The sequence below is a fragment of the Sphingobium sp. BS19 genome (assembly GCF_027925545.1).
Taxonomy (GTDB): domain Bacteria; phylum Pseudomonadota; class Alphaproteobacteria; order Sphingomonadales; family Sphingomonadaceae; genus Sphingobium.
Genome location: NZ_BSEF01000021.1, coordinates 1 through 57,671, shown reverse-complemented (window position 1 = coordinate 57,671; position 57,671 = coordinate 1). Strand labels below are relative to the sequence as shown.

At 58.4% G+C, this 57,671-nt stretch carries 45 protein-coding genes (1 of these 45 running past the window's edge); 33 read left to right on the top strand and 12 right to left on the bottom strand.

Features of this window, described 5'->3' with window-relative positions; genetic code table 11:
• A protein-coding gene (locus QMG56_RS19345) for a glycosyltransferase family 4 protein (RefSeq protein WP_281824211.1) crosses the window boundary here: on the top strand, positions 1 to 251 show its 3' portion. Its footprint begins 886 nt before the window's first position; the window shows 251 of its 1,137 coding nt (coding positions 887–1,137); its start codon lies off the left edge, out of view; it ends in the stop codon at positions 249 to 251.
• Positions 252 to 320: 69 nt separating this feature from the next.
• Here QMG56_RS19345 and QMG56_RS19340 read toward each other — a convergent pair whose 3' ends face one another.
• The 5 genes from QMG56_RS19340 to QMG56_RS19320 are packed head-to-tail and all read right to left on the bottom strand — an operon-like array spanning position 321 to position 6,301.
• Positions 321 to 1,544: an outer membrane beta-barrel protein gene (locus QMG56_RS19340; protein ID WP_281824209.1), complete on the bottom strand. Its 1,224-nt coding sequence runs from the start codon at positions 1,542 to 1,544 to the stop codon at positions 321 to 323.
• Positions 1,545 to 1,583: 39 nt separating this feature from the next.
• Positions 1,584 to 2,135 carry a polysaccharide biosynthesis/export family protein gene (locus tag QMG56_RS19335; RefSeq protein WP_230187736.1) on the bottom strand — a complete coding sequence of 184 codons (552 nt, stop codon included), beginning with the start codon at positions 2,133 to 2,135 and terminating at the stop codon, positions 1,584 to 1,586.
• On the bottom strand, positions 2,132 to 3,025 hold the full coding sequence (locus QMG56_RS19330; RefSeq protein ID WP_281824206.1) for a sulfotransferase: 894 nt from the start codon (positions 3,023 to 3,025) through the stop codon (positions 2,132 to 2,134). Before QMG56_RS19330 ends, QMG56_RS19335 begins: the two co-directional genes overlap by 4 nt.
• Entirely contained in the window at positions 3,018 to 4,244 is a 1,227-nt protein-coding gene (locus QMG56_RS19325; protein ID WP_281824204.1) for a DegT/DnrJ/EryC1/StrS aminotransferase family protein, read from the bottom strand. Before QMG56_RS19325 ends, QMG56_RS19330 begins: the two co-directional genes overlap by 8 nt.
• 2 nt (positions 4,245 to 4,246) lie before the next feature.
• A complete protein-coding gene (locus QMG56_RS19320; protein ID WP_281824202.1) occupies positions 4,247 to 6,301 on the bottom strand; it encodes a nucleoside-diphosphate sugar epimerase/dehydratase in 2,055 nt (684 codons plus the stop codon).
• Positions 6,302 to 6,597: 296 nt separating this feature from the next.
• Here QMG56_RS19320 and QMG56_RS19315 point away from each other — a divergent pair, with 296 nt between their 5' ends.
• The 9 genes from QMG56_RS19315 to QMG56_RS19275 all read left to right on the top strand — a co-directional run bounded on the left by QMG56_RS19315 (position 6,598) and on the right by QMG56_RS19275 (position 16,327).
• Entirely contained in the window at positions 6,598 to 7,827 is a 1,230-nt protein-coding gene (locus tag QMG56_RS19315; RefSeq protein WP_309298589.1) for a glycosyltransferase, read from the top strand.
• Entirely contained in the window at positions 7,824 to 9,014 is a 1,191-nt protein-coding gene (locus tag QMG56_RS19310) for a glycosyltransferase family 4 protein (RefSeq protein WP_281824200.1), read from the top strand. The genes QMG56_RS19315 and QMG56_RS19310 overlap by 4 nt, the downstream gene beginning before the upstream one ends.
• Positions 9,014 to 9,616, top strand: a complete 603-nt coding sequence (locus tag QMG56_RS19305; protein WP_281824198.1) for a sugar transferase — start codon at positions 9,014 to 9,016, stop codon at positions 9,614 to 9,616. Before QMG56_RS19310 ends, QMG56_RS19305 begins: the two co-directional genes overlap by 1 nt.
• On the top strand, positions 9,588 to 10,514 hold the full coding sequence (locus QMG56_RS19300; RefSeq protein WP_281824196.1) for a methionyl-tRNA formyltransferase: 927 nt from the start codon (positions 9,588 to 9,590) through the stop codon (positions 10,512 to 10,514). Before QMG56_RS19305 ends, QMG56_RS19300 begins: the two co-directional genes overlap by 29 nt.
• A complete protein-coding gene (locus QMG56_RS19295) occupies positions 10,511 to 11,188 on the top strand; it encodes a PIG-L deacetylase family protein (protein WP_281824194.1) in 678 nt (225 codons plus the stop codon). The genes QMG56_RS19300 and QMG56_RS19295 overlap by 4 nt, the downstream gene beginning before the upstream one ends.
• A gap of 1 nt (position 11,189) precedes the next feature.
• On the top strand, positions 11,190 to 12,227 hold the full coding sequence (locus QMG56_RS19290) for an ATP-grasp domain-containing protein (RefSeq protein WP_375713730.1): 1,038 nt from the start codon (positions 11,190 to 11,192) through the stop codon (positions 12,225 to 12,227).
• Positions 12,227 to 12,907, top strand: a complete 681-nt coding sequence (locus QMG56_RS19285) for an HAD family hydrolase (RefSeq protein ID WP_281824189.1) — start codon at positions 12,227 to 12,229, stop codon at positions 12,905 to 12,907. The genes QMG56_RS19290 and QMG56_RS19285 overlap by 1 nt, the downstream gene beginning before the upstream one ends.
• Positions 12,908 to 13,142: 235 nt before the next feature.
• On the top strand, positions 13,143 to 13,904 hold the full coding sequence (locus tag QMG56_RS19280; protein WP_281824187.1) for a response regulator transcription factor: 762 nt from the start codon (positions 13,143 to 13,145) through the stop codon (positions 13,902 to 13,904).
• Between the two features lie 140 nt (positions 13,905 to 14,044).
• Positions 14,045 to 16,327, top strand: a complete 2,283-nt coding sequence (locus QMG56_RS19275; RefSeq protein ID WP_309298588.1) for a polysaccharide biosynthesis tyrosine autokinase — start codon at positions 14,045 to 14,047, stop codon at positions 16,325 to 16,327.
• Between the two features lie 38 nt (positions 16,328 to 16,365).
• Here QMG56_RS19275 and QMG56_RS19270 read toward each other — a convergent pair whose 3' ends face one another.
• On the bottom strand, positions 16,366 to 17,727 hold the full coding sequence (locus QMG56_RS19270; protein ID WP_281824185.1) for a lipopolysaccharide biosynthesis protein: 1,362 nt from the start codon (positions 17,725 to 17,727) through the stop codon (positions 16,366 to 16,368).
• Between the two features lie 140 nt (positions 17,728 to 17,867).
• Here QMG56_RS19270 and QMG56_RS19265 point away from each other — a divergent pair, with 140 nt between their 5' ends.
• On the top strand, positions 17,868 to 18,740 hold the full coding sequence (locus QMG56_RS19265; RefSeq protein ID WP_281824183.1) for a hypothetical protein: 873 nt from the start codon (positions 17,868 to 17,870) through the stop codon (positions 18,738 to 18,740).
• A 143-nt stretch (positions 18,741 to 18,883) separates the two neighbouring features.
• Positions 18,884 to 19,906 carry a glycosyltransferase family 4 protein gene (locus tag QMG56_RS19260; RefSeq protein ID WP_281824181.1) on the top strand — a complete coding sequence of 341 codons (1,023 nt, stop codon included), beginning with the start codon at positions 18,884 to 18,886 and terminating at the stop codon, positions 19,904 to 19,906.
• A 15-nt stretch (positions 19,907 to 19,921) separates the two neighbouring features.
• On the opposite strand, the gene QMG56_RS19255 is transcribed toward QMG56_RS19260, so the two are convergent.
• A complete protein-coding gene (locus QMG56_RS19255; RefSeq protein WP_281824179.1) occupies positions 19,922 to 21,442 on the bottom strand; it encodes a hypothetical protein in 1,521 nt (506 codons plus the stop codon).
• Between QMG56_RS19255 and QMG56_RS19250 the strand changes: the two genes are divergently transcribed.
• The 8 genes from QMG56_RS19250 (at position 21,441) to QMG56_RS19215 (ending at position 33,583) form a co-directional block, all read left to right on the top strand.
• On the top strand, positions 21,441 to 21,638 hold the full coding sequence (locus QMG56_RS19250) for a hypothetical protein (protein WP_281824178.1): 198 nt from the start codon (positions 21,441 to 21,443) through the stop codon (positions 21,636 to 21,638). The two genes, QMG56_RS19255 and QMG56_RS19250, sit on opposite strands and share 2 nt — an antisense overlap.
• A 106-nt stretch (positions 21,639 to 21,744) precedes the next feature.
• Positions 21,745 to 23,232, top strand: coding sequence for a UbiA family prenyltransferase (locus QMG56_RS19245; RefSeq protein WP_281824177.1), 1,488 nt, complete (start codon positions 21,745 to 21,747; stop codon positions 23,230 to 23,232).
• Positions 23,233 to 23,234: 2 nt separating this feature from the next.
• Entirely contained in the window at positions 23,235 to 23,597 is a 363-nt protein-coding gene (locus QMG56_RS19240) for an EamA family transporter (RefSeq protein ID WP_281824175.1), read from the top strand.
• Positions 23,594 to 24,613, top strand: a complete 1,020-nt coding sequence (locus tag QMG56_RS19235) for an NAD(P)-dependent oxidoreductase (protein WP_281824172.1) — start codon at positions 23,594 to 23,596, stop codon at positions 24,611 to 24,613. The genes QMG56_RS19240 and QMG56_RS19235 overlap by 4 nt, the downstream gene beginning before the upstream one ends.
• Before the next feature lie 97 nt (positions 24,614 to 24,710).
• Positions 24,711 to 25,820 carry an acyltransferase gene (locus QMG56_RS19230; protein WP_281824170.1) on the top strand — a complete coding sequence of 370 codons (1,110 nt, stop codon included), beginning with the start codon at positions 24,711 to 24,713 and terminating at the stop codon, positions 25,818 to 25,820.
• Between the two features lie 233 nt (positions 25,821 to 26,053).
• Complete coding sequence (locus QMG56_RS19225) at positions 26,054 to 27,118, top strand: O-antigen ligase (RefSeq protein ID WP_281824168.1); 1,065 nt, start codon at positions 26,054 to 26,056, stop codon at positions 27,116 to 27,118.
• Between the two features lie 57 nt (positions 27,119 to 27,175).
• Positions 27,176 to 28,945 (top strand): hypothetical protein, encoded by a 1,770-nt coding sequence (locus QMG56_RS19220; RefSeq protein ID WP_281824166.1) that lies wholly within the window; start codon positions 27,176 to 27,178, stop codon positions 28,943 to 28,945.
• A 141-nt stretch (positions 28,946 to 29,086) separates the two neighbouring features.
• On the top strand, positions 29,087 to 33,583 hold the full coding sequence (locus QMG56_RS19215) for an S-layer family protein (protein ID WP_281824165.1): 4,497 nt from the start codon (positions 29,087 to 29,089) through the stop codon (positions 33,581 to 33,583).
• An 81-nt stretch (positions 33,584 to 33,664) separates the two neighbouring features.
• On the opposite strand, the gene QMG56_RS19210 is transcribed toward QMG56_RS19215, so the two are convergent.
• The 3 genes from QMG56_RS19210 to QMG56_RS19200 all read right to left on the bottom strand — a co-directional run bounded on the left by QMG56_RS19210 (position 33,665) and on the right by QMG56_RS19200 (position 37,169).
• Positions 33,665 to 34,858, bottom strand: a complete 1,194-nt coding sequence (locus QMG56_RS19210) for a calcium-binding protein (protein WP_281824163.1) — start codon at positions 34,856 to 34,858, stop codon at positions 33,665 to 33,667.
• A 984-nt stretch (positions 34,859 to 35,842) separates the two neighbouring features.
• A complete protein-coding gene (locus QMG56_RS19205) occupies positions 35,843 to 36,295 on the bottom strand; it encodes a VOC family protein (RefSeq protein ID WP_230187760.1) in 453 nt (150 codons plus the stop codon).
• Between the two features lie 79 nt (positions 36,296 to 36,374).
• Positions 36,375 to 37,169, bottom strand: a complete 795-nt coding sequence (locus QMG56_RS19200) for an SDR family NAD(P)-dependent oxidoreductase (RefSeq protein WP_281824160.1) — start codon at positions 37,167 to 37,169, stop codon at positions 36,375 to 36,377.
• A 300-nt stretch (positions 37,170 to 37,469) separates the two neighbouring features.
• Here QMG56_RS19200 and QMG56_RS19195 point away from each other — a divergent pair, with 300 nt between their 5' ends.
• Entirely contained in the window at positions 37,470 to 37,835 is a 366-nt protein-coding gene (locus QMG56_RS19195; RefSeq protein ID WP_281824158.1) for a DUF6152 family protein, read from the top strand.
• Between the two features lie 731 nt (positions 37,836 to 38,566).
• Here QMG56_RS19195 and QMG56_RS19190 read toward each other — a convergent pair.
• Positions 38,567 to 40,807, bottom strand: a complete 2,241-nt coding sequence (locus tag QMG56_RS19190; RefSeq protein ID WP_281824156.1) for a TonB-dependent receptor — start codon at positions 40,805 to 40,807, stop codon at positions 38,567 to 38,569.
• A 615-nt stretch (positions 40,808 to 41,422) separates the two neighbouring features.
• On the opposite strand from QMG56_RS19190, the gene QMG56_RS19185 reads away from it, so the two are divergent.
• From QMG56_RS19185 to QMG56_RS19135, 11 genes are all read left to right on the top strand, one after another.
• Entirely contained in the window at positions 41,423 to 42,154 is a 732-nt protein-coding gene (locus QMG56_RS19185; protein ID WP_281824154.1) for an IclR family transcriptional regulator, read from the top strand.
• Between the two features lie 184 nt (positions 42,155 to 42,338).
• Positions 42,339 to 43,322 (top strand): LysR family transcriptional regulator, encoded by a 984-nt coding sequence (locus QMG56_RS19180; RefSeq protein ID WP_281824152.1) that lies wholly within the window; start codon positions 42,339 to 42,341, stop codon positions 43,320 to 43,322.
• Between the two features lie 278 nt (positions 43,323 to 43,600).
• The gene (locus tag QMG56_RS19175) at positions 43,601 to 45,931 is read left to right on the top strand and encodes a TonB-dependent siderophore receptor (protein WP_281824150.1); all 2,331 of its coding nucleotides are present in this window, start codon (positions 43,601 to 43,603) and stop codon (positions 45,929 to 45,931) included.
• A gap of 15 nt (positions 45,932 to 45,946) precedes the next feature.
• Entirely contained in the window at positions 45,947 to 47,743 is a 1,797-nt protein-coding gene (locus QMG56_RS19170; RefSeq protein ID WP_281824148.1) for an ABC transporter ATP-binding protein/permease, read from the top strand.
• Positions 47,740 to 49,089, top strand: a complete 1,350-nt coding sequence (locus tag QMG56_RS19165; protein ID WP_281824146.1) for a TldD/PmbA family protein — start codon at positions 47,740 to 47,742, stop codon at positions 49,087 to 49,089. The genes QMG56_RS19170 and QMG56_RS19165 overlap by 4 nt, the downstream gene beginning before the upstream one ends.
• A gap of 17 nt (positions 49,090 to 49,106) precedes the next feature.
• A complete protein-coding gene (locus tag QMG56_RS19160) occupies positions 49,107 to 50,546 on the top strand; it encodes a TldD/PmbA family protein (RefSeq protein ID WP_281824144.1) in 1,440 nt (479 codons plus the stop codon).
• A 39-nt stretch (positions 50,547 to 50,585) separates the two neighbouring features.
• Entirely contained in the window at positions 50,586 to 50,909 is a 324-nt protein-coding gene (gene trxA / locus QMG56_RS19155; RefSeq protein WP_281824142.1) for a thioredoxin, read from the top strand.
• Positions 50,906 to 51,799 (top strand): hypothetical protein, encoded by an 894-nt coding sequence (locus QMG56_RS19150; protein WP_281824140.1) that lies wholly within the window; start codon positions 50,906 to 50,908, stop codon positions 51,797 to 51,799. The genes trxA and QMG56_RS19150 overlap by 4 nt, the downstream gene beginning before the upstream one ends.
• Before the next feature lie 35 nt (positions 51,800 to 51,834).
• Positions 51,835 to 53,886: a M3 family metallopeptidase gene (locus tag QMG56_RS19145; RefSeq protein ID WP_281824221.1), complete on the top strand. Its 2,052-nt coding sequence runs from the start codon at positions 51,835 to 51,837 to the stop codon at positions 53,884 to 53,886.
• Between the two features lie 35 nt (positions 53,887 to 53,921).
• Entirely contained in the window at positions 53,922 to 54,404 is a 483-nt protein-coding gene (locus QMG56_RS19140; protein WP_281824138.1) for a GNAT family N-acetyltransferase, read from the top strand.
• Positions 54,394 to 55,470 (top strand): PLP-dependent cysteine synthase family protein, encoded by a 1,077-nt coding sequence (locus QMG56_RS19135; protein WP_281824137.1) that lies wholly within the window; start codon positions 54,394 to 54,396, stop codon positions 55,468 to 55,470. Before QMG56_RS19140 ends, QMG56_RS19135 begins: the two co-directional genes overlap by 11 nt.
• 456 nt (positions 55,471 to 55,926) lie before the next feature.
• Here QMG56_RS19135 and QMG56_RS19130 read toward each other — a convergent pair whose 3' ends face one another.
• On the bottom strand, positions 55,927 to 56,112 hold the full coding sequence (locus QMG56_RS19130; RefSeq protein WP_230187774.1) for a hypothetical protein: 186 nt from the start codon (positions 56,110 to 56,112) through the stop codon (positions 55,927 to 55,929).
• A gap of 371 nt (positions 56,113 to 56,483) precedes the next feature.
• Here QMG56_RS19130 and QMG56_RS19125 point away from each other — a divergent pair, with 371 nt between their 5' ends.
• Positions 56,484 to 57,296, top strand: a complete 813-nt coding sequence (locus QMG56_RS19125; RefSeq protein ID WP_281824135.1) for a ferredoxin--NADP reductase — start codon at positions 56,484 to 56,486, stop codon at positions 57,294 to 57,296.
• Positions 57,297 to 57,671: the final 375 nt, after the last annotated feature.

The window sequence follows — 57,671 nt, the reverse complement described above, 5'->3', positions numbered from 1 at the left end:
CAAGCGGTTTGCCAGTGGTAGCCTTCGATTGCCCATTTGGCCCATCTGATCTCATCATACAGGGTATCGATGGCCTATTAATTCCACCCGGAGACGTGCCAGCCCTTGCCAGAGCGATCGAGCGCCTCATCGTCGATCAGCAATTGCGAAAGTGTCTAGGCAGCGCGGCCAGACGCTCGGTATCGCGCCTGACCCCCACACGGATCGTAGCGCAGTGGGAGGTCTTGGTGCGGGAGTGCCTCACCACCTGATCCGCTCGCGAATCTTGAAATCACGTTGTCGTCAGATCGGGAAAGCCCCAAGATAGCCGCAAGATCCAGTCAATAAATGAAGCCCATTTTCAGTGCGACCCTCCATTTATGGAAATCTTCGGACGCGTTTGCCGAGTTGCGCCGGCTGTGATTGGCGGCCGGTTCGATCCACATATGCCGGTTGGCGAGATAGCGGGCGCTTACGCCAACGTCGAAATAGCGCTGATCCTGGTCAAAACCGCCCCGATAGTGAATGTTACGTATGCCCAGCGACCCGCGCACGATCAGATTATGGTGCGCTTCCTGATCGATATTCAGGTCGAAGCGCGAATCAATCCGTCCTAGCGCGCCACTGCGAATGGTCGCCACATCCCCTCTAAACAGGTTGAAGATAACGGCCGTGCGCGTGCGCGGACGCCAGGTTACGCGGCCATTCGCTGCCAGTCCGTAAAAGGGACGAAGATTGAGATCCTCCGGGTCCGCGTGAAACAGGCCGACGCCGACTTCGCCGGTCAACCTGTCTGCAACTTGAAGCGCCACGCCGGTTGTCGCACCATAGGTCGTGGTAGTGCGGTTGACGCCGAAACGGTCCCTATTCAGCCTGGGTACCCGCCTATTGGCGAAAGGCTGAACAAAAACCGCGATCCGCTGGGATAGGTTGACGCTACCTTTCACGGCGGCGCGGTAGGTGACCATATCGCGATCGGCATCCTCAACCGAAAGATAATTGAGTTTGGCCACGCCCAGCGTCGCCACAAGTCCGACGCGCGGGCCGTTATGCCCATATCCCAGTTCCGCTGAGGTCATGTCGATCAGAGCCGGCCTTCGCGCGCTGGCGAAGTTCGCTTCCGGATCGCCGCGTCGCTCAAATGTGCGGTCATAAGCGAGCTTGGTGAACAGCGACTGTTTCTGGCTGACATCCTTGCGATACTGGAGGTAGGCTCCAAATTCGGATGTGTTCTCCCGCGAATTCTTACCATAGCGCGAAAGACTGGCATATGCGCGTGTGCGCAGGTTGGAGTCACCCGTTTCCCGACGCGCCTCGATGCTCGGCTCGATCAGGAAAATAGTGTCCGATCGCTTGTTCAGGTCTGAGGCCAGGATGTTGTTGTCGAAGCGGATGCCCGTTTCGATCATAGGCATGATTACGAAACCATTCGTCCGGATCGTGCGAGGCTCGTAGCCGGGGCGTGGCAGATCGTCTATCGCCGTCGTGCGGTTTATGTCCTGGGCGCTGAGTGGGGAAGTCGCCAGCGCCGCCACGACTATCAGCCCGAAAGAGCGCGACGACATGCAGCTTACCGTCTTGCCCCTCCCTAACCGTGTCATCGGTCAGAACCAGCTTTCGCGAATCTGCACCAGATCACCGGGCATGATGCTGCTGTCAGGGGAGGCTGTCCCTTTTTGCTTGCCTCGCATGATGGTGACTTCCTTGGTATAGGCGCGGAATGTATAGCCGCCCGCTACGGAAACAGCGGTCATGACCGACATGCCTGGCACAAAGGGATATTGTCCCGGTCGCTGAACTTCACCGGTGATGAAGAATGGCCGATAGGCTACAATTTGCGCGCTAACCTTCGGATCGATCAGCAAATTCGACGTGCGCAGGCCGTCTGCGATATCGCGCTGAATAGCTTCCACCGTCTTGCCCGACGCGGGGATGATGCCGAGCATGGGCAGTGAAATGGCACCTGTGTCGGAGACGAGATAGGTATCGCTCATCATGTCCAGGCCGTAGACATTCACCCGGACCTGGTCGCCCGGCCCGAGCTCATAGGGGGTAGGGGCCACCGCGACAAGCGGCGAAAGGCCTCGCTCGCTGCTGGCGCATCCCGATATCGATAGAGCTGCGACCGTAGTCAGTGCGACTATCCAGGATTTCATGGTGTCCTCCCAATTTCAGCAGTTCGGGCAAACGTGCCCCGCGCTTCGACCTTGGCGCCCTGTGGTATCTCGCTCAGCCACCCACTCAGGTCGGTTCTCAGCAGATCCTGAAGGACCAGCATATCCGTCCGATAATAATCCCGAAGCATAGCCCGCAATTCTTCGGTCAGCGGCGGGTAGTGCACTGGCGTCGCGAGCGATGCGCGCAAACGCGAGAAGACTGGGTTGGCACGCAGGGGATCGAGAACCGGGCGCATCGGCTTTAAAAACCTGCGAAGGCCAAGCGGAAGCATCGGTGAGGCGCTGTCATTCTGACGCGTTGACAAAGCTTGCGGCGTCATATGCACCCTTACACCGATATGATCGCAAACCTCCGCCACGACTTTGTCGGCAGAAGTGCGCAGCGTTTCATAAAAGATGACATGGAGTTGATCGCGACGATAGTGATGCAGGAGCCGGTTCAGGTGCCTGCCGTAGAGGCCGCCCTCTAGAAATCGCGACTGCGCAGCACGCTTCCCATCAAGATATGGGCGGGGGTCGTCCTTCACCATGCCGCGCCGAAACAACATGCAATAGTCGGAATAGGCACGTTGAACCGGATCGCGCAGTTGAACGATCAATCGGGCGTCGGGTACCATGCCTGCCATCCGGGCTGCCGCTTCGGGATGCGCCAGATAGTCAGCCGATTTTTCTCCAACGATCCGATCGGCGGGCGCTTCTTCGAACAAGGCAGCATACCACTTTTCGCCCCGCGCATATTCCGTGCTGAAATAATGTGGCTCGGCGTCCGGGAGCCACAGATCGGGATGACAGCGTAGCTGATGCGCAATCCAGGTCGTAGCGCCCTTTACGGCGCCGATGATAATGAAGGCGGGCTTGCGGTCAGGCATGGTCGCCCACCGTTGCCTGGATCAGAATCGATCGAAGCACCCGGCCCATATGTCGGCATTGGTCGGGGCTGAGGGTGGGGTCTACCGGTAAGAGGATGCTGGTTTCCCCCAGATGGCGCGCCATGGGCAGGCGCTCGGCGGGGGTTTGGCCGGCATCGATGAAAGCGCGTTCGAGATAGATTTCGGGGCAACTCCCCGATTGGCACGGAACGCCGCTGGTCCGAGCGCGGGCGATTATGTCGTCCCTAGTCCAGCCATCTCGTAAAAGTTCGGGGCGAATGAACGCGTAAAATTTATAATAAGCGTGCGCGATACGGTCATCGGGTTCGATCAGCCGCAATGAAGGTATATCGGTCAACATTGCCACCAAGGCCTCAGCATTCGCCCTGCGCTGAGCGAGCCAGTCTTCCAGCTTTGACAGTTGGACAACGCCGATAGCGGCCTGCATTTCGGTCAAGCGATAGTTGCTGCCGAAATTATTGTGTAACCAGCGAAACGCAATCCCAACTCCGCCCTGAGCGACGACGGATGGATCCTTGCCATGATCTTTGATCGCCCACGCGCGCTTCCATACCGCCTCGTCCCTTAGAACCAGCATTCCGCCTTCGCCGCCTGTGGAGATGATTTTGTCGGTGCAAAATGAGAAGGCACCGGCATCGCCAAACCCTCCGACGGGCAGTCCGTCGAGTGTCGCGCCATGGGCCTGGGCGCAATCCTCTATCAGCTTGATGCCAAGGTCGCTCGCCATGATCGCGATCTCATCGACCGGGGCGGGATAGCCCGCGAGATGGACCACGATTATTGCCGTCGTCCTCGAACTGATCCGGGGTGCGATCGTCTGGGGGGTGAGGCTTTGGGTGATCGGGTCAACGTCTGCGAAGACCGGCTTAGCTCCGCAGGCGACAACGCAACTCGCCGTTGCCATGAAGCTGCGAGCGGGGACCACGACTTCGTGACCCGGCCCGACACCTAGTGCCCTTAGCGCGACTTCCAGCGCGAGCGTTCCGTTTGCCAAGGCGATGGCGCGGGGCATGTTGCATAGCTTTGCGAATCCGCGTTCGAGGGCCGCGCAGTGATCGCCATGATGGAGGGAATTGACCCGGCCACTTTGCAGAACGTGCACGGCCGCTTCAATCTCGTCCGCGGCGTAAACCGGCCAGCGAGATGCGACGGGGTCGGGAGCTTGATGGTCCAGCGACGATGCGTGAGTTGCGAGCATGGTCACGCTCCCGCTGCCGATTGGCGAATGACTTCTGGACTGGATCGTACGTTCTTGGCCAAGTGAGCGATCTGAAGCGTCGCTATCAGTGGCTCGTCTGCAGCATTGTCAGGCACAGTTGCCGCGCTGGCCCCGCGCGTGACCTGGTTCAACAGGGAAAAGAGCTGGCTGCGCACTGCATCCTCATTATGCGCCAGAACGCTCCGTTCGAGAATATCGAAGCCTGCCTGCAGTTCGGCAATCGTAGCTGGCACCGGTTCTGCCTCCAGCACGCCGGGCAGTTCGGAGGGCAACTGCTGTTCCCGTTCGTCGAACAGTTCCTCGTACAATTTCTCCCCTGGGCGCAAGCCGACGATCTGGATGGGCACGTCCCGTTCGGGGATCAGCCCCGCAAGACGGATCATGCGGCGGGCGATGTCGATGATCTTCACCGGCTCGCCCATGTCGAGCACGATGATACGCCCCCGTTTGAGACCATATTCCATGGCGCGGGCAGTACTGTGCAGGATCAACTGCACCGCTTCATGGACCGTCATGAAGTATCGGGTGATTTCGGGATGCGTGACGGTCAGCGGTGCGCGTCGGTCCAACTGGCGTTGGAAAAGCGGGATAAGAGAGCCGCTGGACCCCAGAACATTGCCGAAGCGCACTGTCATGAACCGGGGCGCATTAGGCCGCCGTGCTCCCTCCAGATCAAGCGCCTGGCAGTACAGTTCACCCAGTCTCTTGGTCGCGCCCATCACGCCGACCGGATTAACCGCCTTGTCAGTGGATACCTGCACCATGGCGCGCACGCCGTGGCGTTTGGCTGCGTCGGCCACGTTTCGCGTGCCGATGACATTAGTCTGCACGCCGGAGCAGATATTGATCTCTACCATGGGGACATGCTTCAACGCGGCCGCGTGGAACACGAATGCCGGGCGGAATTGCGCAAAAACTGCCATGACATGCTGACGTTGCCGGATGGAGCACAGAATCGGCCGACACAGAATGTCGGGATAATTCTCCCGCAACTCCATCTCTATGGCGTAGAGATTATATTCACAGCAATCGAGCAGCATCATTTCCGATGGCCCGAAGCCCGCTATCTGGCCCACGAGTTCGCGCCCGATTGATCCGCCCGCGCCGGTGATCAGCACTTTTTCGCCCCGAATCGCGCGCGAGACCACGTTCGCGTCCAGATGGGCCTGGGGACGATCCAACAAGTCTGCGATGTTGATGGCTTCCAGGCGGAGTGGTTTGTCCATCTCAGGCGCGGTCGGCGCGCGCAAGACTGACAGATGGAGTGTCTGGGCAGCAGTCACCAGCTTGAGCTTCCCGCCGCCTTTCCAGTCGTCAGGACCCGTCGCCAGAATGATGCTCGTCGGGCGTTCGTTACGGGCCGTAAGGGTGGCCACCGCGTGTTGCACAGCGTCTATGCCGCCCATGATCGGTACGCCACGCAACCGCAGATGCGTGTTCACGCCATCGATGTCCAATATTCCGACTGGCAGGAAGGGGGGCGGATTGATCATTTCGAAATGACGCAGAACATTTTCGACATATTCGGGCCGTCCGGCAAGCAGGACACGCTGCTGGCTGACGGCCATGTCGGAATTTTGGCGATGCCGTCCGCGCGACGTCAGGAAGCGACTGATTTCGGCGCGAAGGACTCGTTGCCATAGTCTTCCTCCGGCTAGAAGAGATATCAGCACCAATGCCTGGATGAAGGGAACCGATGTCGGCATCCACTTCCCATTGCCGGACAGCATCATGACGGCGACCGGAATGGCGATCGCAAAGACCGACGCCTCGATCATGCGAACGAAATCAGGGAAGGATGCCAGCCGCCACAGACGGTTATACGTGCCGCTGAAAAATAATATGGTTGTTCCGCTTATGATGAAGACCGGCAGGTTGACGAGCATCCCGTAGAGCATGTGCGGCGGGATATCGCCGTTCATCCTCAAGCTAAGAGCGATCCATAGGGACGCGGCGATCGCCATAGCGTCATAGATAAAATAGGCTGGTTTGCGCCATTTGCGAAGCAATGCGCTGGATACGCCGGCTATGGGCATGTCTTTCTCCCTTTGTCGGTGAACCAATCGCCATTCGCAACCTTGCGCCGGCTGACCGGATGGTTTTCCTCACTTAAAGCGCAGGTTATGCGCTTTTAACCGACGACTGCAGTCGGGCATCAGGGCAAGCCGATTAGAGGTATAGTCCCTGCCCATAAGGGGTGCTGACCCTCTGGATATCTATCGACATCTCAAAAGTATGGCAGATGTTTCCTTATTCGCTCCCAAGGATAGGGGACCAAATAGCTAAGACATAATTTTGCATTTGCATTAGATTCCACCGATCTTCTGCGGCCATGCGACTGCAATGGGGAATTCGCAGCGTCGGGACGGGACAGTGCATGATGCGGATTTTACACGTCATCACAGGATTAAATGTGGGTGGGGCGGAAGCCATGTTGGCCCGCATTATCGCTAATTCCAAGCGGCCAGATGTTACCGCAACGGTTGCCACGCTAATGGCGCCCGGTTTCGTCGGGGGCAGGATGCTGGAATCGGGTATCGCCGTCCGCTCTTTGGGCATGACCAGCATCTGGACCGCCAGCATCGCTATGATCCGGCTGGTGCTGCACATCCGTCGCACCAAACCCGACCTCGTCATGGCGTGGATGCATCATGCACAACTGGCGACGACTCTGGCGATCAGGCTGTCCGGCTTGAAAATCCCGGTCGTGTGGAATGTACGTCATTCCCTGGGGGAAGGCTTTACGCATGAAAGGCGCCTTACCCGAGCCGTCCTGCGGATGCAGGCTATGCTCTCCCGCAAGCCGACCGCTATAATTTATAATTCGAGGAAGGCGGCGCAGCAATATCGAGCCATTGGTTTCAATCCGAGAAGCGAACATGTGATCCCCAATGGCTTCGACGTCGCAGCGGAAATCACGGAGGCCGGTGGAAAACGCCGCATCCGCGAGATCTTCGGACTGCCTGACAATGCCATTCTGATCGGCATGGTCGCGCGGTCGCATCCGATGAAGGATGTTGCCAATCTCGTTGCCGCTTTCGCGCTGCTCCGCTCCTCGCGCGTCAATGCGCACTTGCTGATGGTAGGTGAGGGCATGGACAAGCCGACGGCTTCGGTCGCGGCGGCTCTTGCTCGGCTGCCGCAGGGCAGCTGGACCTTGGCGGGCCAGCGTCCCGATGTGGCGACATGGCTTGGCGGGTTGGATATTCTGGTCCTGCCGTCCGCATGGGGAGAGGGTTTTTCCAACATCATCGGCGAAGCCATGGCGCAGGCGGTCCCCTGCGTGGGGACAGATGTTGGCGACACGGCCTGGATTATCGGCCGTACGGGCCGTAGCGTCCCACCACGCAATGCAACGGCGCTCGCCCTTGCGCTGTTGGAATTGTGCGGCCTTCCCGAATCCGAACGTCACGCGCTCGGATTGGCCGCAAGGCAGCGGATCGTCGATATGTTTGCCTTGGGAACGATCGTGGGCCGTTACGAAGCGTTGGTCGATGAATTGATTGGTGCAGGAGAGACCGCCTGTCGGCCACCCTGGAATCTTCGGTGCGAGGCGGTATGAAGATCATTGTCGTCGCCAGCTTGGCCTATTCGCTGGTCAATTTCCGGGGCCGCCTGCTCTCTTCCATGATCGATCATGGCTATGAAGTGGTGGCATGCGCGCCCGATCGGGACCCAGAGATTGAAGCAAGGTTAAAGGCGATGGGCGTGACCTATCGCGCTATACCGATGGCACGGACCGGTCTGAACCCGGTTGGGGATCTCTTAACGCTGTTTGGTTTGGTAAAGTGCTTCTGGCGCGAGCAGCCGGATATCGTCCTTGCCTACACGCAGAAACCGATCGTCTATAGCGGTATCGCGTGTCGCATGTTCGCCAGGATCCGTTTCTATGCGATGGTCAGTGGCCTGGGGCATGTTTATAGCGAGAATGGATCGAGCATATTGTGTTATGTTCGAGCGCTCGTTTCCGCGCTTTATCGGGTCGCGCTGAAGACGGCGAAAGCGGTTTTCGTTTTTAACGGCGACGATCGCGGTGAGATGATCCGTCACGCTATTCTGCACGAGGGCACTCGAGTCATTCAGGTGCCAGGCTCAGGTGTCGACCTGTCCCATTATGCGCATCGCCCGATACCGCACGGCCCGCCTATTTTCCTTATGGTCGCGCGGTTGCTGCAAAACAAAGGCCTGGTCGAATATGTCGAAGCGGCAAAGCAGGTCCGGATCATTAGGCCGGATGCACAGTTCCACTTGCTCGGACCACTGGACGAGAATCCATCGGCCGTTTCGCGTGAGACGATCGAACAATGGCATTCAGCGGGCGCCATCAACTATTTAGGCGAAACGCGGGACGTGCGGCCTTATCTTGCAGCAGCCAGCTTTTTCGTGTTGCCCAGTTGGTATCGCGAAGGCTTGCCGCGAACCATATTGGAGGCGATGGCCGTCGGTCGCGGTGTCATAACCACGGACATGCCAGGGTGCCGCGAGCCTATCGTCGAGGGCGTGAACGGCTATATTGTCGAACCGCGCAACATACAGGCTCTTGTCGACGCTATGCTACGCGTGATTGCCGACCCCACCACGGCCGCTCGCTTGGGCGAAGCCGCGCGCAAAACCGTAGAATCCCGTTTTTCGGTCGAGCAGGTCAATGCCCAGCTGCTCGGTGCCATGGGCATGGACCGGCAAGGTGTGAATGTCAGCCATCTGCCAGTCACCACCGCCACCGCCACCGCCTTCGCAGGGGACCTTTGATGCGCGTAAGTCGACTGGTCGATATTGCGGTAGCTGGAGCAGGTCTGCTGCTGCTGTCGCCCGTGATGGCGGTGATCGCCTGCGCGCTCCTGCTAGGCGAAGGAAAGCCCATATTTTTTCGCCAAGCCAGGGTTACCAAGGGCGGGCGGATATTTCAGGTCATCAAGTTCCGGACAATGAACGATGGCCGCGATGCGCAGGGCTTTCTTCTGTCCGATGTGATTCGGACTACGGCATTGGGTGGGCTATTGCGACGATTGCGGCTCGATGAACTGCCACAGCTCTGGAATGTACTTACCGGGAGCATGGCCCTGATAGGACCAAGGCCACTTTTGCCCGGGACGATCCTTGACGCCGGGGAAAGCGGCCGTCGGCGTTGTTCAGTGGCGCCTGGTTTGACCGGCTGGGCGCAGGTCAACGGCAATAGCCTATTGAGCGATAGCGATAAAATTGCTCTCGATCTGTGGTACATCGCCAATCGCAGTGTCCTGCTGGATCTTACCATTGTCTTCCGCACCGCGTGGGTGGCCCTGCGGGGCGAACGCTTCAACCCCGTATCGATCGGGAGGGCTCATGAGAGCAATACTCGTCGGCGCGGTTGAGAGTAGCCGAATTGCGCTGCAATGTCTGGCGCGATCGTCGCCATGGGATCTTGGCGCCGTTTTCACCTTGCCCCCCGAGTTGGCGGCGCGGCACTCCGACTTCGTGGATTTGTCAGCGGACGCGCGCGCAGCCGGGGCGCCGCTTATCACCGTGTCCAACATCAATTCCGATGCGGCGTTTGCAGAGATAAAAGCGATCGATCCGGATTATATATTCGTTATTGGATGGTCGCAAATTTGCGGCGCCCGGTTCATGGCCAGCGCACGGCTGGGGCTGATCGGCTTTCATCCTGCGCCTTTGCCCCGCTTGCGTGGGCGTGCGGTGATACCGTGGACGATCCTTCTCGACGAGCCAATTTCGGCCTCTTCTCTCTTCTTGATCGACGAGGGCGTCGATAGCGGTCCGATATTAGGCCAGCGCTATTTCCACGTCGCGCCGGATGAAACCGCCGCCACGCTCTATGCCAAACATATGGCTATGCTGGACGACATGCTACCCGGCGTGCTCGACGATGTGGCCCAATGCAAAGCACGCATGCAGTTTCAGGATGAGCGCTATGCGACCTATGCGACTCGCCGACGACCCGAAGATGCCGTCATCGACTGGTCGGAACCGGCAGATAAGGCAGGGCGTCTCGTACGGGCTTGCGGCGCGCCCTATCCCGGCGCGTGGACGATGCTGGATGGCGAGCGGATCGTCATAGAGGAAGCGCGGCCGGTGTGTCTGCCACAATACCGCGCAGCGACGACTGGCCAGATCGTCGAACGGCAGACGGATGGATTTCTTGTCAAGTGCGGCGATGGACGGGGGCTGCTGGTCACGCGGTGGCGGCGGGCCAGAGAAGGTCCCCTGCCGGTTCACGCTATTTTGGGGCTGCGGGCGGGGGCAAAGCAATGATTGATGCCATCAGGCGGGCGATGGTGATTGCACCTCATCCGGACGATGAAGTTCTGGGATGCGGCGGCACTATGGCGCGTCTGGCGTCGCTGGGATGTCACATCGACGTAGCGATCGTGACGCGTGGGATGCCGCCGCGTTTCGATCTTACGCAGGTCGAGCGCGTACAGGCGGAAGCGCGCGACGCTCATCGCATGTTGGGTGTTGCGCAAACCCATTTCCTCGATTTCCCGGCGGCGTACCTCGATCAAATTGCCTGTGCAGATCTGAACGACGCCGTAGCGCAGAGTGTCAAGAACTGTGCGCCGGATACTTTGTTCGTGCCGTTTGCAGGGGATCTGCACTTCGATCATCGGCTCGTGTTCGACGCCGCGATGGTGGCTGCCCGGCCGCTGGGGGATCGCTATCCACGGCGGATATTAGCTTATGAAACGGTTTCCGAAACCAATTGGGCGGCACCCTATGTCGCGCCGTCATTCCAGCCCAACATTTTTATCGACATATCGGATCATCTCGATCGAAAACTTGAAGCGTTTGGCCGTTTCCAAACTCAGGTCCGTCCATTCCCCAATGAAAGATCGCTGGAAACGCTAAGGGCTCTGGCGATGGTACGGGGAAGCTGTGTCAGTAAAATGGCTGCTGAAGGATTCGTATTAATAAGGGAGGTCGCCTGACATGAACCCTTTTCCTGCCAACACGGTCGATAATGCACAGGTGGTTATGGCCTCGAAACGACGATCTCCCATCGGTCGTTCCTTACGTATGATGTTGAGTTCCGCGGGCCGACGCGTGAGCCTGATGAGAAGCTTTCGACAATCAGCCGATTTTTTGGGTGTCGAGCTTACCATGCTTGCGTGCGATCTGACCCCCGAATGGAGTCCGGCTTGTATCGAGGCCAACAGGGCCTTCGCTGCGCCGCCAGCGGAAAGCAGTGAGTTCATTCCTGCCATGCTCGACTTGTGCAAGCGCGAGCAGATCGACCTGATCGTTCCGACAATCGACACCGAACTTCTTGCGTATAGCGAAGCACGGGATCAATTTACGGCTCTCGATTGTCATGTCGCCGTCAGCAGTGCGAAAGTTGTAAGGATGGCGCGCGACAAGTTGGCCACTGCCCATTTTCTGGCGGCTGCTGGCATCCACAGCCCTCGTACAATTTCGGTCGACGATCTCTTAGCCCAGCGGACGGATTTGCGCCTGCCGCTCTTGGGCAAGCCAAGGCACGGCAGTTCCAGCCGGGGAATAACCATGGTGCATAGTCATGCCCAGATTTCGGCGCTCGATACCGGCGAGCCGTATATCCTGCAGGAGTTTCTGCCGGGCCGCGAGTTTACCGTAAGCATCTTTCTCGACCGGGCCGGGCAGATGAGATGTGGAGTGCCGCATGAAAGGTTGCGCGTTCGGTCAGGCGAAGTCGAGAAAGGTGTCACCGTGCGCGATTCTGAGTTGTGCAGCATCGCGAAAAAGCTCGCCGGCGAGTTGGACGGTGCCCATGGCGCCTTATGCTTTCAAGCGCGGATGGATGCGAACGGCGATCCTTCTGTCTTTGAAATCAACGCCCGTTTCGGCGGGGGCTATCCGCTAGTCCATCAGGCAGGCGCGCGGTTCAGCCTGTGGATGCTGGAAGAATGTCTGGGTTTGCCGCGAACGAGCAATGACGACTGGCAGTCGGACGTGCTCATGCTGCGATTTGACGATGCCGTATTCGTGTAATGGTGAAGGCGTTGCCAGGTGGTGCGTTTGATCGCGTGATCGTATTCGATCTGGACGACACTCTCTATCTGGAACGCGACTATGTTCTGAGCGGACTTAAGGCGGTGGGTGACTGGGCGATTGCCAATCTGGCGCTGCACGGTCTTGGCACAGCCATGATAGACCGGTTCGAAGCCGGGTATCGTACGCGCCTGTTTGACGAAGCATTGATCGAACTGGGTTTCCATCCGTCAGAACGGCTGATCACGCGCATGTTGGCCGTCTATCGTCAGCACAGACCGGACATCCGACTGGCCGATGACGCTGCCGCATTTCTGGCACGCAGGCATCCGCGAACAGCCTTTGCGGTCATCACGGACGGGTTTCTTGATGCACAAAAGCGCAAGATCCGGGCGTTGAACCTGTACCGACGCGGGATCCATCTTGGCATCTGCACGGATCGATGGGGACGGGAAGGATGGAAACCGAATCAAAGAGCGTTTCGCCACATTGAGAGCATCTTTGGCCTATCCGGTATGAAATATACTTATGTAGCCGATAACCCGACCAAGGATTTCCATGCACCAATTTCCTTGCAGTGGGACACCGTCAGGATCGCCCGGCCGCAGCGCATGCACATTGCACCGTCTGGAGATTTGATAGATGCCGCTAGAGTTATTGAAAAATTTGGAGAATTTTAGCCGCGGAAATTTTTGGGATCAAAAGGTTTACCCCTTATGATTGTCGGTGGCTATTTAAGAGTAATTGAATTTAATTGATTTTTTCTTGGAAGGAATTACTTCTTAGCTCCTCTAAGGGTCGTAGTGCCAGAAGCGAAAGATCTTATTGATCAGTTTCTTACAGGGTTTCACGGGCAGAGGTCCGTCAAGCCTGTCGTGCAGCCACGAAGCGCAGCCGCGTCTTTAGGAGGTTCCATTGAGTAACAAAATCAAGATCTCGATCATCAACCAAAATGAAATCGAAGGAGAGGGGCTGCGGCGGATTTTAATTGAAAGATCTGTAGAAGATGTCGAAGTTTTCAGAAAGTATTCCGAAATATCATTCGACGATATGGAGGGGCCTATGTCCTCCGTCTTCTTGCTCATATGCTCTCCCGTAGACGACATGACGTTGGATATCTGCCGTATGGCTCATGAAGCGCATCCGGAAGCACGCATAATCATGCTTGCCAATGAGTGTAGCAGTATGATGGTTGCTCGAGCGTTTCGCGTAGGTGTCGCCGGCTATATCAGTAAGGACACGTCCTGCGCCGGCTTGGTGGCCATGATTAAGCTAGTGGAACTTGGCGAGAAAGTCATTCCATCACGGGTGATTTCCGACCTTGCGGCATTGGACACGACTTCCCGGCCGATCGAGAATGATGTGCGGATAAGTGACACCAACATGTCTGGAAGAGAAATCGAAATTCTTCGGGGCCTGATCCGTGGCGAACCGAATAAGCTGATTTCGCGGCGTCTGAATATAACCGAAGCGACGGTCAAGGTGCATGTGAAATCCATTTTGCGCAAATTGCAGGTCGTTAATCGTACGCAGGCTGCAATCTGGGCCATGAGCCGCGGCTTGTCGGGCAATAGCGAGACGTCGATGCAGGAGGAGATCGCGCTCCCTTTTCCAGTGCTGACGGGGACGCGACCGCCCTCGGTGAAGTGCAACGGCACATACATCGCGGCAGCGTGAACAACGATCCGGATCATGTCTGACGCGCGCTAATAAGATAGGCCGTGGATCGGGCAATCCGATATCATCAACGTTCGAAATAACGGCACGTATGCCTTCAGGCCAGGCGGTGAATCTGTCTTGGGATAAGGGGTAATATCATGACGTCTGGAAAAGCCATTATGATGCCATCCAGCTTGACCTATGGGGGGCCTGATTTTGGCGGACTCCATGGTACGCAATCGGGGACGAGAGCCGAATATTTCGGTCTGAATGACTTTTTTCGAATCCTGCGACGCCGTTGGATTTTGATCGTCACCTTCACGCTGGTCGGGATGCTTGCCACAATTCTGGTGCTCGCCAATATTAGGCCGGTCTACAGCAGTTCGGCAACGGTCGTGGTTCAATTGCCTGAAACCGTTGTTTCTACAACCGATCTGACGCCGAATCAGGAAACAGTGATCGAGACGAAGGTTCAGATTCTTCAGTCGCGTCGCCTTGCCCGGAGCGTTGCCACCAGTCTCGATCTGGATGACGATCCCGAATTCGCGGATGGTTCACAAAAGCGACGCGCAATCATGAAGTGGTTTCGCGGTCTGCTGATACAGCCATCGTCCCGTGAGCCTGACCCTGATCTGCGCACCCAGGAAGAGGCGCGGTTGCACAGTGAAGCGGTTGCAGACCGTCTGCTGGACAAGGTTGAGATTTCGCGGGTCGGCCGGTCGGGCACGATCAAGATAACTGCGTCGTCTTACGATCCGCAGAAAGCGGCGCTGATCGCGAATCGGATGGTGGAAACCTATATTGACGGCGAAATGATCGAGCGGCGGAAATCACGCCAGAATGACATCAAGGAACTGGAGGATCGTATTGCGCAGGTCCGTTCGCAAATGCGGCAGGTCGATGGTACAGCAGCGGCATACCGGGCGCGCAACGGCATTCTTGCGTCCTCTCCCGAAGCGAGTGGCGCGACGCAGGTCGCCCAGTCTGCAGGTCTTTTGGCACAGGTGGAGGCCGATCAGGCGTTCGATACGCGCCGCGCCCAGGCGAATAGTCTGACCGCTGTCTCCTCGCCGCTCCTGGCGGAGTTGCGTCAGCAAGAGAGCTTGGTTGCGCGCCGGTTGAGTGAGTTAGGGGCCATCTATGGCGGCGCTCATCCGGATGTTGTCAAGGCAAGAGCCGAACTCCTGGCCTTAAGTCCGCGCATTGCCCAAGAAGCGCACCGCGTCCAAGGCGAGATGTCGACGCAGGCAGCCGCAAGCCAAGCCCGCAGCGGTGCCGTTGACGCGACCATAGCGAACATGCAGTCGCGCGCCCTCGCTTCGGGGGTACAGGCCGTGCCCCTTCGTGCGCTAGAGCGTCAGGGAGATGCCAGCAATGCCCTTTATCTCTCGCTGGTCGGCGCGCTGAACGCGAAAATTGCGGCATCATCGACGGTGGTTCCGGACCTTTCCATCATTTCACGGGCCTCCTTGCCATCCGTGCCAAGTTATCCCATCCCGCAGCGCATCCTTGCGGTCGCGCTGCTCGCATTTTTGCTGTTGGGTGTGATCGCTGCGTTCATCATCGACACAATGGATACGACCATTCGCACTGCGGCACAGGTCAAGCGCCTTCTTGGCATTCCCACTTTGGCAATGGTCCCGGACATGAGCCGCAACAGCGACTATCGTCCGGTTCAGGATATGGTTGAGGCAAAGCCTCGATCTCGCTTTGCGGAGGCCATGCGAAACCTGCTGATCGAACTGGAGGCGCGTCACGGATCCGGTTCTCACGTGGTGGTCGTGACGTCGCCGCTGGACGGGGAAGGCAAGAGCACTATCGCCACCAGCCTGGCAGCGGCGGCGACCGCCGTCGGACGCCGGGCGGTGGTAGTGGACTTCGATCTGCGGCGACCCAATATCGCGTCGGAAGAGCGCAAGTCAGTAGGCGTGGTTAGCTACCTTTCCGGAAAAGCAGGCCTGGATGATTTGCCGGTCATCCAAAATGGCGGCCAATATGCAGTCATCGCCGTAGGTGACATTCCACTCGATCCCGGCTCGCTAATAGCTTCGCCGCGCTTGCCCGAAATGGTCGATGCGCTGCGTGAGCATTATGACTTCGTTATTCTCAATGCGCCACCCATTCTGCCGGTCAGAGACGCCAAGACATTGACTGAGTATGCCGATTCTACGCTGCTGGTGTTGCGCTGGGGCTATACCAATCCAGAAGCAGCCCGGGTCGCGATGGAAACATTTGAACGCCCTATCGCGGGCGCCGTCATCAATATGATTGACTATCCCGCCCATGCCCGTCGGCGTTATGGAGACGTCATTCATCATATGACAAACCTCACGGAATATTATGATGCAGACGATCTGGACCGAGCCTCATGGGCTGACCGACTGCGCCGCAAGTGGCGCCGCAGTCGACGTCGCGTGGCGGAAACGCTCCACTTCAACTGAACATTGGCGAGGAGGCTGGCACGGTTGTCAGCCTCCTCTTAAACGTCAGGCGTCCAGGGGAAGCGCCGGACAGTCCGTCGCAAATGCAGCATTAGCCCTGCCAACCACGCCAGTCCGAAGAGCAGGTGCGCCAGATTGGCGCCCATTGCTCCAAACTCCAGGATCAGGGGAAAGACAGACGTGTAAAACGCGAGGGAGCAGACCATTACCGTACGCAGTACCGCGCCCTGATCTCCCAGTGCGAGCAAAGCGGCGCGACTGGCAGCGCCACTGATGGTCAGAGTTACTGCCAGGATCTGAATGGTAAGAAGCGGCACCGCTCCAGCATAGCGCGCGCCTACCGCGGCCTCCATCAGCGGCGCCCCTATCAGCCATATGACCAGAAAGCACGCTGTGCCAAACACCGCCAACAGCAGTTCCGTCTGCAAGACTATCTGAAGGAATGAGCGTTTTTCATGGGAAGCGGCCAGCCGACTGAGGTCCGGATAAACGACCGATTCTACCTGGCTGCCGACTTGTTGCACCACGCGGCTGATCCGCTTGGCGATATGAAACAGACCTGCGCTGGCGGGATCGGCAAGCCAGCCGACGATTAGCGTATCGACCTGCTGTGCGCTGGACCAGAGCGTCAAGGATATGTTCGCGCCGAACGCAAATCGCCAAATGCCAGGAAAACGATTACTGATACCTTTGCTGCTGGCTTGCAAAAGCTGCCGAAACCCGGGCGCGGGCAAGAACCGAACAGCGATGATGAAGTTGGCAAGGGAACCGGTGATCTGAGTTATCGCCCAGATCAGGGTAAGTTCGAACAGCCCGACACCGGCGACATAGGCGCCTGCGACGATGACGAAGCGTACCAGCGCGTTCGCGACCTGGATTCTTGCAATTGTGCGATAACGATCCGTCAGTCGGAAAATTGCGGTTGAGACACCGTTGAAGTTGAACAGCAGCGATACGAGAAACATCAGTGCCAGTTCGACATGCTCGATCGCCACATTCAGAATATAGTGGCTCGCTATTGCCAAGCTGCTTGCCACCGCCCAGGCCGTGACGCTGCCGCCTATGTCGAGCAGCCAGCCAAATTTGAGCAGCGCGAAATAGGATTTTTCATCGGTCTCCATATCGATGGTTGCTCCGCTTCGAATGAGCGGTTGCCAGGATTGGAACCCCAACAGGCGTTCGCATGCCTGGCCCAGCGTCAGGATCATCGCGAAAATCCCGTAGGATGTCGGATCGATAAGCCGCGCGACCAGAGCGATCGATAGTAACGTTATGGCTAATGTGGCCGCAGTCCCTGTCAGAAGATGTGTCACGGCCCTTACGCGCCGATGGCCCATCGCCTTGCGCAACTTACTGGCGGCAAACATCCGTTTGGACTGTGACCTGCCCGCACTTTCCATGTCAGATCGCCCCTCGATAGCTTAACTCTGGCAATCCATGGCGATTACGGAGCGGGGATGCAGTATTTCACTCGTCGTAATCCGAAATTGCCTGCCAGTGTTCGTGTCTGTCGGGGTAAGAACGGGTGGGAGGACATGCAATGTCGATTACCGCAAGACGATTCTTCCATGCCGGACATCAAGCGACGTCGATCGAAGTGGAAGACAAGTTCTTCACCGATCTTCGTACGCGGAACGCCACGTTCAAGCGGACCGCAAGCGACCGGTTTCGGGATTTGGACGAACTGTGCCTGAAAAGCTTCGCTAACGCAGAGGCCTCGATCGGCGAGGTGCTGGACATCGGCATCTCATCGGGGTCGACGACCGTTGCACTGAGCGACAGACTGCGGGCTGCCGGGCATTCCGGACGTGTCGTGGGAACCGACATCGCGATCGAGGGGCGGCTTGTTAAGGCCTTTCCCGGTGTGCATGTGTTGACGGACGATGCCGGGCATCCACTGCAATATGACCTGATGGGTCGTGTGCTGCGACCCTGGGGACGACGCGCCGACTATGCAACTGGCATGGTCATGGTCCGCGCTGCCGCCAACCGGTGGATTGGGGATCGCGTGCAGCGGTCCGTGCAGCGGGGAGAGCGGAATGGCAATGCCGTGCGGTTGATCAGCCCGCGAGCAAAAAACCATCCTTATGTCCAAATCGAACGGAACGATATTTTTGTGGATACGCACGGATATCATGATCGTTTCGGTTTCATCAGAGCTGCCAATATTCTCAACCGAGGATATTTTGAGGAAGCGGCTCTCAAGCGTGCTATTGCCAACATCGTAACCTATATGACCGGGCCGGGATCCTATTTGTTGATCGCCCGATCGACCAAAGGTCGGCATGTCGCTACCTTGTTTCAGGTGTCTGCCAATGGCCGCTATATGGATGTCGTTGATCGATCCTGCGGGGGATCGGAAGTGGAGTGGCTCGTACTTGAAGCTAAGCTGCCTGAAAAATGGGCGCGATAGCTCGGCATAAGCCGGTCTCGGTTTGCTTTCCGTTCGTCGGTGATTTGATAGGCGGCAGCCATTTTTCCGCGCGTGATCTGATCCGGGGCTTGGATCGAAATCGCTTCATACCGCTGGTTCTGGTTCAGAAATCTGACGGCGCCTTGGCCCAGTTCTTCGCGGAAGCCGGTATTGCGACCGAAGCTGCGCCGGCATCAGCAGAATTGCGGCATGGCGTTCCCATCGGTCCGTCTCACGTGATTGCTCTGGGCGGACGGGTGTTGGCGCTGGCGCGCTTTTTACGACAGAGAGGCGTGCGTATCGTCCATAGCAATGATGGCCGCACGCATGCGACCTGGGCTCTGCCCGCGCGCATGGCGGGTGCCAAGCTGCTCTGGCACCATCGTGGCGCGCCAGATGCTGCGGGGTTGCGCTATCTCGCTCCCCTGCTGGCCAACCGCGTCGTAGCCGTGTCCCGTTTCGCTAGCCCGCGCGCCGGCCTCTATTCCGCTGCGCCGCGCAACGATGTGGTTCACAGTCCATTTGATACTTCCATGCGTTACAATCGGTCGGAGGCACGCGACGCAATTTTGGCCGACATAGGTAAGGACGATACGACCTGCCTTGTCGGCTTTTCCGGAGTCTTTATCGATCGGAAGCGGCCATTCCTCTTCGTGGATGCCATCGCCACCTTACGCCGAGAGGCGCCCGACCTCGACGTCCATGGCCTGATGTTTGGCGAAGGACTGGAGGGAATGGACGAACAGGTCGTTGCTCACGCCGGGCGACAGGGCGTCGGAGACGCTATCCATATTATGGGGTTCCGGACGCCGGGCGCCTTCTGGCTCGCGGGCTGCGACATATTGATGATACCCGCCGTGGACGAACCCTTCGGACGGACGCTGATCGAGGCGATGTTAGTGGAGACCCCTGTTGTTGCTACGAAGTCTGGCGGCAATGTCGAGGCCATCCATGATCGCTCGACGGGATTGCTGGTCCCGGCAGAGGATGCCGATGCCTTGGCTAGCGCCTGCGTCACACTGTTGCGCAACCCATCTACTGCCGCGCTGATCGCGCACACGGCGCGCATCGAGGCACTCAACAATTTTGGCGTATCGCGCCATGTCCGCGCGATTATGGCCATATATGATCGGATGGTTGATAGCGAACACAGCCGAGCAGCCTGACGGATACGCGACATTTCAATAATGCGAGCGGATGTATAAAGCGCCTTTGCCGTAGCGATCGTTCACCAAGGCGGGATCGACCAGACGATAGCGATGGTGTCGGGCATAGCGAATGAACGGTTCGTCCAGCCGTCCTTCCTGACCGACAAGTATAGCAACAGGTGGCTGCGCGCTCATCAGGCTACCGACCAGATGTGGCGATATGATTCGATAATGCCGCAAGTCGCGCGATGGAATGAGGTCGCCGACCCGATAGACCAAGGGTCCCGCCGCCAGTTCGGGATAAACCGCCAGCCCGCCTTCCAGCGGATAAAGGGGGGAGAGCGTCGCCACGGGGCCGTCCGCACCTTCCGTATGACTATATTGTGCCAGCCGTTGGCCTGCGCGATGCACGACTATACCAGCCCATTTATCCGGCTTGGCGAGATCGGGCAGCTTCACGGCAAGGCGGGGTAAGCCCCAGGCGATCGTCCCGATCGCCATCATGAGCATGAGCGGAGAGAGTGCTGATCGACGGCGCACAGGCAGGGATCCATATAGCAGCGCCGCCAGCACGATTATGAAGGGAATTGGCAGGATGTAATATTGCGGGAAGGCAGGGGTTGGCACGAAAGACATTGCCATGCCACCGACAATGATAGCTGTGACCAGGGCGATCGGCCAGAGGGGCCGGCGGGGACGCTTTGAACTCTTGGCCTGCCGGACATTGCTCCATACCAATAGCGCGAGCGCGCAGATCACAAGTGCGAAGCCGCCGCCAAGCCAGACCTTGATCGCGAGGACGATCTTGCCCAACAGGGTCATGATTTTCGGGCCATCCAGCCACGGGTTGGCGGCCCAATAAGCGACATGAGGCCCCCGATGATATTGGATCACATGTACGAGAAAGCCGTCTATATCGCGAAACAAATAATAAAGGACCGAGAGGCTGCCGATCAGGCCCCCGATAGCCAGCGGGCCGATGCTGTGGGTTATGCACCGCCGTAGTCCTTCGCGCAGCGGTACGAATAGCGCGGTGATCGCAAACAGGGGTATCATATAGACATAATTCGCCTTGAACCCTGCGGCGACGGCGATGCAAAGGCCCGCTCCCGCCAAAGCCCATGGCTGTGGCTTGGGCTGATCGAGACCCGCAATCAACAGCGTCGTCCCCGCCATAGCAAAGGCCAGGGGCAGGAAGTTATTGGTGGCGAGCATACCTGCGGGACCGATCAGAACCGGATTGGTCGCGACTAGCAAGGTGGCGAGTATTGCGGCCGCCCACGTTCCTGCCGCGCGGCGCACGAAGATCATGATGGCGGTGAGGAATAGAAGCCATCCCGCAAAGATGATGAAACGCCCGGCGAGAAGATAATGGTCGGTTGCGGTAAGGTGGACAATCAGTCCGAGCAGCAAGGGGAAGTTGGGCAGATTGTTGAAGCCGAAATCCCGATACAGATCGCCTTGCATCAGCAACGCCCCAACCGGGACATACATTTGTTCATCGTGTCTGACGGGAAATGCCATCAGGCGGGCGAACAGAGCAAGCAGGGTCATGACCATCGTGGCAACGAGCGCTGCGTGGGGCCACGCTCGGCGCGAACTCGCTGTCACCCCGCTCGTGATGGAACCGCGGCGCTTCAGACTGGTCGCGATCATCCTGTTCATCTCCCTCTTCAATATTCCCACTCTAAGCCAAGTGGCTGGAGGGTCCGCCGATGCAAGCGACTCTGTGCTGACGCAGAAGGAGTAAACCGGTAGAAGCAGGTTATCTCGCGCGAGGGATCGAACTATCCGTCGTTGCGCGTGACTTCCACACGCCGGGTGGCTCATCATGATCCCATGAGCGGGGGAAAATCATGACGGCAAGTCCATCGCTGAACTGGTCGGTCGAGCCCGTAACGGGAGCGGCAAGGCAAGCACGCCCGACGCCCCTGGTCGTGGACCTCGATCACACGCTGATACGCACCGATACGTTGCATGAGACCATCGTCGAACTCGCATTTCGTCACCCATTGAAACTTCCTGCGATAGCGTTCAGCCTCATCAATGGTCGTGCGGCCATGAAGCGCAAATGCGCCGATCTCGCGCAAATTCATTGCGCCTCGCTGCCCTATGACGCAGCCGTTCTTTCCTTGATCGCCGATCGTCGCCAAGCGGGCGGGGAGGTGCATTTGGTGACCGCCGCCGACCAGAGCATCGCGGACTCGGTATCAGCTACGCTTGGGCTGTTCGATAGCGCAACAGGTAGCAACGGCATCGATAATCTAAAGTCGGCAGCGAAGGCGAAACAGTTGGCTGCGCGCTTCGGCGACGGCTTCGACTATGTAGGCGATTGCTCGGCCGATATTCCGGTATGGCGGCGCAGCAAGATCGCGATAGTGGCGGGGGGACGCACGGCGCTGGCGGGCATCATGTCGCGCGCGGGGATGGAAACCACAGTCCTGCCGCGCCGTTCCGCTACGCTACGGAATTGGATCAAGGCGCTTCGCATCCACCAATGGAGCAAAAATTTCCTGCTCTTTGCGCCACTGGTGTTGAGCCACGAATATACGCAGCCCGAATTGCTATTACGGACAATCCTGGCCTGGTGCCTTTTCGGGATGGTGGCTTCCGCGAGCTATCTGCTGAACGATCTGAGCGATCTTGCCGCCGACCGGCAGCACCCGACCAAGCGGTTCCGCGCGGTGGCAGCCGGGCTGATCCCGATCTCTACGGCGCTCAGCCTCTCCGCAGCGCTGCTCGTTGGCGGCATAGTGGGGGCGTGGCTACTCCATCCCCCCTTCTGCATGATACTATCGGCCTATCTCGTGTTGACGTTGGCCTACTCATTGTGGCTAAAAAGCCAGCCGATGGTTGACGTTGCAACCATCGCAGCGCTGTTCGGTTTGCGGATCACGGCGGGCATGGTCATCGTAAATCACCCCGTCTCACTATGGCTGGTCACTTTCACGCTCGTCCTTTTCCTGTCGCTCGCCCTGGCAAAGCGGACCGCGGAGCTTGTGCAGGCGCAGAAGAGCATGCGTGTCGTCAAGGGGCGTGGCTATCTGCCGGGCGATGCACCAATGACAATGGCGCTCGGCATCGCTTCTGGCATAGTGTCGGTGGTCGTCATGGTGCTTTATATGTTCATGGAAGCCATGCCGACAGGGCTCTATGCCAATGTTGGGCCGCTATATCTCATTCCAGCCGTACTGGGCCTGTGGTTGATGCGCATATGGCTGCGGGCGCACCGCGGGACGTTGAACGACGACCCGGTGATTTTTGCCATTCGAGATCCCGGAAGCTGGGCTCATGCGGTTATCGTCCTGTTCCTCTGGGTCGCTGCAGTAGGATTTTCCCTGTGAACATGGCGACATTTGCACTGGTCGCGACGAGCGTAACCTTCAACGCCTTCGCGCAGATTGTGTTGCGCAAGGCGATGACCGTGGGAATATTGCCGCCGGTCCAGCATTCACTTGCATTGGCGTGGGCGCTGGGCACGAATGTCTGGCTCTGGGCGGGCATGGCCTGCTACGCCCTGAGCATAGGCCTGTGGCTCGCGGTATTGGGCCGCCTGGAAGTCAGTGTCGCATATCCGATGCTATCCATGGGATATATTCTGGCTGCAGTGATCGGCGTTTTTTGGCTGGGCGAGCAGGTTGGACTGGAACGTGCGTCCGGGATCGCACTGATCTGCGCGGGCGTTTTCGTCATAGGGCGGACGGCATGAAAAGCCGGCACATCATAACCGGTGGTGCCGGCTTTGTAGGGCAGCGCTTGGCGACAGCCCTGCGCGCGCAGGGAGAAGATGTAGTTATCTTCGACACTGTCCAGCCGACTTGCCCGGGCGTACTGTTTGTACATGGGGATGTGCGCAACATGGCCGATATCGCGCGATTGGCGCTGGGTTCGGAAGACAGGGTATATCATCTGGCCGCGCGGCAATTTCATGGTGCCGTACCGCGTCACGACCGGGAAGAGTGGTTTGCGGAGGTCAATACCCAAGGCACACGCAACATCCTGGACTGCATGCGGCAAGGCGGTGCAACCCGGCTGATCTTCTTTTCTACCGACATGACGTATGGCCGGCCGACGCAATCGCCCGTGCCGGACACCCACTGCCAGCGTCCGATCGGTCCTTATGGACACAGCAAACTAGCCGCGGAGCAATGGATCAATAATGCGGTTTGCAACTGGGGCCTGTCCGCCACCATTTTCCGTCCGCGCTTGATTGCCGGCGCGGGGCGGCTTGGAATCCTCACTAAACTATTCATGCTGATCCAGCACGGCTTGCCCGTCCCCATGATCGGGTCGGGCTGCAACCGTTACCAAATGATCGCGGTCGATGACTGTGTAAGTGCTGCGCTACACGCCGCGAAGCAGGATTTTCCGTGCGGTGCCTTTAACCTTGGATCGTCGACGCCGCCCACCGTCAAATCGCTACTTCAGGGGTTGATCGAGCAATCCGGTTCGCGATCCATACTAGTCCCCACACCTGCGCGGCTGGTCCAGGCGGTTTTGGCCGGCATGGACAGAGCGGGCATGACTTTGCTCTATCCCGAGCAATTCGCGATCGCGGATGCCGATTATGTGCTGGACACCACGGGTACGGCTACCGCGATGAAATGGTCGCCGAGCCAGAGCGACGGAGACATATTATATGCCGCCTACCGCCATTTCCAAAAAGCGAAGATGAGGAAGTTGCTTCGTTCAGAACCCTCTTCCACCAGCGGACTTGCCCCTTGAGCATCCGTCTTCAAGAGAGCCCAGCCAAACCATGCAAAGTCACCGATCCACTAGACAGTTGATGGACGATTTGCCTGCATGCATCGAGGCGGATCGCATGAAGCCTGCGCCATCCTCTGTAAACGGATCGAAAAAAGTCAGCGATTTCAATGTTGCCGCTCATGGACTGCGCGGCCTTGCTGCGGTTATGGTTCTATTGGCACACATATTGGGAGGGACAGCAAAGCATATCTATGCGGATGTACCGGCCTATGTGGAGGGTATAAAAGCACCTTGGTATCTCGGTACATTCGGCGTCGAACTGTTTTTCGTTATCAGTGGATTTGTCATCTTTCCAAGTACCCTACGTTACCTTCCGCGGGAATTTGCATTGCGGCGCTTTTTTCGCCTGTACCCGCTCTTCTTCGCACTCTCCCTTATATTCATAGCACTCAATGCTGGGACCAACGCTTATCCGAAGATAAACTCTGTCGAAACGGTAGTGGCCGGTCTGCTATTCATTAATCTCTTCACGGGGACGGAGCAGCTAACGCCCAATGCGTGGAGCCTGACCTATGAAGTCATGTTCTATATATTGGTGTATGGCATAGTATATTTCGTAGTTCACAAGCGCAACATGGCCGCTGCTATCGTCATGGTGCTGATCGCTACCTTGTTTCTGGTCGTCTTTCCGATCGCCGTTTATTTCCTGATGGGCGTGGGTATCCGTCTAGCGAGCCGATCAGAATGGGCTCCGCGCATCAGCCCACGGTTTTTGGAGATTGCTTTCCTGCTGCTGATGCTCCTGTTCGCGAGCCAGGGTCATTTCGAGTATCGCTGGCAGGATTTCCGTCATCCAGCGGTCATCCCGATTATGCTGTCCACAGGCTTTTATTTCTTTTTCGCCGTGATGCCGGGCAGCCTTACCGCCCGCGCGCTCGATAATCGCCTCATGCGGTATCTCGGAACGGTGAGCTACAGCCTCTACCTCGTCCATCCCTACACCTATTTTCTCGCGCGCTGGGCATTTGATCGGTATGGCTTGTTCACCAGTGATGTCGCGGCTTCGATCGCGCTGTTTACCTGCATAGTGGTCCTTCTCACGATGCCGCTAACGCATGTGATTCATATCAGCCTGGAACTTTGGCCCTATCAACGCTTCTTCCGTCAACGCATTTATCGACGGCGTGGCGCGGAGCCTTCCCTGCGTGAAACGGCAGCGTCATGACGATGGCGACACCCTCGTCATATGCTGCCGAAAGCGTCGTGCGCATCCCGACGACCCTAATATTGGGTATTGTTTTTGCCGCCTATCTCTCTTGGCGTCCGTCCGTCGACGTGATGTTCACGTTAAGCGACATCTGCCTGATATTAGGCGGGCTCACTATGCTGATGCGCCGCCAAGTGCCGCGTGAACCCTTCAGCGTCGTGTCTCCGCTCTGGTATGGCGGTTTCATCCTGATGCTGGGCGGATTGCTGGCAAGTTCCCTGTTCAGTGGCGATCCCACGCGTTGGCCCATCGTCGCGGTACAATATAGCATGGCGTGGGCGGTGCTGCCCTTCCTCATTTCAGGGCATGATAGTTTCAATACTCACAGGCTGGCGCGCTTTTTCCTACTTGGCGTAGTGGCCATGGAATTGATCGGAATCCTTGTCTATTTCACGTTCAGCGGCTCTTTCATGCAGGCGCGGACGTTGTTGGGATTCGATTTTATCTCCGGCAGCAACCGATTAGGGGCCTTCGCTACCGATGCCAACTGGAACGGCGCAACGATCGCAATGGCGCTGCCCTTTGTCTTCTATCTGCATGGCCGCGGCGGTATCGGACACTGGCAGGCCGCCATCGCGCTTGCTTTGTTGATCTTCGCGTTGATCTTGACTGCTTCGGTCACCGCATTCGGCACAACCTGCCTGACCATCATATTGTTCGTGATCGTCGGTGACAGGCGGTTGCGTGCTGCAGCAATGATGATGTTGCTTGCAAGTTCCGCCATAGTCTTGGTCCTGGAAGTTTCGGGCAGGGGCCTGCCCGCCGTGTTTCAAAAGCGCGTTGCGACCGCTCTGGAGAGCGGTAGCTTGGCGCAGGCCGGGACGTATGAGGGAAGGATGCATCTGATCGAAGATGCCTGGCAGCGCGTGGGTGATCATATGTGGCTGGGTGTGGGCGTCGATCAGGATCGCGTCGTTAGCCAAGAAAGAGCACCCGTCCATAACATGTACCTGCTGCTGTGGGTTGAGGGAGGGTTCGTCGCATTGCTTGGATGGCTTGCAATGATGGCAGCCGCCCTAGCGATTGTTCTCGCGGCTTTCTATCGTGACCGATTGAGTGGTGCGCTGGGTTTGACGGTATTGATGAGCTTTCTCGTATTTTCGGCAGCCAGCCCTCACATGTATGCGCGTTTGTGGGCTGTGCCGGTGCTGCTGGCCCTGGCAATAGCGATGCACGCCGGAGGGGGGTACCTCAGAGCGCTGGCTAATTGGCGCTACCGCCAAATGGCGAGAAGATTGGCGAGAGGGCAGGGATGATCACCTATGTTCGATCCAATACGCGCCACCCCGTCAAGACGTAGGAGGCATTGGTCGATGCTGGCCCTGGTATCTCTCCTAGCCGGCACAGCGATGTGGCTCGGCCGCACGGAACCACAGATCGATACCCAATCGGTAACGCCGTTCAACCCGATAAATTGCGATGGGGCGGAGAGCCAAAAGCCCACGCAGAAGGCGTTCGCAACCGCTGAAGGATTTGGCCGCTTCGCGAGGGGCGGCAGGGGCGGCAGGGTCTATCTGGTGTCCACGCTGGAAGATTCGGGACCAGGGTCCCTGCGGGAATGTGCGGAGGCTGCCGGACCGCGCACGTGCATCTTTAGGGTCAGTGGTACGATCGCCCTAACCGACTGGATACGGGTCATGCACCCTTATTTGACTATTGCCGGCCAGACCTCACCTGGCGGCATCGCCCTGCGGGTGGATCAATCGCTAAACTCGCCCCTCTTGATCCAGGCACATGACGTGATCGTGCGTCATATCCGGGTCCGGCCTGGATCATCGGCCCGTCCTTCTGATAATGTCGATACTGTTCAGATCAGCGGTGGCGCTCATGACGTGATCCTGGACCATGTATCGACATCCTGGCCTACCGACGAAGGTATCAACATCGTTGGGTCGGGCCACAAGCCGTTTCGATGCGGCGAGACCCGCAACATCACAATCCAGTGGTCGATCTTGTCGGAGGGCCTGAACAAGGCCAATCGCGGGCCGCACAGCCGAGGCGCCTATTTCGGCTATGGCGCCCAAAATGTCAGCTTTCATCACAATCTGATCGCGGGAAATGTCCGCCGAAACCCGCTGGTTAACATGCGCGGCCAGTTCGACATGATCAACAACGTCATCTATAATTCGGCGCTCTATAATGCCGAGTTTTACACCCGCTTCGGCGCCCTGAACGTCAATCTCGTTGGCAATGTGGCAATCGTCGGGCCATCGTCTGACAAGACGACCCGCCTGTATCTTGCCGATTATTTTCGGGATTTTCCTGCCGATTTCGGCATTTATCTTCGCGATAACATCGACGTGCATCGTCCGACGAACATAGGTGACCAGCGACTGGTGCTCGAGCCGCATGACTGGAAATATGTGCACACGTCGCCGTTAGGCAGCCTGTCGTTACAGGAGGGAGCGATCACGGGACCGGCGCAAGCCTATCGCGATGTTCTGGCAAGTGCAGGATCCATCAAGCCGCAACGGGATTCCGTCGACCAGCGGGTGATGGCCGATATGCAGCAGTGCAAAGGCCGGGTGATAGACGACCCTGCAGACGTGGGGGGGTGGCCAGACCTGTCCGGCGGCGTTGCTCCCCCCGATCGCGACAATGACGGCATGGCTGATGATTGGGAGCGTGCGCATGGGCTTTCGCCTACCGACGCCGCGGATCGTAACCGCGTCGGCCCTGATGGTCATACCTTTCTGGAAGTCTATCTCGGCGAACTTGCCGGCGACATGGAATCGCTGCCCAACCGGTCGAAATCAGATCCGGACCCCAGTTGTGGCTTCGATATTAAGCAAGCGCCACCCTCGCCGGATATACGGATGGTTGCTCAACCTGTCGGGGCCAACCACCCGACGAGAATGCGGCTGGTTTGGTCGGGAGATCATATTCGGCATTGCAAATTGGAAGGCAAGTCCGTCCCGGCCAGCGGCAGCCTCATGGTAGAGGCGGACAGACCAACCACCTATCAAATCATGTGTACGGGCATCGCGGGCGGAGACACGATCGATTCCGTTACACTGGCGGGATGGCGCCAGCGCGCGCCAGCGGAGAAATCGAAAGGTGTAGAAGCGTCATCCCCCCGATGAAGCGACGCTATCCCGAATGGTCTATTCTACCCATGACCCGCCTGCCTTAATGTCGGGCGGCAGCATTTTCGGTTTTTACCGATGCCGTCCAAATCATGAGGGGGAAAGGCAGATATGGCGTCGGGATCCTATGCTTGGTCAATGAGCGAATTTCTGGTCAACAGCCGTGTGAGCGGCGTACAGACCGATGTCGCGATCACGGCCCTTGCTTCTGGCGGTTTCGTCCTCACCTGGACCGATGCGACAGGCGACGGCAGCGGTACGGGTGTTCGCGCTCAGATTTACGGCGCAAATGGGCTCCCGGTTGGTGCCGAGTTTCAGGTCAACAGTTCCCTCCTCAACGCTCAGGAGCAATCCTCTGTCACTGCGCTCGGATCGGGTGGGTTCGTCGTAACCTGGACGGACAATAGTGGTTCGGGCGGTGATGCCGACAAGACTTCCGTCAAGGCGCAGATTTATGGCGCCAACGGTCTGCCGGTCGGCGGTGAATTTCTCGTCAATACGACGACCCAGATGGGCCAATCGACGCCGGTGACGACCAGCCTTGCATCAGGCGGGTTTGTCATTTCGTGGGTCGATGCAAGCGCCACCGCGCCGGACGCCAAAGGCACAGGCGTTCGCGCGCAAATATATGACGCGTCGGGCGTTAAGATGGGCGGCGAATTTCTGGTCAACAGCACGATCACGGGCAGTCAGCAGTTTCCTGCGTTGACGGGGCTGCAATCGGGCGGATTTTTCGCTACTTGGGTCGATCAAAGCGGTGTGGGCGGGGACAGCACAGCGCCCGCCATTAAGGCGCAGCTATTCTCAGCATCTGGCGGCAAGATCGGCGGAGAGTTTCTGGTCAATACGGCCACGCTGTCATCGCAGGACCAAGTCGTTGTCACGGCCCTTGATAATGGCGGGTTCGTGGTGGTCTGGCGCGACCTGAGCGGGCAGGGGGACAGCAGCTCGTCAGGTATCAAGGCCCAAATCTACAACGCATCGGGCGCGGCTGTAGGCGGCGAATTTCTGGTCAACAGCACGACCTTCAATTCGCAGGATCAGCCTGCAGTGACAGCGACCAAGGATGGCGGTTTTGCGGTTACCTGGCGCGACAACAGCAACCTTTCCGTTGATTCATCTGGCTTTGGCATAAAGACGCAGATTTTCGACGAATTTGGCCACAAGCTGGGCGGCGAATTCCAGGTTAACGGGATCACGACCGGCAATCAGGAAATGCCGACGATCACGGCATTGGCGTCCGGGGCGCTGGTGGTGAGTTGGACCGATTATAGCGGTCAGAACGGAGACACCGACGGTTCGATCAAGGCACGGATATTGATGCCGACCAATACGGGCATATCCGACCTGCTCGTGTCCGATACCTTGATATCCGAAACAGCGGTTGACAACACCACCGTGGCAAGCCTGGTCGCCAATGGCGCCGTCAATGCGGTCTACAGTTATCAGATCATGGATGATTCGAGTGGTGGCGCCTTCGCGATCCTGGGTGACAAGCTGGTCGTGCGCGACAGTCTGTTGCTGGATTATGAAACAGATACTTCGGAAACAGTAACTATCAGGGCGACGGATACCTTCGGCAACAGCTTCGATAAGGTCGTCAACCTGTCGATATCCGACGAAGTGAATGAAAAGCGCTATGCCGGCGGTATCGAGCAGTTGGCCAACACAAGCATCGCGGGCGGCCAGCAGCAGGCAGCGCTGACGGCGCTGTCCGATGGTCGCTACATCCTGGTGTGGAGCGATGGCAGCACATCGGGCACCGACAATAGCAGCTATGGCATCAAGGGGCAGATAGTCGACGCCAATGGCGTGAAGATCGGCACGGAATTCCTCGTGAACAGCGCAATATTGAACAGCCAGGACAACCCTGTCGTTTCCGCGCTACCCACGGGAGGATTTGTCGTGAGCTGGGTCGATTCCAGTCTGACCGGTGGCGACGCATCCATATCCAGCATCAAGGCGCAGATTTTCGACGCATTCGGCGCTGCTGTCGGGATCGAAATACTGGTGAACCAGTCGACCGCCAATGCGCAGCGGGCTCCCTCTGTAGCTACGCTCGCGACCGGGGGATTCGTCATTAGTTGGACCGATTCCAGCATGACCGGTGGCGATGCCAGCGCGACCAGCGTCAAGGCGCAGATATTCGATGCGTCGGGGGGCAAGGTTGGTGGAGAGTTCCTCGTTAACAGCATCACGGCGAACACGCAGGATGCCCCGGTGGCCGCCGGTTTGATTGGCGGCGGCTTCGTGATCAGTTGGCACGATACCAGTCTTCAGGGCGGTGATGTCAGCAAGGATGCGGTCAAGGCACAGATATTCAGCAGTTCCGGCGCGAAGGTCGGCAGCGAATTCCTCGTCAACACCGAAACCAACAGCAACCAGCAGCAACAGGCAATCATAGGCCTCTCGACGGGTGGTTTTGCGATTACCTGGGCCGATGCGAGCGCCCGCGGCGGTGACGCCAGCTATTACGGAATCAAGCTGCAGATATTCGACGCCAGCGGGACCAAGATGGGTGGCGAAAAGCTGGTCAATTCCACGACCCTGAACGGACAACTAGCGCCCACACTGACCCTGCTTTCGGACGGCAATATCGTCGTCAGTTGGGCCGACTATAGTGGTGTCGCTTCGGAGTCGGGTACGTCCGGGATCAAGGCCCAGATATTTGATGGCAACGGGGATCGCATCGGTGGTGAATTCATCGTCAATACGCAGTCCTTGGGTGCGCAAGTCGATCCCATCATCGCCGGTGGACAGGATGGCGGATTTGCCGCGATCTGGACCGATTATAGCGGGCAGGGTGGCGACAACCTAGGGACTGGGGTCAAATATAAGATGTTCGACCCGCTCGGGGCGCAGGGCGGTCCACCGCCGCTCATCGCCACGGCGGATACCGTCAGCGGGCAGGAAGATCGAAGCACGATAATATTGGCCACCAACCTGCTCGCAAACGACATTGACAGGGATGGCTTGCCCTTGACTTTGACCGGTGTAACGGCTGTGTCCGGCGGGCAGGTCAGCCTGGATGTGGACGGCAATGTCGTATTTACGCCTTACGCCAATTTCAGCGGCACGGCGCTATTCACCTATTTCGTCACCGACAGCGCAGGGATAAGTGCGACCGGACGCGTCACTGTGAATGTCGTGGGTGTCAATGATGCGCCGACCGCCATTGCCGACAGCGTGACCGTGTCCGAAGACGGATCATCCTTCTCAGTCAATGCGATATTAGGCAATGATGTGGACGTCGATCCAAGCGATATCCTGACTTTGCAACCACTGCCTGCCACGACAGCCAACGGCATTGCGCTGTCATTGGCCAATGGGACGATTACCTACGCGCCGGGATCCGCCTATCAGTCACTGGCGGCTGGCCAGAGCGTGACCGACAGTTTCCAATATACGGTAGCTGATCAGGCCGCTGTCCAGTCCAGCACTATCGTCACCTTGACGGTTGCGGGCGTGAACGATGCGCCCACGTCGCTGACCCTCTCTGGCGCTGCGGTAGATGAAAATGCCGCTAACGGTACGTCGATAGGCAGGCTAACCGCCACCGACATCGATAATGGCGACGTTCTGACGTATAGCCTGACCAATACGGCGGGAGGCCGCTTCAGCGTTGATGCGGTCACAGGCCAAGTCTACGTCGCCAATGGTACGCTGCTCAACTACGAGGCGGCAACGTCGCATCAAATCGCGGGGCGCGCGACCGATGCCGGTGGGGCATCCATCGATCTGATCTTCTCGATCGCGGTCAACAATCTGCCCGAACCCAAAAGCTATACGGGCGATAATGGGGCCAACAGTTTCACCGCATCGACGAACGATTTTTGGACGATCAACGGGCTGGGCGGCAATGACATATTGACGGGCAATGCCAGTGCCGATGTGATTTACGGCGGCTCAGGCGCGGATACCCTCAATGGCGCGGGCGGAGCGGACACGCTCTATGGCGGAACAGGCAACGACATTTTTTACATCGACAATCTCGGCGACAAGATCATCGAGGCCTATGGCGAAGGCACAGACACAGCCTTCACGTCCGTCGATTTCACGATGGAAGCCAATCTGGAAAAGCTCACGCAAACCGGGACGAGCAACATCAACGTGGTTGGCAATGATTTTGCCAACACAATCACCGGCAACTCAGGAAACAACACTTTCTATGGTGGTCTGGGCGGTGACCTGATAGTCGGGCTGGCGGGTGACGACATACTGTTTGGTCAGGAAGGTGCCGACTTCCTGCAGGGCGGAGATGGCAATGACCTTTTGATCGGAGCGGCCGGCCTTGACGAACTGATCGGGGGCGCCGGAGCAGACCAGTTCATTTTCGATTCCCTGACGGTGTCGGCGGATCGCGACACCGTGAAGGATTTTAACCTGAGCGAAGACATGTTCGTCTTTTCGCGGTCAGTCTTTACCGCGCTCGGATCCCTGCCTGTAGGTGCCTTGCCGGCGTCGGCCTTCTATGCTGGCGCGGCGGCCCAGACTGTCGATCAGAAGATCATCTATAACAGCGTGACTGGCGGGCTGTTCTACGATGCGGACGGATCGGGCAGCGCTGCCATGGTGCAGATCGCCTTTTTGAGTACCAAGCCTATCCTGACTGCTGACTATTTCCTGATCGCATAGGATAGATGCGAGTAGTTCGCAGTCGATCTCTCCGTACATCGGTACCGCTTCAGGTTATGCGCGGCTCCTTCGGTTTGCATCTCATACAAAAATGAAGTCGGCGGCAGAGAAATGCTGGGGCTGCAGAACGCCGTTTTCATTGTCGACGGTTACGCTGAATTCAGCTCCAGCGGAGGAGACGACATTCAAAATGATGTCGCCGGATGCTGCGGCATATGCGGACACCGTGCCCAGACCGCCCCCTGCCGCAAACTTCGTTACTCCCAGCTTTTCGAGCACGATGCGGTCGGATCCATCCTGGAAATCCTGGATGCGGTCGCCGCCGTCGAGTGCTCCGGCACCCTTGAACACGAACCAGTCCGCGCCAGCGCCACCCCACAGCCGGTCCGCACCTTGCTCGCCGAAGATTCTGTCGAACCCGCCGTCACCGTGCAGATCGTCCGCGCCAGCGCCGCCATATAGCAGGTCGTCGCCATTGCCGGCGAACAGGATGTCATTGCCATCTTCCCCGCTCATGAAGTCAACATCGTTGCCGCCATCAAGGAAATCATTGCCCGATCCGGCCTGGAGATTGTCGCGGCCGTCTCCGCCATAAAGCGTATCAACGCCCCATTCGGATACCAGGATATCATCTCCGATGCCGCCGCTCAGATAGTTGTCGCCGTCGCCGCCATCTACGTTGTCGTTGCCGTTGCCGCCATAAACGTGATCGTTGCCGGATTGTCCTTTCAGCAGATCATTGCCGTCCTCACCATAAATCCAGTCGTTGCCCGCTCCGCCGCCCACGGCCTGGGTAGTCAATTTCCCCGTAGCGGGATTTATTTCATTGAAAAAACCGTCGTTTCCGGCTCCGGCGTAGATGATGTCGTCTCCGGTCCCACCGTCGATATAGTCTCTGCCTCCACCCGCATAGATGGTGTCGTTTCCAGCATCGCCGAGTATCTGGTCGTGTCCGTCGAGCGCTTCTATTCGGTCTGCGCCATCACCCCCCGACACAATATTGTTCCCTGTTCCGCCGGATAAAAAGTCATTGCCGGACCCACCGTCCAGCAAATCATTGCCATCTTCTCCCCAGATTTTGTCGTCGCCGTTGCCGCCTTTCAAAAAATCCAGTCCAGCTTCACCATGAAGAATATCATTTCCGTCATTCCCTTCGATGAAATCATCGCCAGCACCGGCCCATATTTGATCGTTTCCCATCAATCCTAAAATGTAGTCGACCTGAGAAGTGCCCTTTAAAGTATTGTTTAAGTTTGTTCCAATCAGCCTCGCCATTTGTAGCTCCATTGCTATGATATGATGTGTTATTATTTTTCTGTATTGAAATGTATTTAGGGTCGTCGATCTTTATCGCGTTCGCTATCGTCGGCGCATTAAACGCGCGTACTTACTGGAGGCGCCTACCCGCTAGACATGCAATACTCCGGTTGGCTATATATTGCCGCAGGCCAGTGCTTTACGGAAGAAGCGCAGCGTAACTCCACCTTAATAAGTGCCCGGCTGGTCTCCACGAGATGCAGTCACTAGCTGAATCCTTGGTGTCGGACCCTCGCCAAACTTCTGTCATGACAAGGAAGACCGTTTGCGGCAGCGGCAGGCGGGCAAGGTCTGAGCTTTCAGGGCCTTGCGGGTAAAAATGCGAAGACGCTCGAAGCCCCGACCGTCTTAACAGATCGCGGCTGGGACAATGGAGACCAGGGGCTCGCATCAGCGAACTTGTCGAAGCCGCAATCGAAATGGCAAGGGCCGTTGGGCGTCCCTTGGTCAGCGGAGCCGAAGCAAGAAAACTCCTGGGCTTAAAGGAACGAAGCCCGCAGATGGCGTGATCTGGGCTTACCACCTGAAGACGTTGCAGCGCAAACTGCGGCTGTTGATACTACGGGAAAGTGCATCGATGTTCGGCGGCGGTCAGGCCGATGGTGCGCGGACAGAAGGTTTGATCCGTTGTTTCAGAGTGGTGAAGGAGGGGGCTGAAGAGCCGAGCATCTGAGTGCACAAGGCAATATATGTTCCACATGGTCGCGATGCGCGGCAGACCCTATCGGTCCAGCCGGGATGGGGTAGGGAATTGCGTGCTGCAATGATCACAACGTCAATGTCTCCGCCTTAGGCCACAGTGCCGATGCCTCATTCGGTAGGAGAATGGGGCAGGGTAAATCGCCGGTCACTTGTGGCGTTGACTCACGCATTGCCTATAAAGCTGCATCGCCCGATCAAACGATTTAACCTTAATTCCCCCCCGCATCAATCAACGGTACATTATGACAATTGCTTGAATTCAATGTCGCGGCTAGGCGCGTTGGTAGCCGTGAAGCGTTCTTGGGCCAACATTGGATCAAGCTCCGTCTGCAGGAAGAACTCAAGCCGATTGCCGTCGGGATCATTGAAATACACGCCATTCCCGATTTCGTGATCGGTTATCCGAACCACTTCGACACCCTTGTCGACGAGCATGTCGTGCAAGGCCTTCAGCGTATCGATATCCCCTTCGACCTCCAGTCCGTAATGCTGCAGTCCAAGGCCGCCCTGGTGAGCGCCTTCGGTCGCCTGGATCAGGCCGATGTCGTGAAGCCGGTCATCGAACGACATCATGATCCAGCTTTCGCTACGCGCGCTTTCTCGCATACCCAGAACATCGGCATACCAACGCGCGGACGCTTCAAGGTTGGAAACGAACAACGACAAATGCGTGCACAGAACCTTGGGCTTCATGATTGCTTAAATCCTAGGAGATGACGTGAGGGAATCGGTGGCATTGTGCAAAGACTTCCCGGTTCGTGCAGAATATCTTTCACAGGAAGATTCCCCGGCTCAAACCACCGTCAATGCCAATCGATTCGCCCGTGATCGCTCCTGATTTGGGTGACGACAGAAAGGCGATAAGCCATCCCATTTCCTCCGCCTGAAGAATGCGGCGTATGGGAGTTACATCGATATAGCCCTGTTCCACAGCCGCCGCGGTCTTGCCCTGCTTCACGGCCTCGCGTTCGTATAGCTCATGGATATGGGGCGTTTCGACGACACCGGGGTGAATGAGATTGACCGTGATCCCATCTGGACCAAGCTGGTCAGACAGGGTCTTGGTAAGATGGGCGACGGCCAGATTGCGCATGCCTGAAATGACCTTGCTGGCTCGCCCGGTCAGACCGCCAATGTTGATAATGCGCCCGAATCCTGCCCGTCGCATGTGGGGCGCCACTGCTTTGGCGCAACGGAAATAGCCGACCACCTTGGTATCGAGATCGGCGAGTAACTCCTGATCTCCAGCATGCTCTATGTCATTGCGCACGACACCCGAGGGCGCGGCAGCGGAATTCACCAGAATGTCGACGCGGCCAAATCGGGATATGGTGGCATCCACCATGGCAGACACGGCGGCCATATCTCCGGTGTCGCAAAAGAGCGGCAGGACGTCTCCACCTGTCTCGCTGCTAATTTCGCGTGCAACTTCCTCCAAATTGGCCATGCGGCGAGCGCATATGGCAACCGTGCACCCCTCTTGCGACAAGACTCGGGCAACTTCCTTTCCGATGCCGCTACTTCCGCCGGTTACGATCGCGACGCGGCCTTTTAATTCAAGATTCATCCCATCCTCACTTCGTATCCATTTGATCTAGACGCCTCGTTTGAGCGATCATCTTGTCATCGGAATGCAATCTATATTGCGACCTTGGCCACAAAAATTTCTTTACATGACAAAAAATGCTACGTAAAGATCATTATACGAGAATTTTGATATTTTTATATGAGGTCAGCAATGTTGCGGCCTACTGGGCCGGCCTGCGCAAAGTAGAGCGGCAGGGGGCTAGGCGCTGAAATGACAGGGTTGGGCTGCCTCGCACGTCCAATGCGGCAAGGATAAAACAGTACTTATCGGAGTGAGACTATGACGACTGAAAGAAGAGTGCTTATTGCCATCATATCCGGCCTGACTGCGCTGGCATCTCCGGCGATAGCACACCATTCTTTTGCCATGTTCGACCAGACGAAACTTCTGCCAATCAAGGGGGCTACCGTCGCACGGTTTCACTGGACCAATCCGCATTCCTTTGTGGTCGTCGAATTCAACGGCACCAAATATGTGATGGAATGCAATAGCGTCAATCTGATGAGCAAGGCGGGATGGAAATTCAATACGCTCAAGGCCGGCGATAAGGTCAACTTGGTCTACTACCCGTTGCGTGACGGTAAGCCTGGCGGCATGTTGAAGACCATCACATTGCCCAATGGAACGACTTTGAATGCGTGGTAACAGGGTCAGGTCGTGTCTTTTGCCTGTACCGTGACGCGTGTTTGCGCCCCGTAATTTGGCTTGCCCGGCGCAATTCTCGCATATGGGCAAGCCAAGCTGCAAACGGCGGCAACTATTAAATTTAGGACATGCCGTTCGCGCTCCTCGCCGCTCAGGGCGTATCCACTTCGGGTCTAGTTCTCGGGCGGTGGTCGAACGATCAGAGGGCTCGAGAGATCAGTCAGAGCGATGAAGTCTGCACACCAGACTGAATGAGGCTAACCTAGCGTGTCAGATCGACACGGGTTATCGCTTTAGCCACAGCGCGCTGCATTTTTGTATTGCCTAGTCCGAATTCGCGGATACCCTGATGTCCGATCCCATGAGCCAGATGGACTTGCTATCCGGCGCAATCTACTTCGGAGCTATTCGGGAACCATAACGATTGGACCCAGGAGCGACGTCCGGCATCCATGCGGTTTCTGCTATGGCACCCAGCGTCCGAAGCCAATACAACCGGGTTTGCCGAACTTGGCGTTCCCCGGCACCCGGCTGTACCGGCATTCATCATCTGAACTGACGATCGTAGTTCCTGCAACGGTCGCTTGTTGCAGGCCGTCTGAAACAACGGCACCGCCCAGCCAACCGGCGCGCGCATCCGATTGAGGATGGCGCGCCGGTCAGACGTCATGCGCTGGCTTTCCGGGCAGACGATTGTATCTGAATCAGGGGATGGCAGGGAACACCCTTGCTTACCTGCGGAAGGTGGCGGTTAGGCCAATCGTGCGTGGACGGAAGGTCACCGACCGCAGGTTCGGGTCCGCCAGGGTGCTGTGAATCTGGCCCAGAAACGGGTGGGCGTTCAGCACATTGGTGGCAAACAGGCTGACGTCGATCTGGTCGAACCGCACACCGGCCCGCAGATCGAGCTGCGACGAGGACGGAGTGCGTGGAATACCGGGGTCGACAAGCGGCGACGTCACATCCAGCGGCGTATCATCGTGAGAAGAGTAGGTGAAGTCACCTCGCAGATAGCCCTCGTTGCCAGCAACGGGGAATTCGTATTGTCCGCTCAGATGCATCGACCAGGGCGCAACGTCGAGCGGTTCTCCCTTGCGGCGGATGACCTCGCCACCAGCATTCTTCAACTGTGACGTATATCGAGCGTTGATGTAAGACGCTGAGGCCGTGAGCGTCAAACCGTCAACCGGACGCGCGGAGACCGCCAGATCAAAGCCGTCGATCTTTGCGCTGCCGAAGTTGAACACGGTATGCACCTGGCATTCCGGTAATGTCAGCGTGCTCTGGAGATTGTTCCAGTCGGTGTGATAAGCCGATGCGTCGATGCTCAATCGACCACCCGCCCACGTGTTCTTGCTGCCGACTTCATAGGTCCAGAGCGAGTCAGGTTTGATCCTTCGCAAAACCATCGGATCGAAGCCAATGGCGATACCGTCGTTTATGCAACGAATGCCAGCCGCTTCGGCTACGCCGCCACCGCGGACACCTTTTGAGGCGTTGGCATAAAACAGATTATTACGGTCTGCCTGAAACGACAGGCCGAATTTCGGTGTCAGCGGCTTGTTCTTGGTCTTCAGTGAGACATCGATGCCGTCGCTTGCATAAAGTGGGCCAGCGACGAAATTGTCCAGATTAAAGGTGGAATCTGTATAGCGCAGCCCGGCGGTCACCGTGAGACGCGGCACGATTTCATAGTCAGCCTGCGCAAAAACCGATTTCTGGATGTCGAGATAGCGCGAGTCCTGATAAACGACAAAAAGGCCTCTATATGGCTCGACGCCGAAAATGTCCGTGACGGAACCGAAGGGTGGTCCTCCGCCCTGCACAACTGCGTAATTGATCGTATCCAGCAATCTGGTGTTCGCTCCGCCAAAATTGTCCGTCACGACCGATCGCGAGAAGAACCCACCTACGACCCAGTTGAATGGGCCATCGTCGGTGTTCTGCAGGCGAATTTCCTGCGTAAAGCCCTTTTGGCTGGTCCGGTTGTTGGTGAAAGCAAAATTCTCTTCAAATCCCGGAGGGGGGGCGGGATCATAATAATCCGCAAAGATCGCCAGATTCAGAGTATCGTCGTCGCTCGCCGTGCGGGCCTTGCGGGTGATGTACGACGTGTTCGAAATAACCGAGAATCCGTCAAATTCGACCACTGCCTTGAACGCCGGTAACCAGAAACGGTCGGTGCGTGATTCCGGGCGCGAGAACAACCCGTTCCGGAAATCATTGCGCCCTGCGTTGGACGCATTGATATCGACCAGAGAGCTGTCGTCTATCTTCAATTCCTGATAAAATAGCGATGGCGTCAGCGTGATGTTTTCCGTCGGCTTCCATCCCAGGGCGAAGCGGGCCGAAAAACTGTTCGAACTGTTGATGTCTTTCTCCACGACCTCGCGGCTGACACGACCGATGCGGTCAATGTAACCGCCGTCATGGCGATGATAGACACTGGCGCGAAAGCCTAGCGTATCATCGACGAGCGCGGCTCCTCCGGCCACGCCAGCCTCATAGCTGAGGCCACCCCGATAGGTCGTCGCAACCTCTGTGCGCCCGTAGATCTTCGCGCCGTTCAGGACGGGATCGGGCGTGATGAAGCGTACGGCGCCGCCGAGTGACGCGGTCCCGAACAGAGTGCCTTGCGGACCGCGAAGAACCTCCACACGATCGAGATCAAACAATATCGGATAAGCGTTGGTCAGGCTGGGGCTCACACCCGTGCGAGTCTGAATCGGCGTATCGTCGACGTACACGCCAACCGTAGGAATGCCCGATGTCGACTGTACACCGCGGATCGAAATATTGGATTGGCCCGTGCCGTAAAAACCCGAACTTTGCCCGAAGGTGATGCTGGGCGTGAAACGCATCAGATCGTCGGTGGTTCGTATCCCCTGTTTGTCCAGAGCCGCCTGATCTGTCGCCACAACACTAAGCGGTACTTTGCTGAGCGTCTGTTCCCTGCGGGTCGCTGTAACCACGATCTCACTAATGGATCCCTGCGAATCCGCGCTCGATGACTGATGGCTGTTCGTCTGAGCATGAGCATGCATGCTCATCGCCCCTGTGGATGCACATCCAAGCATCAGCAGTTTGAAATACCGATTTTGCAAAATCATATCCTGTCCCCTTCATCAGGCTCGGCGGAGCGACGGGAGGACATTCGCCCAATCCCGTTTTCAGCCTTGATCGCCGCAGCTTGTGTTTTCCCTTCCGGGCAACGGGTCGCACATCTCCAGATGGTCTGATCGCTGCGTTCACCCTTTAACCCGGAACAGGGCAGAACATGCACAAATGAAGGCAACCGCACAACCAAAAAATATCATATATTCTCATTATATGACTATATAATGATTTTATTCGACCTGTGTCAGATAAACCTGCGTCGTGATCTCACTCTTGGAACGCGCTTTACGTCAGGAAACGACTAGGCAGGTCCATGTCCATTAAGCGTGCTGAGTGAGTGCTTTCTTCCGCAATCAACATGCTTGGCCGACGATAACGACCGCTTGTAGAGCGGATGCATGGGTGTAAAGGTTGCGCAATCGTGTGCGCACAGCGGAATCAGGAAAGGGTTTGGAAGCAGTATGAGTACGTTGAGCAAAACTCTCGCGCTTCTGGATTTCTTTGGCCCCGATTCATTGCAGATGAGCACGGAAAGCATCATCGAGCGGACGGGTATGTCCAAGGCTACGGTTTACAGGCACGTGAAGGATTTGTGCGACGCCGGTCTGCTGACGAGGGTTGAAAGCGGCAGCTACAGCCTAGGCCCACGCATTATCGAGCTGGACTGGATGATGCGGCAATATGATCCCATTCTGATCGCCGGGCGCGACCTCATGCTCAAGCTTGCAGAAGAAACAAGGTTGGCTGTGTTCTCCAGTATGTTTTACGATGATCGCATCATCAACACGCATATCGTTGAGCCCAGCGAGACTTTTGCGTTTCATTTCGGTCGTGGCCAGCCAATGCCGCTCTTTTGGGGCGCGCAATCGAAAGTGCTTGTTTCCTATCAGAACGGCCGGAAGCTGCAGAAGCTATTTAAAGAAAAGATCGTCTGCGATCCGGACAATCCGTGCCATGGCTGGACCTGGCAAGAATTTTCGCGGGCTGCCAAGAAGATACGCAAGGATGGCTACTGCATCACCACGGGCCAACTGACCGAAGGCTTGACCGGAATAGCTGCGCCGATTCTGCCACGTGGTGAACGTGAAGCGGTCGCAAGCTTGTGCGTTCTAGGAGATGACAGCCGCTTTGCGCTGCTCAACCGTGAATCCGTGATTGAACGGGTGATCGAAACGGCACAGTCTATCGCAGCCAACCTGTGACGTCCGCTTTGTTAGGGGAGATCCGCCCACTCGCGTTTGAATCCAAGGTGGCATAGTAGGATAGGCGACCGGTGCAAAACCGGCACATGTCCATATTCCCTTGGTTGCCCACGGTGTCGTCCAGCATCCGCTTAGGCAGATCGCTAGCGGGTCCGGCAGGCCGAATATAGAAAGGCGTGCCTCAATGAGCTCCGAGGGATCGAAGGAGACGAAGAGCGATATGCACTCGCTTGCCGTGGAACGGCCGATGCATCGACTCAACCTGAATCTGCTCTATCCACTCCACGCGATCCTGCACGCCCCGACGCTGACCGAAGCCGGGCGTCGGGTTCGGCTCAGCCAGTCCGCGATGAGCCATGCCCTGCGGCGCCTGCGGGACCATTTTAGCGACGACCTCGTCACACATTCCGGCGGGGATCAGCATCTGACCCCGCTGGGCATGGCGTTGCGCACCGAAGTGCGGCGCGTCATGCAGGAGGTGGAGGGCACCTTCAATTACGCGCTCGATTTCGATCCCCTCACCGCCACACAGACGATCACTATCGCGACGCCGGAGGCCATCGAGCAGATGCTGCTGGGCCCTGTTCTGCGCGGACTGTCCGCCGACGCTCCCACCTTGTCGGTCCGAATGATTCCCCTCGACGTGGACGCCCCACAACGCGCACTCGATCAAGGCGCCGATCTGCTGTTGCTCTCCGAAGGTGCGGCAGTCGATCGGCTGGAGACGCTGCCGATCTTGAACGATCATGCCTCGTGCATGGTCTGGAGTGGCCATCCCGAGTTCGGCTCCAGTCGGGAGATAAGCGAGGCGCAGTATCGCGCCGCGCGGCATATCGCACCGCAGGGCGGGGTGAGGGCTCTTCTGGCTGGTGACGATCGAGGTGAGCATATGCTGAAAGCCCGGAAAATCTGGGTACGGACAAGCTCGCAGGCGACACTGCCGGCCATCCTGATCGGCAGTGACCTGGTGGCCACGGGCAGCGCATGGCTGTTCCAATATTATGCATCGATCATGCCACCGAACGTTATCCCTGCGCCTTTCCCGACGAAGGAAACGATATTCGTCGCACAGTGGGCAAACCATCGGCGGCGCGATCCCATGCTGGCCTGGTTCGTCAAACGTATCCAGGAGCAGGCTGGTCGCTTGCTTCCAAAGTGGGTCCCATAGCCATCGATATCCCTCATGCCCTGCATGAACAGTTAGAATTTGCGTGTCATGATGGTGACGCATAACCTCGGTCGGGACAGGAAAATTCGGCTGGCGCACAAGCGTTAAGACCTGAATGCCTGTCAGCAGGAGGACGGTCGCGGTTGTAGCGCTCTTTTGGAGCGCAACCGTATTTTCGCGCCGCAAGGCGCATCCGTTTAGTCACAGGGTTTCGTTCGATCGAACGTGCGGCCGTTGCTGCACGTGGGATGGCGCGTGGCCAGGAGGAGGGGATTTTTATGCTTGGTATGACTGTAAACGCACGTTGCCTGTTGGGCGCCGCCAGCCTTGGCACGATCGGTATCCTGACCGCAATTGCGCCATCGCCCGTGTTAGCACAGACTGCGCGCACCGCCGACATAACCGTACCCGCCATGCCCATGGCCAAGGCGCTTCAGGAAATCGGCGCGCAGTCCGGCGTTACTGTCACCTTCGATCCCGACGCGGTCAAAACGCTGATGTCCCACGCAGTTCGTCGGGCGGGGTCCGCGCAGGAAGCGCTTCAAGAAGCGATCAAGGGCACGAACCTCGCGATCGACCGATCCTCCGACGGCAAATTCGACATCGTCAGCGATATCGTCGTCACCGCGCGACGCGACGAGGCGGAGACCAGCGTGCTTGTCCGGCAGGCGTCGACATCCGACCGCAATGGTACGGGCCTGCGGGATCAGCCGCGCAACACACAGGTCATTTCCTCCAAGATGATCGAGGAACAGCAGGCGCTCGACATCGCGGATATCCTGCGCAATGCCGGTGGCGTCTCGGTACAGTCGAACAACCCCAACACCGGGGCCAGCTATACGGTGCGCGGCTTCAGCGCGGCCGGGCTGGTAAACGGCCTGGCGGGCGGGTCGCAATATGGCGTGCAATCCGGTGCCAATCAGCCGGTCGCAAACATCGAGCGGGTCGAGGTGCTGAAAGGCCCCGATGCGTTGCTGTCCGGCTTTGGCAACCTTGGTGGTAACATCAATGTCGTGACGAAAAAGCCCAGTGCCGAACAGCGGTTGGCCGTTTCGTTCGACACTGGTTCCTTCGGGCTGGTGCGTGGCGTGATCGATGCGAATAACGCGATCACCGCTGACAAAAAGCTGTCGGGCCGCGTCATCGCCAGTGCGCAGACGATGGATCACAATTACGGTGGCTACAAAGGGACCAAGGATTATCTCTTCGCGCCGTCGCTCCGGTTCAAGGATCGGCTGACCGACATCGTGATCGGCGCCAGCCTTTCGAAGGCGAACGCGGGCATTGGCGCTTACACACTGTTCGACAACAAGACCTTCCAGCTCATCGAGCGCGATCCATCGGTCCCGATCTACTCCCCCGATCAAGGGATCCGGGTCAACACCGACCGCTTCTATTTCGATGCGACACGTCAGATTATGCCCGGCATCGATCTTGTGGTGCGTGGCATGCACGATGAAAACGAACTGACACTCCAAGTCTACCAGGTCGGCTACAACCGGGCTGGCATTCTCACGCTAGGCGTCGGCGGATCGCAGCAGAAGGGCAAGTCCGACGCGCTCGACAGCTTCCTCCGCGTCAAGACGCACCTGGGCGATGCTGTGAAAATGAGCTTCAATGTCGGCTACAACTATAGCAAGGGCTCCACCGATCAACGCAGCGGAACGGGCTTCACCACCATCCTCAACCCGCCGTTGGGGGCGAACACCAGCCTTACCGTGCGCCCCTTCTCACCCCTGGGCGCGGTGCAAGTGCGTACCGAGGGCAAGCAGGAGGCTGTTTACGGGCAGGCACTAATCGAATTCTGGAAAATCAAGCTGCTCGGCGGCGTACGCAAGAACTGGTTCGAGACCAACACGCTTTTCTTCTTCCCCGGTGCCACGCCGCAACCGGTGCAAAAGAAGGACGGTATCGCGCCCAGTGGCGGCATCATTATCGATGTCACCAAAGATCTTTCGGTCTTCGCCAATTATGCGCGAGGCGAACAGGCGACCTTCACCCTCGATCTCAATAGAAATTTCCTGCCCAACATCATCACCACCAACAAGGAAGCAGGCGTCAAGCTCGACCTGTTCGGCAAGCGAGCGACGATCAACGCATCCTATTTCGACATCCAGCAAGACAACATCATAGTCTTCAACCCAATAGATGGGTTTACGTCGGGGCCGGGCCAGCGTGGCCGCGGCATCGATCTTAACATCGCAGGCCAGTTGCTGCCCGGATGGACGGTGACCGGCTCCTACACCCGGACCAAATATGCGCTGCTGACCACGACGCCCACGCAAACCACCGTCGCGCGTCAGCCGCGGGATACGTACAGCATCTATTCGCACTACCGCACCAAGATTGCCGATGGCGTGACCGGCGGCATGTCCGCAGGGCTTTATGGGCGATCCAGCTCCTACGCCGATGTCTTGGGGAAGTATGTGGTGCCGGCTGCGCGGCAGATCGACGTCAACGGCTTCGTGTCGATCGGCGGTTTCGACGTCAATCTGGGTATCCGCAACATATTCGACCGGCGCAACTACAACACCACCAGCGCCTTTAGCTACGTCCCGGTCGACGAGCCGCGCAACGTGCGGCTGACTATCACTAAACGTCTGTTCTGATAGATTGCCCAGAACATGATGCCATCACCCGCCAATGTTGAGGAGACCCGCCGCGAGGCGGGTCTCCAGCCGACCCAACCCGCCCGCGAACGCATCGCGCACGCTTGGCGGCTGAGCACACGCTATTTCGTGTCTGAGGATTGGAAATGGGCATGGTTTCTTCTGACACTGTATGCCGCCATTTCCTTTGGTGCGATCTATACCTTCATCTTATCGAACCGGTGGCAGCGTGAGTTCTTCGACTCGATCGAACAACGGCAATCCAGCCTGTTCGTGACGCTTATCTTCTCCTTCCTAATGATTGCCGCGCTTCAGGTTGCCGTCATGATTGCCAACAATCTGGTGAGCTGGACGCTGTCTATCCGGTGGCGAAACTGGTTGACCAACTGGTATATGGACCGGTGGTTTGCCCGCGACCGGTTTTACGAAATCGAACGCCTCCGCATGATCGACAATCCCGATCAGCGGATTGCAGAAGACATCAAGGCCTTCACGCTGGTCACACAGGGTAATTCACTGGTTGGGATAGCGATCGGCCTGATCGGCAGTTTGGTCAGCGCGGTCAGCTTTGGCTACATTCTTCTCCAGACATCAGGGCCGTTGGTAATACCGATCGCAGGCTATCAGATTTCGCTTCCGGGCGGCGATCTCATCTGGTTTTCGATCTTGTATGTTCTTTTGGGATCGGTACTCATCACCTGGATCGGCAAGCCCTATATCCGCCGCCGGATGCGTGAGCAGCACTATGAGGCTGACTTTCGAAGCAATCTTATTCATGTTCGCAGAAATGGTGAGCAGATCGCTTTTTCGCGTACGCAGGAGATGGAGCGCGACGGACTGAAGGTGTCCTTCGCCAGTATCCGGCAGAATTGGTATCGGCTGATGTGGGCAAATATCGGCTTGAGCGCGGGAAGCAGCGTCTACGATCGGGTCATGACCGTTATCCCCTTGTTCCTGACGGTGCCAAAGTTCTTTGCCGGTCAGATCAGTTTTGGTCAGGTCTTGGCGTCACGCGATGCGTTTACACAGTTCAGCTCGTCCCTATCCTATTTCGTCCAGGTCTATCCCGGCCTTGCGGCGCAGATCGCCAACATCAATCGTCTCAAGGCACTCGACGATTCGATCGATAATGAACGACCGCGCGGGATTGCCTTTCACCCTGGTGAAGCGGGCGAAGGCATCTCGATCCATGTCAAAAATCTGGAGCTGCGTCGCCCCAATGGGGAGCCGCTGCTCGCGCTTGGCGAGTGGGCGGTGCGCGACGGCGAGCGATGGGTGATCGAGGGCCCATCCGGGGCAGGCAAGACCACTTTGCTCCGCGCGATCGCCGGACTTTGGCCCGACGGAGCAGGATCGGTCGCGATGACGGGGCACGGCGTCGCCATGCTGGTGCCACAGCGCCTCTACCTGCCGCTTGGCTCCCTGAAAAATGCAGTCTGCTTCCCTGATCGTGCCGAAGATCATGACGATGAAGTGATCGCGGCGCTGCTCAAAAAGGTCCGGCTGAGCGCGCATGTCGACGACATTCATCAGGTCCGCATGTGGCAGGACGAGCTGTCGCCCGGTGAGCAGCAGCGCGTTGCGCTCGCGCGTATCCTGCTGCAGCGCCCGACGCTGCTCGTGCTGGACGAAGCGACCAGCGCGCTCGACGCCGACAATGCCGCACATTTCTATGAAGCCGTGCGCGGGGCAATGCCTGACACCACGATCGTGAGCGTCGTCCATAACGAAATGCTGGCCGCTTATCACACCCATCGCCTGCTTCTGCAGGATCGGCAGGCCACCACAGCAATGATCGAGACGAAAGCATGAGCGAACTGCTGACGCAGAATGAGGCGGACCTGCGCGATGCCGCCGCGCTGGCGGTGGACCTTGCCGTCCGGCGCGGCGCCAAGGCGCGCGCGTCGGTCCATCATGAAGGTGTCGGCAAGCTCGCGGTGCGCAATGGCGAAGTCGAGACAGCCGAGCGTAGCGGTAGTCAGGGACTGGGCATCACGATTTTCCACGAGGGCCGACAGGGATCCGCGTCGACCGCCGGGTTCGACCGCGCGGCGATCGAGCGGGTGGTCGAAGAGGCGATGCTGATCGCAGGCCATGTCCAGCCCGACGCGGACGCCGACCTGCCGCCGGCGGACTGGCTCGCATTTTCCGGCCCTGCGCCCGAGCTGTATGCCGATAGCCCACGGAATCCCGATGTACTGCTGGATGCGGCGCAGGCGATGGATCGGGTTGCGCGCGAGAGTGTGGCCTCGGACAGTCGGCTGCGGGCAGGCGAATCCGTCGCGGTTGCAATCGAAGGCCTTTGGGCGCTGGCAACCAGCGATGGCTTCTGCCGCAGCGTTCAGCGCTCCAACGATACACGCTGGGCGGTGATGCTGGCGCAGGACGAGAGCGGCAGCACATCGGCCTTCTGCCAGTCGAAGGAGCGTCGGGTCGATGCGCTGCTGTCCCCCGCCCTTCTTGTCCAAAGCGCCGCCAACCGGGCGCGTCAGGCGCTGGGTGGGCGCACCATCGGGAGCCGGCGATGTGCCGTGCTGTTCGATCCGCACACGGCATCGACATTGGTCGGCGAACTCGCCGGCGCACTGACTGGACATGCCCAGTATCGCAAAATGAGCTTCCTCCCCAATCCGATTGGCCGCAGCGTCGCGGCGCCGCATCTCGACCTCAGCGAAGACCCCTTCGAACCGTTAGGATTGGCCAGCGGCGGATTCGACAGCGAGGGCATTGCAGGATCGGCGCGCACGATCCTGCGCCAGGGTGTCGTCGAAGGCCTGTTTCTCTCGACCTTCTCCTCGCGCAAGCTGGGCATGGCATCGACCGGCAATGCCGATGGCTTCTACAATCTCCGCCTGACCAGCTCGGCGCCGAGCGGGGACTGGCAGGACATGCTGGAGCAGCTTGGCACCGGCCTCGTCGTGACCGAATTTCAGGGCGGCAAAACCGACCCGGCCAGTGGCAACTGGACGCAGGCGATCAAGGGCTTATGGGTCGAGGATGGCCGCGTCGTCCACGCCGTCACCGACGTGACGCTGGCCAGCAATATGCCCGCGATGCTGACCGGCATCCGCGCGGTGGGCCGCGATGTCGAGCGTCAGGGGGCGATCCGTACCGGGTCCATCCTGATCGACGATATGCAAGTGGGAGGCACGGCATAAACGGTGGCGACCTTGCGTTGGAGCGCGCGCGCGCGCGATTGCTCGACCCGGCCGGACTGGACGAGGCCGCGATCAGCCGGGCCTTGGGCCATCTGGCTGGCGGCGGCGCGGATCTGGCCGATCTGTTCTTCGAGACGACAAGCCTGCGCACCTGGCGGCTGGAAGGTGGCCGCGTCACCAATGGCGCCTTTTCCATGCGACAGGGCGTCGGCGCACGGGCTGCGCATGGCGGCCATGTGAGCTTTGCCCATTCTGCCGACATGCGCGAAGGCGCGCTGCAGGATACGGTCCGTGCGGTTCGCGCTCTGGCGCGGGATGGCGACCGGGCGGCGCATCCGCAAGGCATTGCGCTCAACCGTCATGCAGATCGCCACAACCTCTACCCCGTTATCGACGCAGTCGCGGTGGAAGATGCGACGGCCTGGATCGCCCTGCTGGAGCGGATCGATCAGATCGCGCACGCTCATGATCCGCGGATCGTGCGCATCGACGCGAACGTCCGCGCGCAGGACACCACTGTCCTGGTCGCCAATGCTGATGGACTGCTGGCCGGCGATGTTCGGCCTATGACCATATTGGCGGTCATGGTCGTCGCCGAAGCGGACGGGAGGCGTGCACGCGGTCAGGCAGGGTTGGGGCGACGGGCGGGACTGAGCGGTTTCGACGCAGCATCGGTCGAAACGATGGTCGCTGCCGCCGTGCGCATGGCGCTCCAGAATCTCGACGCGATCCCCGCACCCGTCGGCGAAATGCCGGTGGTGCTGGGGCCGGGCTATCCCGGCGTGCTGTTCCACGAAGCAGTCGGGCATGGGCTGGAAGGCGACCATCATCGCAAGCATCTCTCCGCCTTCGACGGCAAGGTGGGGGAGCGGATCGCCGCGCCCGGCGTCACGGTGATCGACGATGGCGGGATCGCAGGGCGGCTGGGCTCGCTGGGGATCGATGATGAAGGCGCAGCGCCGGATCGCACCATTCTGGTCGAAGACGGCGTGCTGACCGGCCTGATGCAGGATCGCCTCAACGCCGGGTTGATGAATGCGCGGTCGACCGGCAACGGTCGTCGCCAATCCTATGCCCATCTGCCGATGCCGCGCATGACCAACACCTTTCTGGCAAACGGTCAGGCCGACCCGGCCGACATCATCGCTTCGATCGATCGCGGCATCTACGCGACCGAATTCGACGGTGGGCAGGTCGATATCGTCACCGGGCGCTTCAACTTCACCACGATCGAAGCCTGGCTCGTCGAAAAGGGCAAGCTCATAGCACCCGTGCGTGGTGCGACACTGGTTGGTGTCGGCCATGAAGCGCTGCGCCATATCTCGATGGTCGGTAACGACCTGGCCTTCGACACCGGCATGGCAACCTGCGGTAAGCAGGGACAGACGCTTAGCGTCAGCGTCGGCCAGCCAACCCTGCGTATCGACCGGATGATGGTCGGCGGACAGGCCCGTTGATTTTCCCGAACTCTCCTTCCCCCCCAAAGGATAACGATTATGCGTAATGCAACCGAACAGGATTTCGACGACATCGTCATGAAGAACGACAAGCCGGTGCTGGTCGACTTCTGGGCGCCATGGTGCGGGCCATGCAAGGCGTTGGCACCGACGCTGGATGAACTGGCGGAGGAATATGCCGAAGAGATGGAGGTCGTAAAGGTCGACATCGAAGCCAATCCGGCGCTCGCGACGCGGTTCGGCGTGCGCGGCATTCCGCTGCTGATGATGGTCAAGGACGGTGCAGAACAGGCGCGTACCTTTGGCACGATCTCGCGCAGTCGGCTCGACGCCTTCGTCGAAGCCAATGTCGGAGCCGCATGATGACCGACATCGCTTTTCTGGGTGATCCTGCGATCAAGGCGCAGGCGCTGGCACGCTTGCGCAGCCACGTCGCTGCCGGGACATTCGTCATCTTTCCTGCATGGGAGGACGGCAAAGCCAATGTCATCGGTGCGCTCGTCGAAGCCGACGACAAGCAGGCTTTTGCCGATCAATATGGTTACCCCATCGCATTCACGACGGCATTGGAAATGATCGTCAACGCCTTCAGGGCCGTGCCGGCTGCCCAGGATTTTGTTGGCGCCTTGCTGGAGCGCACGCCGGTCGGGGCGGACCTTTCCCGGGTCGTGCCGCAGGTGCTTGCCTATCTTCTCGAGCGGCCGGATGTCGCCACGCTCACGGCGCGGCACGTTGAACTGGAGATCTGCCGATGCTCCGTCCTCGCCTTGCACCAGCGCGCGATCGCCGGTGAGACGCCCGACCGCAAGGAATGGAAATCAGCGCGTCTGGCCGCTGTCGCAACCAGCGACACCATCACCGATGATGCAATGGCGCGATTGGCGGGCCTGATCGTGGAAGCGGCAGCATGGCCCGCGACGATGCGCACTGTTCTGCACGATACGCTGGGCGCTTGCGGTCGTCTGGAGATTCAGCAGATGATGGATGTCATGGGCTGGACGGACGCAGATGAAAGCCGCGTCTTCAAGATCCGGGAGCAGGCCGAGGTCGATGGGCGCATGGCCGAGCTGGAAGGTCTGGACCGGGTGCTGGCCTTACTCGATGCCGACGATCCTGAACTGGCACGTGGATTTCGGGAACGGCTTGAACAGTTCGGGAAACTCGGCGACTTTTACCGGACTGTCGGGTGGAAGGTCATCGATCTTTCCGAGCAGGCGCCGCTGGCCGCCTCAACCCGCGAGAATGTGGCCTGACGCGCTGTGCGGATGCAGCGCCCAATATGGACTGGATGACGATGAACCCGTTGCTGAAGACATTGGAATTGCCGCGCTTCGCCGAAATTCGGCCCGATCAGATCGAGTCTGCGCTCGATCAGGTGATTGCCGATCATCAGGCAGTCGTGCGGACACTGGTGGAGACCAGGCCCCTTAGCTTCGCCGAGGCATGGATGCCGTTGGAGCGAGCGGATACCGCAATCTCAGGCGTCTGGTCGGCGGTGTCACATCTCCACGGCGTGGCCGACACACCCGAACTGCGCGCCGCCTTCGTGGCCGGGCAAGCACGACTGGTCGAGAATCATCTGCGGATGATGCAGAATGAGGCACTGTACGAAGTGCTGGTTGCGCTGACCACGACGCAGGACTTTGCCACGCTTCCAGATGCCGATCGGGTGGCCGTGGAGCATATGCTTCGGGACTTCAGGCTGTCAGGCGTGGCGCTGGCCGCCGAGGCGCGCGCGCGCTTTGCGGCGATCACGGTGGAGTTGTCCAGCCTGACCACCGCATTCGGCAATGCCGTTCTCGATGCGACCGATGCCTGGTTCGAACATGTCGAGGATGCCGCTCTGCTTGCCGGCATTTCCGAGTCCGACAAGGCGATGTTCGCTGAGGCCGCCAGCGCGCGTGGCTTGAACGGTTGGGTCGTGACGCTGCAAATGCCGAGCGTGAACGCAATTCTGACCTTCGCCGAGGATCGGGCACTGCGGGAGCGCGTGTACACGGCGTCCGGAACCCGAGCGTCCGATCAGGGGCCGCACGCAGGCCAGTTTGACAATAGCGGGCGGATCGCCTCCATCCTGGCCTTGCGTCGCGAGGCCGCCGAATCGCTTGGCTTCAGCGATCCGGTGGCGTGGTCGCTGGCCACCAAGATGGCGCCGGGTGGGCAGGACGTGCTGACGTTCCTGCGTGATTTGGGTGGCCGTGCGAAGCCGGCGGCCGAGCAGGAATTCGCCTCTCTGGAGGCCTATGCCGCCGAACATCTCGGCATCGACGATCTGCAGCCGTGGGATATGACCTTCGTTTCCGAGCGGCTGCGCAAGGCGCGCTATGCCGTCGATGAGCAGGAAATACGCAAATATTTCCCGGTCGAGCGCGTCATTACAGGGTGGCAGCAATTGCTCGACCGCCTGTTCGGTATTCATTTGGTGGCGCGTACAGACGTGGCCGTCTATCATCCTGATGCTTGCTATTATGATGTGACGGACGAGACCGGCGAGATTTTCGCAGGTGTCTATGTCGATCTCCACTCCCGCCCCGGCAAGCGGAGCGGCGCATGGATGGCCCAGGCACGCCCACGTCTGAACGACGGCAATGTACGGCGCGTGCCCGTCGCCTATCTGGTCTGCAACTTCGCGCCCAAGACCGATGGCAATCCTTCGCTGTTGAGTCACAGGGAAGTGGTGACATTCCTGCACGAGACAGGCCATTGCCTGCATCACCTGTTCACGCGGGTCGATCGCCCCGGCATCGCGGGCACCAATGGCTTCGAGTGGGATGCCATCGAACTGCCCAGCCAGTTGATGGAGGACTTTGCCTGGGATCGGGATGTGCTGCGCGGCATGTCCGGCCATTACGAGACCGGCGCGCCACTGCCGGACGCCCTTTTCGACAAGTTGTTGGCTGCCCGTGAGTTTCTGTCAGGCATGTTCATCGTGCGACAGGTGGAACTCGCGCTGTTCGATCTGCTGCTGCACCTCGGGGCGATGGGCCACGATCCAATGGAGGTGATCGAGGCGGTGCGCGACGAGGTGGCCGTGGTGCATCCGCCCGCATGGCATCGCTTCCCGCACGCTTTCACCCATATTTTCGCGGGCGGCTATGCCTCGGGCTATTATAGCTATCTTTGGGCGGAGGTGCTGGCCGCAGACGGCTTCCAGCGCTTCGTAGAGGCGGGGCTGGTCGACCGGCCGACGGCGGCGAAGTTCCGGGACGAAGTATTGTCGCGCGGCGCCAGCCGCCCGGCGGCAGAGAGCTTCCGGGCGTTTCGCGGGCGTGACGCGGACCCGCAGGCGATGCTGATCCGGCACGGACTGACGGACGATGCAATCGGCACCCCGTTATGATAGACACTCCGCGCGAAGCCATCGTGTACCGAAGATTGGAGGCGGCGGATGCCCTGATCTATCGCCATCTTCGGCTGGATGCGCTGCGCCTGTCGCCATCGTCGTTCGGAGGTCTCTTTGAGGAGGAGCAGGCGAAGGACGTCAGCGAATTTGTCGATGCGATCGGACGGAATGCGATCTCCGGGGCTTGGAACGGCACCGGGGACTTGGTCGGAACGGTGGGACTGTTCGCGCGGGCTGGCGTGAAACTTCTTCACAAGGGCGTGTTGTTTGGCCTGTTCGTCGCGCCCGACTGGCGGACGAAAGGCATCGGTCGCGCCTTGGTCCAACACGTTATCCGTGAAGCCCGACCCTCGATGGAGGCATTGCAGCTGGCCGTCGCGACCCCGTCCACCTCCGCCGTCCGGCTCTACCGGGAATGTGGTTTCCGCGAGTACGGACTTGAACGTCGAGCCTTGAAGATCGGCGGCGAGTATGTGGATGAATATCTGATGGAGTTGACCTTCGATGACTGCTGATCGCAGCTATGCGGTGGCGCGCTCTTGGCGCGCGGAAGCCATTCGCCGGATCGAGGCGGACTATAACCGCTCGGCGGATACCCATCTCATCCGGCTTGATCTGCCACGTTATCCGCAGATCAAGCTGTATCTGAAGGACGAGAGCAGCCATCCGACCGGCAGCCTGAAGCATCGGCTGGCGCGTTCGCTCTTCCTATATGCGCTGTGCAACGCGTGGATCGGACCCGATACCTGCGTAATCGAGGCATCCTCGGGATCGACTGCCGTCAGCGAAGCCTATTTCGCCCGGATGTTGGGCCTACGTTTCATCGCGGTCGTGCCGACAACCACCGCCGCGCCGAAGCTCGATGCGATCCGTTTCCACGGCGGCGAAATTCATGCCGTGGATGATCCGCGAACGGTGTACGATGTCGCGCATCGTCTCGCCCGCGAGACGGGCGGGCATTATCTCGACCAGTTCACCTATGCCGAGCGCGCGACCGACTGGCGCGGCAACAATAATATTGCGGAGAGCATCTTCGCGCAGATGTCGGCGGAGGAAGACCCCGTGCCGACCTGGGTGGTCTGTGGTGCGGGCACTGGCGGAACGTCCGCGACCATCGGCCGCTATATCGCCTATCAGCGCCATGCCACCCGGCTGTGCGTGGCCGATCCGGTCCACTCGATATTCCACCGCCATTTCGCCGATCGCACCGCCGTCGCGCTGCCGGAAGGATGCGCCAGCCGTATCGAGGGTATCGGACGGCCACGTGTCGAACCCAGCTTCATCCCGGCGGTGATCGATCGCATGATCGCAGTCGAGGACGCGCACAGTATCGGTGCGATGCGCGCATTGTCCCGGCGCCTTGGCAGGAAAGTAGGGGGATCGACCGGCACGAACCTCGTCGCCTGTACGCAATTGATCGAAGAAATGTCTACCCAGGGCGAGCATGGTTCGATCGTCACGATATTATGCGATGGCGGTGACCGGTACGGGTGCACCTATTATGACGATGACTGGCTCTCAGCACGCGGCGTCGACTGGCAGGAGCACGAAAGCGCAATGAATCGTTTCGTCTCTGGTTGAGGGAAATGAGTCCTTTTTCGTGGGAAACGGATAGCCTGAGAACGTGTAAGGGTCAGGTCCAAGGAACGTCCCTTCGGAAGTCTTGAACGCCCCGATCACCGCTGCGGCAAAAGCCCTCCAACGCGATGGTGATGTCAGTCGCTATTCCGACTCACGAGACTGCAACACTGCGCGCCGGGAAGGCGGATGTACTTGCAACCGTTGGGGTGAAGCGGGGCAGAAAGCAATCTGGTAGGAGGGCGGCTTCGATAAGCGCGCCATCGCCTCCTCCCTAAGTCAACCTTGCCCCCACCAATCCCATAGAATGACTTGCGCGGATTGTAGCAAAAAAGCAGTCACCTGCCGACACACCGCAAAGCATTTTTTGGCTTTGGCCGCGTGACCGCCGGCTGATCTGGGGGTGAGCGTGATATACCGTGAATAGGAAGCGCTACCACCTGCAGACCTAAAAGACACTCAGCCCTTGGCCAGAAGGTCTACTATGTGCTGAATATCTCCCGACACGACAACATAATTGCCCTTTTCAAAATTCACGGCGCTCGCATCATTTCCGCCTTTGAAGCGGCGAACAAAATTCACACGATCTGCATTTACAGCAATAGGTTCGCCATCGGGGGTTTCCAGAAGCACATAGCCGTTCATAAATTTCCTAAAACATCAAAACGATAGCCTACCGCAGCCCTGGGGGAATGGCCAGCACGCAGGTCCAGCTGTCAGTGATGGGAGTTCGCACGAGATTATAGCCGAGCCCGCATTCGCTATCCACAAGTGTGACTTGCGATTGAGCGCGAAGCCATTTTTGGCTCTGTTCCCACTTTGGTTGTGCTTTGGATGCCACCTGGCGCAAATCCGGAGGAGGGCGCGCGATCCTGAGTATTTGAGCGTCTCCGAACGATGAAATTGGAGGCAGCGGGCGCCTAATTTGCTTCAGTGGCTTCCACTTCCCCCCCCTTTTCTTGTAGGGGCTGAGCCGAACATGCATTTTTAGCCTCCTTCTTTCTCGTTATGCGAACATGAGTAACCGCTCCACCATGCCTTCCCTTATCGCTCCTTCATCCAACCTCACGGTCGAAACAGTCACTAGCGTACGTCATTGGAATGACCACCTTTTCAGCTTCTCGATCACTCGCCCGCCTAGCTTCCGGTTCCGGTCGGGCGAGTTCGTCATGCTGGGGTTGCCGGCGGAGGGCAAGCCTTTGCTTCGGGCGTATTCGATCGCGAGTCCCGCTTATGCGGAAGAACTGGAATTCCTGTCGATCAAGGTACCGGACGGGCCTTTGACGTCACGGCTTGCCGAAATTCGGGAGGGGGACGAGCTCTTTCTCGGTCGCAAGCCGACAGGTACGCTGGTGGCCGACGCATTGTTGCCGGGTAGCCGGCTGTTCCTGCTGTCCACTGGTACTGGCCTTGCGCCGTTTCTCAGCATCATTCGCGATCCGGATATCTACGAGCGGTTCGGGCAGATCGTGGTGGTGCATTGCGTTCGGCAGGTCAGGGATCTGGCATTTCGGGAGGAACTAGAGTCGCTTCTGGCCAACGACGTGTTGGTGCAGGATCAGGCGCTGGTGCAGCTAAGCTATTTGCCGACCGTGACGCGGGAGCCTTTCCGTACGACCGGGCGGATAGACGCGCATATCGAAAGCGGCCTGTTGTTCGAAGGGGTAGGGGGCCAGCATCGGTTCGATCCTGAGACAGACCGGATCATGATGTGCGGCAGCATGGCAATGATCCGCGACCTTGCAGCGCGCTTCGACCGGGATGGTTTTGCCGAAGGGTCGAATGCAAAGCCGGGTCACTATGTGATCGAACGGGCATTCGTGGACTAATATCAGATCGTGTCACCGACTGTTTTCCAGCAAATATTGGCTGAACGAAAAAAGTTGGATTTTAGTCGTTGACACGAATCGATCACGGGCATAGACGGCGCCCTCCGGACAACGCGGCGCTCTTCTACGGCACCTGGAAACAGGGTTAGCCACTTAGAAGAAGTCACGGAAATCCGGGCAGAATTTGGTTCTTTGACATTGTTAGTTTGATGAAGGGACATGTGGGCGACGGCTCTGGTTTCGTGCGGTTTTATGGCGTGCGAGATCAGTTAAAATTAGGCCGTTCCTATATGTCTCAATTTACATATCCACAGTGAATGTAATTTGTGCAGGAATGGCTCCATGAAATGGCAGCCTTTGACGTGGCTTATTCCG

Bases quoted from the DNA above. Each gene is read 5' to 3' on its own strand.
- QMG56_RS19165 (WP_281824146.1), top strand. From the start codon at position 47,740: ATGAGCGAACTGCTGACGCAGAATGAGGCGGACCTGCGCGATGCCGCC.
- QMG56_RS19245 (WP_281824177.1), top strand. From the start codon at position 21,745: ATGACGGCAAGTCCATCGCTGAACTGGTCGGTCGAGCCCGTAACGGGA.
- QMG56_RS19305 (WP_281824198.1), top strand. From the start codon at position 9,014: ATGCGCGTAAGTCGACTGGTCGATATTGCGGTAGCTGGAGCAGGTCTG.
- QMG56_RS19325 (WP_281824204.1), bottom strand. From the start codon at position 4,244: ATGCTCGCAACTCACGCATCGTCGCTGGACCATCAAGCTCCCGACCCC.
- QMG56_RS19210 (WP_281824163.1), bottom strand. From the start codon at position 34,858: ATGGCGAGGCTGATTGGAACAAACTTAAACAATACTTTAAAGGGCACT.
- QMG56_RS19170 (WP_281824148.1), top strand. From the start codon at position 45,947: ATGATGCCATCACCCGCCAATGTTGAGGAGACCCGCCGCGAGGCGGGT.
- QMG56_RS19335 (WP_230187736.1), bottom strand. From the start codon at position 2,135: ATGAAATCCTGGATAGTCGCACTGACTACGGTCGCAGCTCTATCGATA.
- QMG56_RS19290 (WP_375713730.1), top strand. From the start codon at position 11,190: ATGAACCCTTTTCCTGCCAACACGGTCGATAATGCACAGGTGGTTATG.
- QMG56_RS19195 (WP_281824158.1), top strand. From the start codon at position 37,470: ATGACGACTGAAAGAAGAGTGCTTATTGCCATCATATCCGGCCTGACT.
- QMG56_RS19145 (WP_281824221.1), top strand. From the start codon at position 51,835: ATGACGATGAACCCGTTGCTGAAGACATTGGAATTGCCGCGCTTCGCC.
- QMG56_RS19235 (WP_281824172.1), top strand. From the start codon at position 23,594: ATGAAAAGCCGGCACATCATAACCGGTGGTGCCGGCTTTGTAGGGCAG.
- QMG56_RS19275 (WP_309298588.1), top strand. From the start codon at position 14,045: ATGACGTCTGGAAAAGCCATTATGATGCCATCCAGCTTGACCTATGGG.
- QMG56_RS19205 (WP_230187760.1), bottom strand. From the start codon at position 36,295: ATGAAGCCCAAGGTTCTGTGCACGCATTTGTCGTTGTTCGTTTCCAAC.
- QMG56_RS19300 (WP_281824196.1), top strand. From the start codon at position 9,588: ATGAGAGCAATACTCGTCGGCGCGGTTGAGAGTAGCCGAATTGCGCTG.
- QMG56_RS19295 (WP_281824194.1), top strand. From the start codon at position 10,511: ATGATTGATGCCATCAGGCGGGCGATGGTGATTGCACCTCATCCGGAC.
- QMG56_RS19215 (WP_281824165.1), top strand. From the start codon at position 29,087: ATGAGCGAATTTCTGGTCAACAGCCGTGTGAGCGGCGTACAGACCGAT.
- QMG56_RS19240 (WP_281824175.1), top strand. From the start codon at position 23,235: ATGGCGACATTTGCACTGGTCGCGACGAGCGTAACCTTCAACGCCTTC.
- QMG56_RS19150 (WP_281824140.1), top strand. From the start codon at position 50,906: ATGATGACCGACATCGCTTTTCTGGGTGATCCTGCGATCAAGGCGCAG.
- QMG56_RS19230 (WP_281824170.1), top strand. From the start codon at position 24,711: ATGAAGCCTGCGCCATCCTCTGTAAACGGATCGAAAAAAGTCAGCGAT.
- trxA (WP_281824142.1), top strand. From the start codon at position 50,586: ATGCGTAATGCAACCGAACAGGATTTCGACGACATCGTCATGAAGAAC.
- QMG56_RS19255 (WP_281824179.1), bottom strand. From the start codon at position 21,442: ATGACCCTGCTTGCTCTGTTCGCCCGCCTGATGGCATTTCCCGTCAGA.
- QMG56_RS19125 (WP_281824135.1), top strand. From the start codon at position 56,484: ATGAGTAACCGCTCCACCATGCCTTCCCTTATCGCTCCTTCATCCAAC.
- QMG56_RS19310 (WP_281824200.1), top strand. From the start codon at position 7,824: ATGAAGATCATTGTCGTCGCCAGCTTGGCCTATTCGCTGGTCAATTTC.
- QMG56_RS19250 (WP_281824178.1), top strand. From the start codon at position 21,441: ATGACCATCGTGGCAACGAGCGCTGCGTGGGGCCACGCTCGGCGCGAA.
- QMG56_RS19180 (WP_281824152.1), top strand. From the start codon at position 42,339: ATGAGCTCCGAGGGATCGAAGGAGACGAAGAGCGATATGCACTCGCTT.
- QMG56_RS19270 (WP_281824185.1), bottom strand. From the start codon at position 17,727: ATGGAAAGTGCGGGCAGGTCACAGTCCAAACGGATGTTTGCCGCCAGT.
- QMG56_RS19285 (WP_281824189.1), top strand. From the start codon at position 12,227: ATGGTGAAGGCGTTGCCAGGTGGTGCGTTTGATCGCGTGATCGTATTC.
- QMG56_RS19225 (WP_281824168.1), top strand. From the start codon at position 26,054: ATGCTGGGCGGATTGCTGGCAAGTTCCCTGTTCAGTGGCGATCCCACG.
- QMG56_RS19200 (WP_281824160.1), bottom strand. From the start codon at position 37,169: ATGAATCTTGAATTAAAAGGCCGCGTCGCGATCGTAACCGGCGGAAGT.
- QMG56_RS19315 (WP_309298589.1), top strand. From the start codon at position 6,598: ATGCGACTGCAATGGGGAATTCGCAGCGTCGGGACGGGACAGTGCATG.
- QMG56_RS19340 (WP_281824209.1), bottom strand. From the start codon at position 1,544: ATGTCGTCGCGCTCTTTCGGGCTGATAGTCGTGGCGGCGCTGGCGACT.
- QMG56_RS19265 (WP_281824183.1), top strand. From the start codon at position 17,868: ATGTCGATTACCGCAAGACGATTCTTCCATGCCGGACATCAAGCGACG.
- QMG56_RS19330 (WP_281824206.1), bottom strand. From the start codon at position 3,025: ATGCCTGACCGCAAGCCCGCCTTCATTATCATCGGCGCCGTAAAGGGC.
- QMG56_RS19135 (WP_281824137.1), top strand. From the start codon at position 54,394: ATGACTGCTGATCGCAGCTATGCGGTGGCGCGCTCTTGGCGCGCGGAA.
- QMG56_RS19320 (WP_281824202.1), bottom strand. From the start codon at position 6,301: ATGCCCATAGCCGGCGTATCCAGCGCATTGCTTCGCAAATGGCGCAAA.
- QMG56_RS19220 (WP_281824166.1), top strand. From the start codon at position 27,176: ATGCTGGCCCTGGTATCTCTCCTAGCCGGCACAGCGATGTGGCTCGGC.
- QMG56_RS19175 (WP_281824150.1), top strand. From the start codon at position 43,601: ATGCTTGGTATGACTGTAAACGCACGTTGCCTGTTGGGCGCCGCCAGC.
- QMG56_RS19130 (WP_230187774.1), bottom strand. From the start codon at position 56,112: ATGAACGGCTATGTGCTTCTGGAAACCCCCGATGGCGAACCTATTGCT.